This window comes from Blastomonas sp. 34TW (assembly GCF_059803595.1).
Genome location: NZ_JAPFGW010000019.1, coordinates 1 through 44500, shown reverse-complemented (window position 1 = coordinate 44500; position 44500 = coordinate 1). Strand labels below are relative to the sequence as shown.

General features: G+C 63.5%; 48 protein-coding genes and 2 riboswitches. Of the genes, 17 read left to right on the top strand and 31 right to left on the bottom strand.

Annotated elements, in window-relative coordinates:
• Positions 1-30: 30 nt before the first annotated feature.
• The 8 genes from OPU69_RS18230 (at position 31) to OPU69_RS18195 (ending at position 3934) form a co-directional block, all read left to right on the top strand.
• Complete coding sequence (locus OPU69_RS18230) at positions 31-168, top strand: DUF3768 domain-containing protein (RefSeq protein WP_120222518.1); 138 nt, start codon at positions 31-33, stop codon at positions 166-168.
• A 72-nt stretch (positions 169-240) separates the two neighbouring features.
• Complete coding sequence (locus OPU69_RS18225; RefSeq protein WP_052241788.1) at positions 241-591, top strand: hypothetical protein; 351 nt, start codon at positions 241-243, stop codon at positions 589-591.
• Between the two features lie 203 nt (positions 592-794).
• Complete coding sequence (locus OPU69_RS18220; RefSeq protein ID WP_058803387.1) at positions 795-1295, top strand: DUF736 domain-containing protein; 501 nt, start codon at positions 795-797, stop codon at positions 1293-1295.
• A gap of 183 nt (positions 1296-1478) precedes the next feature.
• Positions 1479-1994 carry a hypothetical protein gene (locus OPU69_RS18215; RefSeq protein ID WP_498512945.1) on the top strand — a complete coding sequence of 172 codons (516 nt, stop codon included), beginning with the start codon at positions 1479-1481 and terminating at the stop codon, positions 1992-1994.
• Positions 1988-2359 (top strand): hypothetical protein, encoded by a 372-nt coding sequence (locus OPU69_RS18210; protein WP_058456873.1) that lies wholly within the window; start codon positions 1988-1990, stop codon positions 2357-2359. The genes OPU69_RS18215 and OPU69_RS18210 overlap by 7 nt, the downstream gene beginning before the upstream one ends.
• Positions 2360-2434: 75 nt before the next feature.
• Positions 2435-2737 carry a type II toxin-antitoxin system Phd/YefM family antitoxin gene (locus OPU69_RS18205; RefSeq protein WP_058456874.1) on the top strand — a complete coding sequence of 101 codons (303 nt, stop codon included), beginning with the start codon at positions 2435-2437 and terminating at the stop codon, positions 2735-2737.
• Positions 2718-3122: a hypothetical protein gene (locus OPU69_RS18200; protein ID WP_058456875.1), complete on the top strand. Its 405-nt coding sequence runs from the start codon at positions 2718-2720 to the stop codon at positions 3120-3122. The genes OPU69_RS18205 and OPU69_RS18200 overlap by 20 nt, the downstream gene beginning before the upstream one ends.
• Before the next feature lie 476 nt (positions 3123-3598).
• Positions 3599-3934 carry a single-stranded DNA-binding protein gene (locus tag OPU69_RS18195; protein WP_058456876.1) on the top strand — a complete coding sequence of 112 codons (336 nt, stop codon included), beginning with the start codon at positions 3599-3601 and terminating at the stop codon, positions 3932-3934.
• Between the two features lie 37 nt (positions 3935-3971).
• On the opposite strand, the gene OPU69_RS18190 is transcribed toward OPU69_RS18195, so the two are convergent.
• Positions 3972-4208: a hypothetical protein gene (locus OPU69_RS18190; protein ID WP_058456877.1), complete on the bottom strand. Its 237-nt coding sequence runs from the start codon at positions 4206-4208 to the stop codon at positions 3972-3974.
• A gap of 160 nt (positions 4209-4368) precedes the next feature.
• Between OPU69_RS18190 and OPU69_RS18185 the strand changes: the two genes are divergently transcribed.
• Positions 4369-5004 carry a hypothetical protein gene (locus OPU69_RS18185; RefSeq protein WP_058456878.1) on the top strand — a complete coding sequence of 212 codons (636 nt, stop codon included), beginning with the start codon at positions 4369-4371 and terminating at the stop codon, positions 5002-5004.
• Positions 5005-5308: 304 nt separating this feature from the next.
• Positions 5309-5449 carry a hypothetical protein gene (locus tag OPU69_RS18180; RefSeq protein ID WP_156416645.1) on the top strand — a complete coding sequence of 47 codons (141 nt, stop codon included), beginning with the start codon at positions 5309-5311 and terminating at the stop codon, positions 5447-5449.
• Positions 5450-5880: 431 nt separating this feature from the next.
• On the opposite strand, the gene OPU69_RS18175 is transcribed toward OPU69_RS18180, so the two are convergent.
• Positions 5881-6366, bottom strand: a complete 486-nt coding sequence (locus OPU69_RS18175) for a hypothetical protein (protein WP_058456879.1) — start codon at positions 6364-6366, stop codon at positions 5881-5883.
• 681 nt (positions 6367-7047) lie between these two features.
• Here OPU69_RS18175 and OPU69_RS18170 point away from each other — a divergent pair.
• The gene (locus OPU69_RS18170) at positions 7048-8040 is read left to right on the top strand and encodes a DUF2493 domain-containing protein (RefSeq protein ID WP_058803389.1); all 993 of its coding nucleotides are present in this window, start codon (positions 7048-7050) and stop codon (positions 8038-8040) included.
• Between the two features lie 339 nt (positions 8041-8379).
• Positions 8380-8946 (top strand): hypothetical protein, encoded by a 567-nt coding sequence (locus OPU69_RS18165; RefSeq protein WP_058818295.1) that lies wholly within the window; start codon positions 8380-8382, stop codon positions 8944-8946.
• Between the two features lie 149 nt (positions 8947-9095).
• Here OPU69_RS18165 and OPU69_RS18160 read toward each other — a convergent pair whose 3' ends face one another.
• Positions 9096-9287, bottom strand: a complete 192-nt coding sequence (locus tag OPU69_RS18160; RefSeq protein WP_146215413.1) for a hypothetical protein — start codon at positions 9285-9287, stop codon at positions 9096-9098.
• Positions 9288-9304: 17 nt separating this feature from the next.
• Between OPU69_RS18160 and OPU69_RS18155 the strand changes: the two genes are divergently transcribed.
• Complete coding sequence (locus OPU69_RS18155; protein ID WP_321164273.1) at positions 9305-9628, top strand: hypothetical protein; 324 nt, start codon at positions 9305-9307, stop codon at positions 9626-9628.
• Positions 9629-9676: 48 nt separating this feature from the next.
• On the opposite strand, the gene OPU69_RS18150 is transcribed toward OPU69_RS18155, so the two are convergent.
• Positions 9677-10009, bottom strand: a complete 333-nt coding sequence (locus OPU69_RS18150) for a hypothetical protein (protein ID WP_062345368.1) — start codon at positions 10007-10009, stop codon at positions 9677-9679.
• Between the two features lie 365 nt (positions 10010-10374).
• On the opposite strand from OPU69_RS18150, the gene OPU69_RS18145 reads away from it, so the two are divergent.
• Together OPU69_RS18145 and OPU69_RS18140 are read left to right on the top strand one after the other, a co-directional pair.
• On the top strand, positions 10375-11517 hold the full coding sequence (locus OPU69_RS18145; protein WP_498512939.1) for a site-specific integrase: 1143 nt from the start codon (positions 10375-10377) through the stop codon (positions 11515-11517).
• A complete protein-coding gene (locus OPU69_RS18140; protein ID WP_498512937.1) occupies positions 11514-12695 on the top strand; it encodes a tyrosine-type recombinase/integrase in 1182 nt (393 codons plus the stop codon). Before OPU69_RS18145 ends, OPU69_RS18140 begins: the two co-directional genes overlap by 4 nt.
• A 506-nt stretch (positions 12696-13201) precedes the next feature.
• Here the strand turns inward: OPU69_RS18140 and cobU are convergent.
• The 15 genes from cobU to OPU69_RS18065 are packed head-to-tail and all read right to left on the bottom strand — an operon-like array spanning position 13202 to position 25601.
• On the bottom strand, positions 13202-13729 hold the full coding sequence (gene cobU / locus OPU69_RS18135) for a bifunctional adenosylcobinamide kinase/adenosylcobinamide-phosphate guanylyltransferase (RefSeq protein WP_011443984.1): 528 nt from the start codon (positions 13727-13729) through the stop codon (positions 13202-13204).
• Entirely contained in the window at positions 13726-15213 is a 1488-nt protein-coding gene (locus tag OPU69_RS18130; RefSeq protein WP_041549915.1) for a cobyric acid synthase, read from the bottom strand. Before OPU69_RS18130 ends, cobU begins: the two co-directional genes overlap by 4 nt.
• Positions 15201-16151 carry an adenosylcobinamide-phosphate synthase CbiB gene (gene cbiB / locus OPU69_RS18125; RefSeq protein ID WP_011443986.1) on the bottom strand — a complete coding sequence of 317 codons (951 nt, stop codon included), beginning with the start codon at positions 16149-16151 and terminating at the stop codon, positions 15201-15203. Before cbiB ends, OPU69_RS18130 begins: the two co-directional genes overlap by 13 nt.
• The gene (cobD, locus tag OPU69_RS18120; RefSeq protein WP_011443987.1) at positions 16144-17127 is read right to left on the bottom strand and encodes a threonine-phosphate decarboxylase CobD; all 984 of its coding nucleotides are present in this window, start codon (positions 17125-17127) and stop codon (positions 16144-16146) included. Before cobD ends, cbiB begins: the two co-directional genes overlap by 8 nt.
• Positions 17124-17864 (bottom strand): adenosylcobinamide-GDP ribazoletransferase, encoded by a 741-nt coding sequence (locus tag OPU69_RS18115; protein ID WP_011443988.1) that lies wholly within the window; start codon positions 17862-17864, stop codon positions 17124-17126. The genes cobD and OPU69_RS18115 overlap by 4 nt, the downstream gene beginning before the upstream one ends.
• Entirely contained in the window at positions 17861-18430 is a 570-nt protein-coding gene (locus OPU69_RS18110; RefSeq protein WP_053556446.1) for a histidine phosphatase family protein, read from the bottom strand. The genes OPU69_RS18115 and OPU69_RS18110 overlap by 4 nt, the downstream gene beginning before the upstream one ends.
• Positions 18427-19443, bottom strand: a complete 1017-nt coding sequence (gene cobT, locus OPU69_RS18105; RefSeq protein ID WP_011443990.1) for a nicotinate-nucleotide--dimethylbenzimidazole phosphoribosyltransferase — start codon at positions 19441-19443, stop codon at positions 18427-18429. Before cobT ends, OPU69_RS18110 begins: the two co-directional genes overlap by 4 nt.
• On the bottom strand, positions 19440-19847 hold the full coding sequence (locus tag OPU69_RS18100; protein WP_011443991.1) for a DUF1636 domain-containing protein: 408 nt from the start codon (positions 19845-19847) through the stop codon (positions 19440-19442). The genes cobT and OPU69_RS18100 overlap by 4 nt, the downstream gene beginning before the upstream one ends.
• 25 nt (positions 19848-19872) lie before the next feature.
• A complete protein-coding gene (bluB, locus tag OPU69_RS18095) occupies positions 19873-20502 on the bottom strand; it encodes a 5,6-dimethylbenzimidazole synthase (protein ID WP_041549918.1) in 630 nt (209 codons plus the stop codon).
• A gap of 32 nt (positions 20503-20534) precedes the next feature.
• On the bottom strand, positions 20535-21161 hold the full coding sequence (cobO, locus tag OPU69_RS18090) for a cob(I)yrinic acid a,c-diamide adenosyltransferase (protein ID WP_011443993.1): 627 nt from the start codon (positions 21159-21161) through the stop codon (positions 20535-20537).
• On the bottom strand, positions 21151-21915 hold the full coding sequence (gene cobF, locus OPU69_RS18085; RefSeq protein ID WP_011443994.1) for a precorrin-6A synthase (deacetylating): 765 nt from the start codon (positions 21913-21915) through the stop codon (positions 21151-21153). Before cobF ends, cobO begins: the two co-directional genes overlap by 11 nt.
• On the bottom strand, positions 21912-23246 hold the full coding sequence (locus tag OPU69_RS18080) for a cobyrinic acid a,c-diamide synthase CobB (protein WP_011443995.1): 1335 nt from the start codon (positions 23244-23246) through the stop codon (positions 21912-21914). The genes cobF and OPU69_RS18080 overlap by 4 nt, the downstream gene beginning before the upstream one ends.
• The gene (cobM, locus tag OPU69_RS18075; RefSeq protein WP_011443996.1) at positions 23243-24028 is read right to left on the bottom strand and encodes a precorrin-4 C(11)-methyltransferase; all 786 of its coding nucleotides are present in this window, start codon (positions 24026-24028) and stop codon (positions 23243-23245) included. Before cobM ends, OPU69_RS18080 begins: the two co-directional genes overlap by 4 nt.
• On the bottom strand, positions 24025-24405 hold the full coding sequence (locus tag OPU69_RS18070; RefSeq protein WP_011443997.1) for a cobalamin biosynthesis protein: 381 nt from the start codon (positions 24403-24405) through the stop codon (positions 24025-24027). Before OPU69_RS18070 ends, cobM begins: the two co-directional genes overlap by 4 nt.
• On the bottom strand, positions 24402-25601 hold the full coding sequence (locus tag OPU69_RS18065) for a bifunctional cobalt-precorrin-7 (C(5))-methyltransferase/cobalt-precorrin-6B (C(15))-methyltransferase (protein WP_011443998.1): 1200 nt from the start codon (positions 25599-25601) through the stop codon (positions 24402-24404). Before OPU69_RS18065 ends, OPU69_RS18070 begins: the two co-directional genes overlap by 4 nt.
• Positions 25602-25608: 7 nt before the next feature.
• Here OPU69_RS18065 and OPU69_RS18060 point away from each other — a divergent pair, with 7 nt between their 5' ends.
• Positions 25609-26370 carry a cobalt-precorrin-6A reductase gene (locus tag OPU69_RS18060; protein WP_011443999.1) on the top strand — a complete coding sequence of 254 codons (762 nt, stop codon included), beginning with the start codon at positions 25609-25611 and terminating at the stop codon, positions 26368-26370.
• Here OPU69_RS18060 and cobJ read toward each other — a convergent pair.
• The 12 genes from cobJ to OPU69_RS18000 form a co-directional block, all read right to left on the bottom strand.
• Entirely contained in the window at positions 26334-27107 is a 774-nt protein-coding gene (gene cobJ / locus OPU69_RS18055; protein ID WP_041549922.1) for a precorrin-3B C(17)-methyltransferase, read from the bottom strand. The genes OPU69_RS18060 and cobJ overlap by 37 nt on opposite strands.
• Positions 27108-27118: 11 nt before the next feature.
• Complete coding sequence (gene cobI / locus OPU69_RS18050) at positions 27119-27856, bottom strand: precorrin-2 C(20)-methyltransferase (RefSeq protein ID WP_053556447.1); 738 nt, start codon at positions 27854-27856, stop codon at positions 27119-27121.
• Positions 27853-28482, bottom strand: a complete 630-nt coding sequence (locus tag OPU69_RS18045; RefSeq protein WP_011444002.1) for a precorrin-8X methylmutase — start codon at positions 28480-28482, stop codon at positions 27853-27855. Before OPU69_RS18045 ends, cobI begins: the two co-directional genes overlap by 4 nt.
• Positions 28482-29627: a ferredoxin-like domain-containing protein gene (locus tag OPU69_RS18040; RefSeq protein WP_011444003.1), complete on the bottom strand. Its 1146-nt coding sequence runs from the start codon at positions 29625-29627 to the stop codon at positions 28482-28484. Before OPU69_RS18040 ends, OPU69_RS18045 begins: the two co-directional genes overlap by 1 nt.
• On the bottom strand, positions 29624-32908 hold the full coding sequence (gene cobN / locus OPU69_RS18035) for a cobaltochelatase subunit CobN (protein ID WP_490337282.1): 3285 nt from the start codon (positions 32906-32908) through the stop codon (positions 29624-29626). Before cobN ends, OPU69_RS18040 begins: the two co-directional genes overlap by 4 nt.
• A gap of 10 nt (positions 32909-32918) precedes the next feature.
• Positions 32919-33971, bottom strand: coding sequence for a cobalamin biosynthesis protein CobW (gene cobW, locus OPU69_RS18030; protein WP_011444005.1), 1053 nt, complete (start codon positions 33969-33971; stop codon positions 32919-32921).
• Positions 33972-34153: 182 nt separating this feature from the next.
• Positions 34154-34381: riboswitch (cobalamin riboswitch) on the bottom strand.
• 86 nt (positions 34382-34467) lie between these two features.
• Positions 34468-35514 carry a HoxN/HupN/NixA family nickel/cobalt transporter gene (locus tag OPU69_RS18025; RefSeq protein ID WP_083455652.1) on the bottom strand — a complete coding sequence of 349 codons (1047 nt, stop codon included), beginning with the start codon at positions 35512-35514 and terminating at the stop codon, positions 34468-34470.
• 81 nt (positions 35515-35595) lie between these two features.
• Positions 35596-37632 carry a TonB-dependent receptor gene (locus OPU69_RS18020; protein ID WP_011444007.1) on the bottom strand — a complete coding sequence of 679 codons (2037 nt, stop codon included), beginning with the start codon at positions 37630-37632 and terminating at the stop codon, positions 35596-35598.
• A gap of 173 nt (positions 37633-37805) precedes the next feature.
• Positions 37806-38039, bottom strand: a riboswitch (cobalamin riboswitch).
• Positions 38040-38350: 311 nt separating this feature from the next.
• A complete protein-coding gene (locus OPU69_RS18015; RefSeq protein WP_498512927.1) occupies positions 38351-40507 on the bottom strand; it encodes a topoisomerase DNA-binding C4 zinc finger domain-containing protein in 2157 nt (718 codons plus the stop codon).
• Complete coding sequence (locus OPU69_RS18010; RefSeq protein ID WP_498512925.1) at positions 40504-41265, bottom strand: PP2C family serine/threonine-protein phosphatase; 762 nt, start codon at positions 41263-41265, stop codon at positions 40504-40506. The genes OPU69_RS18015 and OPU69_RS18010 overlap by 4 nt, the downstream gene beginning before the upstream one ends.
• Positions 41255-41932 (bottom strand): vWA domain-containing protein, encoded by a 678-nt coding sequence (locus OPU69_RS18005; protein ID WP_498512923.1) that lies wholly within the window; start codon positions 41930-41932, stop codon positions 41255-41257. Before OPU69_RS18005 ends, OPU69_RS18010 begins: the two co-directional genes overlap by 11 nt.
• Before the next feature lie 595 nt (positions 41933-42527).
• Positions 42528-43699 (bottom strand): IS3 family transposase gene (locus OPU69_RS18000; RefSeq protein WP_498512921.1). Its coding sequence is split into 2 segments (ribosomal slippage): positions 42528-43447 and positions 43447-43699, totalling 1173 coding nucleotides; the frame shifts between segments, so codons are not numbered across the junction.
• Between the two features lie 215 nt (positions 43700-43914).
• On the opposite strand from OPU69_RS18000, the gene OPU69_RS17995 reads away from it, so the two are divergent.
• A partial coding sequence (locus tag OPU69_RS17995; RefSeq protein WP_498512919.1) for a TerD family protein occupies positions 43915-44500 on the top strand: 586 nt, incomplete at its 3' end.

Genomic DNA, 44500 nt, shown 5'->3' with positions numbered 1-44500 from the left:
GAGTTCTCCATGTAGCGTTCTCCGTGAGGTTTGACGGAACAACGGCATAGCCGATCCGGCCTGCATAGGATCTATTACGACACCGAACTGGCGTTCGGGTCAGAGGATCCAGCCAATCCAGCGATGACACGGCGGGTCATCACGCTGATGCGGCCAGCGGACTACTGATGAGTTCAGGGGCTGACATGTCAGTGCGCCGCGGGGCATCGGCCCAGTTAAGGGTGGGGAGGTAACGAGCGCATGAGCAGGCACAAAGTACCGCTTCGTGACGGGATTGCTGCTGCCAGTGCCTATGTCGGATGGGACCGACCGCTTCAGACCTATTTCGCGCAGGTTCTGAGCGCTCCTGACGAAGACGGGGAGGAAATCGAACTCGTATGGGTCGGAACCGCTTTCGGAGAGCTGCCCCGCGCGGTTGACGCAATCCGCGCGCTCGAGCCCTATTGCCATATCGAGGCAAGTCTTGCCGCACAGCTCGAGATCGACAGGATGGCCTGCCTCGCCACGCGCGATGGACCCAATCAGCTCGAAGCCAAGGCGTTCATGGCGCGCCTCAACCAGATCAAGGACGGGTCCGAGCCCGAAGCTTAGGTCGGTACAGACCGGGCCTGGCTCGTAGCAGGGCCGGTTCAGCTCCAATCCAACTATCGAGACTCCTCAGCCCTCTGGGCTGGACAGGATGACGCGCGCCTGCGGTGGCTGGCGCACGGGCCGGGCCAGGGGCCCGGAGGAGAGGGGGGATGGGAGAAGGTGTTCCGGACAAGGGGTTCGGACGGCATCAGGAGAACTTCGACATGAACATCGGCACCCTCAAGGCCAACGCAGAAGGCGTTCACATCGGCCGCATCACCACCCTGACCTTCAGCGCGACGGTTGCGCTGCGGGCCTTCGAATCCACCAACGAGCGGGCACCCAAGTTCGACCTCATGGCGCTCTCGGCGGACCGCCGCAGCTGGGTCAAGATCGGCGCGCTCTGGGAATACTCGTCGAACGAGACCGGCGAGTGCTTCCTCTCGGGCCAGATCGACGATCCCAGCCTCTCGGCGCCGATCCCGGTCGCCATGTTCCAGCAGAACGATGGCAGCTACAACGTCGCCTGGCGCCGCTCGAAGCCCAAGGCCTCGCTCGACGGCTTCGGCAGCGAGAGTGAAGGCGCCCTGCCGCCGCTGACTGCCACCGGCGACGAACCGGCCAGCGACCGCAGCGTTGACAGCGGTGCTGCCACCGGCGACGGTCTGGGCGACAGCACCGCTCCGGCACCCAAGGGCAAGACGCGCGCGAGCGTCGACGCCTGACCGGGACAAGCCCCCCGTGACCGGTGCCGCGACCCGCGCCGGTCACATCGGGAAGGCCCGTCCGCGCATTCGTCGCGGGCGGGCCTTTTCTTTGCCCGGTGCTTGCAAGCCGAGCCGACCTGCAGCGGAAACTCTGCCTGCGAAAGAGAAGGGGGAGGTGCCGTTCAAGCAAAGGAGGCTTGAATGGCACAGACAAACTGGACTCTCGATCTTGGCGGGGCTCCGTGGAACGAAGACTGCGCGCAGATCGGCCACACCCCGAACTTCGACCTCGTGAATACCGCAGAAGTCACGCTCTACAGGGCTGCGCTGATCGCGGTCGCCGGGCCTCCGCCCGCCGGGATCACCCTGCGGATCAAGGCTAACGCCCATGATTTCGGGACCTACCGGACGGTCGAGGCGAGCGTCGACGACGAACAGGACGATGGTAGCCATGCCAGCTATATCGAGACCCTCGAGACCGGCTTCGCCTTTTGGCATCAAGCCGGGTTTGCACCGCCTGAATTTAGCAAGCTGACGGCCAGCGATCAGCTTGTGAGTTTCGTCGTGGATGCCGTCGCAAGCGCGCTGCGGATCACACGGCCGAGCACCACCGGGGCATTCTTTCCAGAATCCTCCGGGCCGATCCATCGCAACCTCACCGCAGCCTTTCCGGAAGCGGCACAGCGCGCCTTTTCCGAAGGGGCCGTGCCATGCTGACCGACAGCGAGCGCTTCGCCTTCAGCGCCTGGCGAATCCATGCCTTCGCCTCGACGGGCAATGCCTACGACGCCGTGCAGACCGACGAGACTATTGCTGCTGGGGATACGCTGCTCATCCTCGATGAGAGGGTTGTCGGTGTCGCGATGACCTGGCCGTTTGCTATCACCGCAGAGCCGGGCAAGCTTCACGCGGTCTGTGAGCCATGCGCTGGTGAAACCCTTGGGCACATTGAAACGGCGCTCGATGTTCCAGACGGGTCAATCGCGCGAGCCTGCCGCCTCGCACGGACACTGGGCTTTGCGATTGATGCGGGCCTCGTCCCCTTGTTGCCTGAGCTGCTGGCGGCAGAGGTGGACGGCTAGCGCGGCAAGCGTCGCCACAGAAATCTTGCTATTTTGGCAATAATTGCTATTTTGGTGCCAAGAGGAGATACCACCATGCCAGCGACGGCGAATGAGCACCCCAGGATTCCCCTGACCCGGTTTCACAACAACACCGGCGAGTTCCTTGATCTCGCAACCAAACAGCCGGTCGTCCTCACCAGCCATGGGCGCGAGCGACATGTCATCGCAGATAGCGAATATTTCCGCCATCTTGAACAGGCAGCACGCGGTGTGATCGCCGGCCACATGAATATCGAAGCTGTCGCTTCGTCCGACATGACCGAAGCCGATCGCAAGGCTTTCGCTAATGCACGGCCTTCGGCCAGTGAACTCGCCAATGACCGCTGGGAAGACTGACCGCCCCGCCGCAGGCCATATCCTCCGATACGTCTATCTCTTCGAGGAAGAGCAGAGACGGGGCCGCGACGAAGGCGTCAAGGAACGCTTTGTCGTCGTCGTTGGTGTGGAAGGGTCACGCTACCTGGTCGCGGCGATCACGACCAAGGGCGAGGGGCGCAAGAACGCTGTCGCAATCCCCGATGAGATCGCACGCGCAGCCGGGCTCGCTCCGGGCAGCGCCATTGTCGTTTCGGAATTCAACCGGTTCACCTGGCCCGGGTTCGACATCAGACCCCTGATGAAGCAGCCCGGGTACATTGCCGGACGACTCCCACCGCGGTTCACGGCAAAGACCATCGATGCCATCGCAGCCTGGGGCGCCGCTGCCGTCGATCGCGATTGATTGCCGCAACGCAGAGACAGGCAGCCCCCTTGGAGCCATGTCTGACCCCGCATCAAGGCCAGTATGGCGGCAACTTCGGGGATCGGCACCCCAGGTAGCCAAAATCGGGTCTTCCGGACGACAGCCACAAAGAGTCTATTCGCTCCCTAAAATCGGTGAGGACGGGCGATCGATCCTGCGATCATCACCGTCGACAGCAAGCTCCTGCGAGCCGAGACGCGGCGAGGTCGATGTCCAGGCGTGCGATAAGCTCCTGTGCCAACAGCACGTCCGCCGCCCAGTGCCCCTGCCTCTCTGGTCGAGCTTAGGGCCAACCTGCAGAAATGCGAGCCGTGTTGCCCGGCAAGCCGGGCTGCCCGCACCATCTCGCTTTCTGAGGTTTCCCGCGCGCCGCAGCGCGCGGTGTCCCAGCTCTCTCGCCGAGGCTCGATAAGGGCACCGGCGGACGAGCCGTCGGCACCAAGGAGGCTCATGCAATGAACATCGTCAACCTCGTCGGCCGTCTCGCCAAGGATCCCGTTGCCCGCGACCGCAGCGACACCCGCATCACCGAACTGATCCTCGTGACCGAGCGTCCGGTCATCCGCGACGGCAAGGTCCAGAAGGATCCGGGAACCGGCTACCCGGTCAAGGATGCAGAATTCCACAAGGTCACCGTCTTCAATGGCCTCGGGCTCCCGCTGCGCCAGCACAAGGCCAAGGGTGACCAACTCGCCGTGACGGGCCGCATCCACTACTCGCGCTGGCAGGACGCCGAAGGCAATGACCGCTATGGCTGCGAGATCATCGCCGAGAACGTCGAGTTTCTCTGACCGGGAGGGGCGGCGCGCAGGCGTCGCCCGAGCCCTTTCAGGGGGGCGACAGCTGGACACCGGTGGCGTCCAGCTTGGTTCCCCGGTGACCGCAGCTGCAGCGCAAGTGCCGCGCGACGATCTCCAGCTTCATCGGGATGGATTTGGCAAAGCATCGGTCTCGCAGTTTGGCCGCCGGAACGATCACAACGCGGCGGCATGCGAGACATTCAACCTGTGCGTTGAGGCCATGGCGAACCAGATCGGCCACCGTATCGAGACGCTTGCTGCCCATAGCCACGGCAGAACATCATAAGAACATTAGTTGTCAAGCGTGCTGCGGGGTTGCGCAATCGGCCTGATCAGAAAGACCCGCAAACCGAATAACAAGACACTTTGCGCCGAAGCAAAAAAGCGCAATAATCCCGCACATTGCAGCTGAGGAGTATGACATCATGGCACTCTTTAGGGTAAATCTCGACGAACAGCTCGAGGAGCATCTGGATAACGCAGCCCAGTACCAGCGGCACGATCGATCCGAAATCGTCCGACAAGCGCTGACCGAGTATTTCAGTTCAGCTCAGAACCACGTCCACGACGACGAAGCCATCTGGGACGAATGGCGCGACTTCTCCCGAACCGTGCTCGACGCACAACAAAAGGCGATCATAGCCGCCATCCGAACCCTTCCCGATGAGGCATGGGCCTCGCGGAGCGAAACGCTCGATCGCCTAACCAAGGCCATCGAAGACGTCGAATGGGACCAGGGCATTGAGCCGATCTATGAAATCTTGAGAGAAAAGGTGATCGAAAAATCGCTCGCCTTCGCCACTAACCCCGAGATCGAACCCACCAACCGAAGCTACCCGTTCGCGCCCATCATCCGCTTCGACATTGGCTTTGCAACCGATGACCTCTACTCGGTCCGGCTGCCGCTGATCCAGGCATTCTTCCAATACTACTGGGAAGCAGGCGAAGCGGCTTTCGATGAAATACCAGCCATCTGGGAAGCTGCCAAAGCGCGCATAGATGCTGGCGAAAGGCGCCCCTCAAATGAGGAAGCTGCAGCGGCGCGACGGACCTCTGGCTAGGAAATGGTGCTCTGGCAAGCGGAGTGGTTGATGTATCATCTTCCGTACGCGCGCCTTGCATGAGGCTACCGTCATGCAAGCGGCCTTGCTTCAAACTTGGTTGCCCCCTCGCAGGATAAACAGTGGGTGGCGTCTCCCGACCTCTGGCCGGGATCGCGCTCTATTCCGCCCCGTGCGCTGCGGCCCCGTCTTCACGAAGGCTTCGCGCACCCAAGGCTTCACCGAGCCCCTGAAAGGTCTCGGTCCTTCAGGTGACGATCGCTGACGCATTTGGCCGCTGGCCACGCTTGCGCGCTGCCGCCTGATGAGCGGCGCTCTCAAGCGGCTCGGGCTGCGCCGGGGCATTGCGTTTCTGATGGCCCGCCGGCTCTCGGTTCCGCCGCTCGCGGCCGAGTTGCCGCGCGCGATTTCACGTTTCAAACTTCTTCGTTTATCAGACCTTTGAAAGGAGATGAGATATGGCCAACGTCAGTGGGTCGGAGCGCAAACGGCGCAAGAAAACGCGCGAAGAGAATTCCGTTTGCGCACGCTGCAGCATAACGCTTAGCGACGGATGTGCGGACACTCATCATGATTTTGAGCGTGGCGATAAGCGATACACGGATGAAGCTCATCGACATGCTGTGTGCAAGCCGTGCCATCGAGGCATTCATCAAGTCTTTCCGCAACAAGCCGTCCCTCTTTCCGAGGTGTTGGCCAAGGAGGCATCAGGTGAGATCAAGATTGCCAGAATCTGCTGTGCGAACTGTGCATAGACACCGCCGCCGCAGCCATCTCGGCTATTGTCGTTTCCGCGGCAAACTGCACGAAGCTGCCGGTCTGCTTCAAGTACGGCTCCTGCTCGTCACTTAATGTGGCCCGCCACTGGTATGGACCCTATCGGTCCTCCTGATCCAGACGGACCGCCTTTTCGATGAAGCCCTGTGGCTCTCTCACGAAATGCGCTGCGTCTGATTGCAGAACCGTCCTGACGACAGCTTCCCTGCTTGGCTGAATGATCGCACCCTCCGGCGTTGCAAAGACGCAGTCGAGTTGCCGCGCGACGTCGCAGACCCCGCCGACCAAAGGCAAAGAGAGATCTGCCGCGTCGAAGCGGACCTGGATTTCTTCGATGAATTCGTCATCGAAGCTCACCTGAATGTCGTCCGCAGGTTCGTCACCCCACACCCGGAGACCGGTGTACGATCGCGGCTTCTCGGGCAGCAGCATGTCGAGTTTTGCGAACAGCGCATCCGCCTTTGCGATGGGCAGTGCCAGAACAACTTCCTCGAGCTGCCCGCGGCTCATCCGTGCTGCGTGGACCCCTGCGATACGCGCCGCAGAGGCAGGGATGAGGTTGATGACGAACTGCCAGACGGCCATGGCCCGAACATAGCGTCAATGCGGGCTCCGACAATGGGCTCGTTCGCTAAGTGCCGCCCATGCGGGCAGGGCAGCGCCCCTTACCCGCGAACGCGCCTTTCCTTGCCAGGAAGGCGTTCGCGCTCGGAGCTTTCCGACCGTAATGCGTGCTGCTGCGAGCAGGCGGGTCATTCGGTATCCTCCGTCCGGTCAAGGATCGGCTCAGGCTGTCGCTGCGCTTGCCTTCACCGCCCGCGTGGCGGTGATGCCCGCTTTGCGGCATCATCCCTGACAGTCCGTCGTCTTGCGACCAGCCCCGCCAAACGGTCTCTCAAGATGGGGGGAGTTCCCGCTGTAACCCCTTCGCAGGGCCGAAGGGGCGGCCCGGTGTGGCGCTGAAGCGCCTGACCGGCCCTGCCTTCGTCTCACCTGCTCGAGGGCGGGAACGTCTCTTCCACACACACAGGAACACCTGCCGAAACCTATCGGCGGCCGCCCCTTGGTCAAGGATCGCGGTCCCCCCAATTTTCAGCAATCGCGGCTGTCTCGCTGCGCTCGCGCCACGCTTGGCAGAAAATCGGTTCCCCCACGCCCGCCATGGCGGCGGCGAGACGAGCTCGCCGTCCCTGACACGGTTCGTCCGGCCCGATGGGTTTTTGGCTGTTCCCAATGTGGGGACGATTTCAAAAATCGGAGGCTTTTATGACTTTTTTCAATTCGTTCGCAGATCTGGCTCAGGCACGGATCAATCTCGCCGATGCTCGTGAAGGGATCACGGAATCCTATGACGGAGCGTTTCTTGAACACAGCGATCTGGCAAAGCTCAACATCATCGAGGCTCCAATCGCCGCAGAGATGCCGGATCCCGACATGGCGCGCCGCGCCGTGGAGATGGCAATCGGAACGATCTTCGATGTCCTCAAGGACACGCGCATGGAGGAATTTGCGCAGCAACTCGCCTGGGGCATGGTCAACTCCTTCCACATGACCGCACGCCTGGCTGAAGGTCGCGAGGACGATGCTGCAAAGAAGCTGGGCGAAATGGCCCGCCACTTCGACCCTTCGGAGATTTACGCTGTCGAGCTCGAGGAAACACAACAGCTCTGCCAGACACTGCAAGGATGCCGCGAAGCGCTCGAGGCGATGCGCGATCATGCAGCGGACGTCTACCGGGTCGAAACCGGTCGCCCCTTCACGGCCGCACGGGGATCGCAAGTCAGCAAGAACGGGGTTACCGCAAGCCAGGTGCAGGCACGCGATTTCCTCGCCGCACGCGCCAAGGATCGCAGGGCACAATTCCAGCCCGATGGCCCGCTGGTGATCGTGTCAGGTGGCCAGAAGGATTGGCACGATTTTGCGATGATCTGGGCTATCCTCGACGACATCAAGTCGCGGATCCCGAACATGGTCCTGGGCACGACCGGCATGCGCAAGGGCGTCGACGCCATGGCCGGTGCATGGGCGCAGCAGAACGGGGTCAACACGATCCTGTTCGTCCCCGATCAGCGCCACGGCAACCGGGCTCCGTTCCTGCGCAACGAGAGCATCGTTAAGCTGAACCCTGTTGAAGCGATCATCGGTGAAGGGTCGGGCATCCAGTCCAACCTTGCACAGCGCCTCCGTCAGGCAGGCGTGCCGCTGCACATCCGCCGGATCAGTGATCAGGCGCAGGTTCGGTCGCGCAACTTTGCGTGAGCGCTCTTCGGAAGGCTCCGGCTTATCCCGGGGCCTTCCGCTCTTCTTTTGCGCAAGGGGCGGGCTCTGGGGGCATCGAACCCCCTTCGCCCGCTGACGCGAGCATCGCGATCCCCTGAGTTTATCAGGCGCGCTTGTGCCTTGGCTCGGCGCGCCTTGCCCATGCTCGATGCTTTGCATCTTGCGGGCATCGCTGCCGCACTAACTGCCACACCCGGACAATGGGTCGACCAGCCATCCTTGGGGTGAACCAGAACCACCTGGCGGCATTCTGCCACCAGCTCAGGTAGTGAGAAAGAAGAGGGGGATGGAGGAGACGAGCAGCGACAGGAGGCAAAGATGCTCGTCACATTCCGCGTCAAGGATATCGAGACAAGGCTCAATTCGAAACCGGCTCAGATATGCCCGCCAGAGCTCGCAGCACTGATGCGCAGACTGCACACCGCCAACAGCACGATCGATGCAGACCCAGGCGAATTCCTGGCCGCGCCCCTGAACTTCGAGATCAATGCCAACGCGCTTGCGATCGCCGAGTTCGCATCCTGTTTCGACCATCGCCCGGAAATGATCGCGATCGTCGAGGAAGCACAGTTTCTTGGACGAATGCTGCGGATCGAGCACCACCAATACGACGCACCGATCACGATGCGGGTGAGTGAGCACATTGCACTGGTAGGCGACATCACAATGAGCAGCGACCTTGCTGCAAAGGTGCTCACCTCGCTTGGCTACCACCGCCAAGAATCTGGCCAACTGTCCCTGCAAAAGCTTGGGACAGCGCTCGAGGATCACCGGACTTATGCGGCTTTCGCCAAGGCAGGAATCACTCCGCTCTTCGAAAGCCTCGCGTTCATCGCCGCCACCGATTGTGGAGAGCAACATCCGCTGCTCGAATGGACCTCATGACTATCCGGACAGCAGTTCACGAGCAGCCACGAACCGACTGAACTCGTCGCCATGTTTAACGCTCGATCTGCAAATTGCCTCCTGCAGGATCGAGGTGGAAAAGGGTGCCCGGCACGTTGCCGCGGTGCCCTTTTTTCATGCCCCCTGGGTCACGGCACTGCCGAACAACCACATTCCGGCACATAGCTTTCGCGAAGTCGCTGGTAACGCATGCCTCCCGCCGCAGGCACGTCCACCACCATCGCCATGAGCACCCCGCCAGCATACTGGTCAACCACTAATTTCCCGACCGAGAAGCCGTGCTGCGCCGGCTTCCGCACCATCGAAAAATTAGCGGTCAAGCCTCCGCTTCGCTCCGGTGACCAGCACACTGACGGGGCGCTGTTTCATGGCATGGCGGACGAGCCGCCGAGCGCCAGGAGGCAAGGTCATGTGCTACACAACAGAAAGCTACGAAGACGACATTTCAGTGCTTCGCCAGATCAATCCCAACATCATCGCCCTTGATGAAAAAACGCTCGAAGCTGAGCGGCGCTCCTACCACACATTCTTCGACGTCCATGTCGTCGAGACCCGGGACGGGTACATCCTCATTGAGGAGGGAGACTATGGCGAGCTGCCGATGCACCTGATCGATCAGATCGTCTACACCGCTACAGGCAAAATGGCCGATGAATTCTGACGAGACAGGGCGGTGGTCACCGCCGCCCAACTCGGCAAAAATCAGGCCTCACCCGCCGAGCTTTTCGAGAGCAGAAATCGCTACCTTTGGCTTCACTTTGACGGCTAGCTCCAGAAGGGCAATCGCCGTATCCTGACCGACCTTTTTGATGAGCCGATTCAGCTCTCGTTCTGCTTCCTCACGCTCAAGCTCTGCAAGCTTCTGCCGGCGCTCCTCCAGCTCCTTTTCCGCTGCTGCCAGGGCAGATCGTTCGCGTTCAAGTTTCGACACCATTGCGCATTCCTCCAAGCCTTGAAAGACCATGCGAAGATGCACCAATCGCAGGGTCTGTTCGAGGCATTTTTTTGCTTGCTGCTCTCGCGATACTTCATCTCGAAGCATGCCCAAATTGGACGCCCACCTTGATCGAACGTGGTGCCAATGACGTGACACAGCGGTCCACAGAGGCAGGCCAAACGTCTGTGGTCAGTTCGCGAGTCCGGCTCGCCGGCACATTCCCCCCGGAAGACCAGCTGGGCCAGTGATCCCCCTATGGCACTGAACCTAGCACAGGGCCTAAGTCCCTAATTTTATGCACACCGTACACCCGAGGTCGGGTAGTTTGTCATACTAACGCATTGAAATATAACAATCCGCCTACCGTCCCGGAGAGGGGTTTGTCGCCCTCTCCGAATGGCCATCTGCCCACTGAAGCAGAGAGCAGTTTACAGCCAAGGCCACGGAAGCCGTACGACCATCCCGGCCCGATGCGGCTCGATGGTTACATGGCCCGGATGAGGCCGCCCGCAGCCGATACTATTCTGTGGGATAGCCTCGTGCCGGGTTTTGGCCTGCGGTGTTTCGCGTCAGGCGCCAAAAGCTGGGTAATCAGATATCGGGACCGCAGTGCACGGCGGTTGAAGACGATCGGCCATCCTCCTGCTCTCGATGTGCATCGCGCGCGCCGCATTGCGCAGGCGCTGATCGCGGCAGCCGAACTCGACGGACTGCCGCTACCCGAGGACACACAAGTGCAAGAGCAGGTCCTGTTCGGAGCCGTGGTCGAAGAACTGATGGGCGCGCTTGCGCGCTCCTGGAAATCGAGCACGCTCAAACGCAACCAGGATGCGCTGCGCAGGGAGTTGCTTCCCGCCTTTGGCGAAATGCCCATTATGACAATCTTGAAGCCGGACGTCGTGCGTTGGCGCGACAACATGGCTTCGCGGCCCCATGCCTTCAACCGCGCTCTGCCAGTGCTCTCGATGCTGATGCAAGAGGCTGAGCGGTTCGGATACCGCAAGCCTTCCTCCAACCCATGCCGCCTCATACCGCGCTATCCCAGAACGAAAAAGGAGCGCTTTCTCAGCCACAGGGAATACCGCAGCCTTGCTGCGGTATTGAAGGACGCGGAAGGGGAGATGGCGCAAGCAGTGGCGATCATCCGGCTGCTGATCTACACCGGCGCGCGTTCAGGGGAAATCACCGGCCTGAGGTGGGAATGGATCAAGCCGCCACGCATCTTTCTCCCCGACAGCAAGACAGGTGCCAAGGTCATCCTGCTTAATGCTTCGGCCCGCGCCGTGCTCGAGCGGGTCGGGCAGGGCACAAGTGAGAGGGAAGGGCTTGTCTTTCCCAATTCCGCGGGCACCGCGCCGATGAACATTCAACCCCAATGGATCGCATTGCGTGCCCGCGCAGGGCTGCGCGATGTGCGCCTGCATGATTTGCGCCACAGCTTTGCCTCTGTCGCGATCCGCGAAGGGATATCGCTTGTGCAAATCGGTCGACTGCTCGGTCATGCACTGCCCGAGACCACCGAGCGCTATGCCCATCTTGCTGATGACGATGTTGCGCAGGCAGCCGAGCGGGTCAGCTCTGCCATCGCCGCCGGAATGGGGCTTCAGCTATGAACGCCCGGGTACTATCGGAGCTTGTCGCCGCAGAACTGGTCAAGCTCGGCCTCGAAGCCAATGGCGCTGCCGAGCGCGGGCAGCGTCATACGCGCTGGTGCCCGAGACAGCCTGGCTTTGGCACCCGCAGCTATGCTGGCGGGCGCAGTGTCTATGTCGTGCAGACCAAGATGCAGGGCCGCTTGCGGACGGTCACTCTGTGTGACGTGCGGCTCATTACAATCACTAAGGCGCGCGCCATCGCGCGCCGGGTGCTGCTGCGTGCTCAGGTTGGCGAGAACCCCGCCTGCACTCGTACAGAGCGCCGCGCTGTTCCGCTGTTCCGGCGGTTCCTTGATGAGTACTGGAACGTTGTGTCGCCGAGTTGGAAATCTTCGACCCTTCAAAGCAATCGCCATTATCGCCGTCATCTCGAAAGAGCCTTTCCCCGCGCTTTTCTTGACCAGATCGGCCCTGGTGATGTGCAACGTTGGTTTGCAAAGATTACGGAAGCAGCAGGACCCGCTGCTGCTAACCGCGCATTTGAGCTTTTGCGCGCGTTATTCGTCAAAGCTGAAGAGTGGGGCATTCTTTCGGAATCTGCGAGCCCGTGTCGCGGAATCACGCGCAACAAACTGCGCAAGCATGAATGCCGACTTTCGGCGTTAGAGCTCGAGCATTTTGGCGCGGCGCTCGTCAATGCCGAGGATAATCATCCGATGGCAGTGGCAGCCATCCGGCTAATTGCACTCACGGGTTGCCGCAAAAGCGAGATCCTGAATCTGACCTGGAATGAAGTGCGGGGTCGCCGCCTGCTGCTGACCGATGCGAAAACCGGTCCACGTACCGTATGGTTGGGCAAGGCCGGGGAGGCGATCCTTGCCAGCCTTGAGCCTCATCCCGCGCTCGACGAAGTATTCTGGTGGAATGATCAGCCCCTATCTATCTCGCGGCTCGATCACGTCTATCGGTCATGCCGGAACGCCGCCGGGCTTAGCCACGTCAGAATGCACGATCTGCGCCACAGTTTTGCCAGCCACGCCGCATCGATGTCCGAAACGCTCCCTATGATCGCGAGATTGATGGGGCACTGCAGTACTGCCATGACAGCCCGTTACGCTCATCTTGATGACGCCGATGTGCTCGAGGTTTGTGAGCGGATCGGGGCGGTGATCTCCCGGGCAATGGGAGAGCGGTGAACTGCCATGTCGATTGTTGACCGAAATGCGGTGCTACAGTTAGCTGCACACCGGTCACGTTCGGCGAACTTCTATTCATGCGCATCCTGTGGTTCAAACTATTGCTTGGTTTGGGACAATGCTGCCGTTCGACGTGCGCCGCTCAAACGGCAGGCTTCGCCGCAACCCGCCTTAGCTAGCGTGAGATGGGGCGGATGGGGGTCTGGGGCAAAAGGTTTCCGGCTCAGGTGTCAACACCGGGACAAAAAACGGGCCAGGCTGTCAAAACCGGTCGACAGTCGAGCACTGGCGCACTTCGGTGATTACCTCTGCGGTCGGGGATCCCCGCGTCCGAAGGCGTAGTCGCTAATCAGCGAGCCGCAGACACCGTTATTCCCGCTACATCATCTAGTGGCAGCTGTGCACCACAATGATGGCCGGCGGCCTCACCGACACGCTGGATCTGGCTTTGCTCCATACCACCTGCCCCCACGAGTTGCACAGTGGCAAGTGGTATGGCTAGCCGCTCATCCTTTAGGTTTCAGCGTCAAGGGAAGGCCGGCGAACATTATGACTGCCTCTTCAACCAATGCCGCTATTTCCTGATTGATGCGGCCCGCAACATCGCGAAACCTTCTGGCAAGGGCGTTGTCGGGTACAATGCCCAGACCCACTTCGTTGGCGACCAGAATGACCGGCCCCCGTGCGGCTGAAAGCGAGCGCGTCAGTCCTTCCGTAGCGGCAGCCGTATCGCGTTCCGCCAGCATCAGGTTCGAAGCCCACAGCGTCAGGCAATCGACCAGCACCACCGTCTCGGGCGTGCTATATACCGTGATCGCCTCCGCCAGTTCCAGGGGGGCCTCGACGGTTGACCAGCGCGGCCCACGATCGGCACGGTGCAGGGCAATCCGCTCGCGCATCTCGTCATCGAAGGCCTGGGCTGAGGCCAGATAGATCAGTTCACCCGCCAGGGCCTCTGCCCTGCCTTGCGCATAGCGGCTCTTGCCCGAACGCGCGCCGCCCAGCACCAGCAAGTGGGACAAGGCGCTGCTCATGCGCTGTCTCCCGCCGGGACGGAAGCGGGTCTCTCCGCCATGGCCAGCGCCACCAGCGCGTCAATATCGAGATGCTCCTCAAGCGCGGCTGCGATCTCGTCCAGCGCCGCCTCGACAGAGGCGCCATAGTCCACGCCCCCGGCTTCTACATCCATGCGCGACAGCAGCGCCCGGCGCAGCTCCGCATCAGCCAGCAGGCCGTGGACATAGGAACCAAACACCGTGCCGCCCGCATTTATCGCGCCATCGCGGCGGCCATCGGCGAAAACGGCGAAGGGCTGTTCCGTATCCGGCCCGTTGGTTTGCCCCATGTGCATTTCATATCCCTGGAATGGCGCGCCCATCGCCAGCCCGCTGACCGGACGCAACGCCTTGTGCGCGTGCAAGGTCGTTTCAACATCAAGCAGGCCAAGGCCGCTGGCAGCGCTGGCCGAACCTTCAAACCCATCGGGATCGGCGATGCTTTTGCCGAGCATCTGGTAACCACCGCAAAGCCCAAGGATCAGCCCGCCGCGCCGGTGATGCGCAAAAATATCGATGTCCCAGCCCTCTGCACGCAGAGCGGCCAGATCGGCGATTGTCGACTTTGACCCGGGCAGGATGATGAGTGCGGCCTCTGCCGGGATCGGCTGGCCGGGCGGAACCATGTGCAGGTCCACACCATGTTCGAGCTTCAGCGGATCGAGGTCATCGAAATTAGATATGCGCGGCAGGATCGGACAGGCGATCAGCTTGCGGCTTTCAGCCCGCGCCTTGCCGCTCTCCAGCACCACGGCATCCTCGCTGGGGAGCCGCGCCGCCGCGCTCAACCATGGGACAACGCCGAAGCCGCGCCAGCCTGAGAGGCTTTCGATCTGGGCGTAGCCATCGGCGAACAGGGCGGGATCCCCCCGAAACTTGTTGATGATGAAACCCTGGATCATCGCCGTGTCGGCGGGGTCGATGATCGTTCTCGTGCCAACGATGGCGGCAATGACTCCGCCGCGATCAATATCGCCGACCAGCACGACGGGCACGCCTGCCGCTCGCGCAAAGCCCATATTGGCGATGTCGCCAGCGCGCAGGTTGATTTCCGCAGGAGAGCCGGCACCCTCGACAACGACGATGTCGCACGCCCGGCGGAGCCGGTTATAGCTGGCCAGAACTTCGCCGAGCAGCGCGCCCCGTGCCTGCCGAAAATTGCCCGCGCCCAATGTGCCGCGCACCCGACCATGCACGATCAGTTGCGATGTGCGGTCGGCCTGCGGTTTCAGCAGCACCGGATTCATGTCGGTATGCGGCTCCACCTTGCAGGCGATTGCCTGCAAGGCCTGCGCCCGGCCGATCTCGCCGCCATCGCTGGTGACGGCAGCATTGTTCGACATGTTCTGCGGCTTGAACGGCAAGACCCGCAAACCCCGCTGCACCAGGGCGCGGCACAGCCCCGCCACCAGCACGGATTTGCCCACATCAGAGCCGGTGCCCTGAAGCATTATAGCGCCCATGCTGCACCTCCTGCAATACCGGCCGCCATGAACCACAGGCACAGACATGCACGGGCGTAGATGCCCAATCCGCGCCAAATATCCTCTGTCCGGGCCGGGCGGTCTCCCTCCCCAATCCAGAGCTTGTCCGAAAGAATCCCGTCATAAGCGATTGGCCCAGCCAGGCGCAGCCCCAGCGCCCCAGCCATCGCGGCCTCGGGCCAGCCCGCATTGGGCGAGGCGTGCCTGGACGCATCGCGCCACAATATCCGCCAGCCACCCCCGCCGCACAGGCAGATCAGCAATCCCGACAGGCGCGCTGGAATGAGGTTCATCGCATCGTCGGTGCGGGCCGCAGCCCAACCATAGGCGCGCCATCGCTCCTCGCGGTGCCCAATCATGCTGTCGGCGGTGTTGATCGCCTTATAGGCCCAGATACCGGGCAGCCCCAGCACCAGCAGCCAGAACAACGGCGCGACCACCCCGTCGCAGAAACTTTCCGCCAGACTCTCGATCGCCGCGCGGGCAACACCCGCGTCATCAAGCGCGGCTGTATCGCGGCCAACGATCATGCCGACTGTGGCGCGCGCGGCTGGCAGATCCTGCCGCTCCAGCGCATCGGCAACGAGGCGGACGTGGTCGTACAGGCTGCGCTGCGCCAGACCCGGCCAGGCCAGCACAGCGATCAGGGGCCAGGCCCAAGGCCCGGCGATTGCCACGAGCAGACTTTGCAGCACCCAGCCCGCACCGCCCGCCATACCCAGCAGGATCAGGACGGTGACCGCCCCGGCCATGCGCCGCTGTCCATCGGAACGCGAGGGGACATTCCAGCGCCGTTCCAGCGCGGCGATAATCCGCGCAAAGATGCCCACAGGATGGCCGATCCGGCGATACAGCGGCTGAGGCCAGCCCACTGCCGCGTCGAGCACCAAGGCCAGGAAAGCAGTCAGATCAATCATCAGCCAGCGCCGCATCAAGGCGATCCAGCGCCTGTCGGTCGGCGGGCAGGCCCAGGCGCAGCCAGCGCGGATCGTAATCGAACGGCCGCGTCAGGATGGAATGGCGCGCAAGGCGTTCGAACAGCGCGGCGGCATCGTCCGTTTCGATCAGCCGGAACAGCGGGCAAGCACCTATCGCGCTGTAGCCCCGCCGCGCCAGCACCGCGTCCAGCGCATCCGCCTGTTCACGCAAGGCCATCCGCATGGCGGCTGTCCAGTCCACATCCTGATATGCCGCTGTGCCGATGGCCAGCGCCGCTGCCGATAGCGGCCAACTGCCCAGCCGCTGCCGATATTGCGCGATCAGCGCGCGCGGTCCCAGCACAAAGCCGAGCCGCACCCCGGCCAGCCCGAAGAATTTGCCGAACGAGCGGAAGATAATCAGCCGCTGTCCGTCCTGCACATGGGCGGCAAGGCTGCTGTGCGGGGCGGCATCGGCAAAGGCTTCGTCCACGACCAGCCACGCTGCGCTGTCGCGCCGCGCCGCCAGCCAGCCAAGCAGGGTGGCAGGCGACATGATCCGGCCATCGGGGTTATTGGGATTGGCAAGGATGATGGTCGCCTCCTCCGTTCCGGTCAGCTCGGTCAGGGCTACGGGGCGGCTGCGGGGAATCATTTCGCCATGGGTGCGATAGCTGGGCTGGGCGTGGATGGCAGCGCCGGGCAGGATGTCACCCAGCATCCGCAGGCCGATCTCCGTGCCTGGTACGGCACAGACATGGGCTGGGTCAGTGCCGAAACAGGCGGCGGCAGCGGCCTCCAGATCGTTCAGCGCGCCGGTGTCGGGCAGCGCCTGCCAGTCCACTGCCAGATTGTCCGCGCCGGGCCAGCCATGCGGATTGATGCCGGTGGACAGGTCGATCCACGGCGCCTTGCCCATGCCGAACTGCGCCATGGCATCGGCCAACCTGCCGCCGTGAAAACTGAAGCTGTTCATGTCGTGTGTATCCATAGGCCCGTGATTGCCACGCTCAGCAGCAAGCCGGTTTCGATCAACTCGATGCCTGCACCATGGCCATCGCCGGAAATCCCGCCCAACGCGCGGCGCACGTGCCACCCCCACCACAGAACGAGCAATGGTGTGACAAGCAGCGCCGGAGTGAACCACGCCGCCGCTGCCAGCGCGGCCGCCCAGCCCGCAAGATCGATCGGGCCGATGGCGGAACGGAATCGAGCCGCCAGCCCCTGATGCAGCGGCATCAGCCACCATGTCCACACCAGCGGGCCGATGCGCGCGGCAAACGGCACCAGTACCAGCGCGCCAAACGCCCGTGCATCCACCAGCATATCCAGCAGCACCAACTTGCTCAGCAGTTGGAGCACAATCGCGACAACGCCGAAGCTGCCGACATGGGGATCGGCCAGAACGGCCAGCAGCCGCTCGCGATCTTTATGCGCCGCGCCGCTGGCATCGGCGAGGTCGGCCAGGCCATCAAGGTGCAGCGCGCCGGTCACGCCCACCCAGACGATCAGTGCGGCTAATGCGCCCAGCCGGTGATCGACCAGCGCGCCTGCCCATGCGGCTCCCGCAACCGCTGCACCAATAACCAGGCCTACAGCGGGAAACCAGCGCATCGACCGGGCAAACGCGGCATCATCCACGACGATTGTCCGCAGTGGAGCTGGCATAGGCAGCCGCGTCAGGAATTGCAGGGCGATGATGAAGCCCCTCACGGATAAAGCCCCGCGATCTGTGCCGTGGGGGTTGCTCCGGGCCAGACGCGCAACGTCAGCAGGCAATTGTAGGGCAGGTCAACGGCCCACGTCTGGTGCATGTCAAACCCGCACAACACCGCCAGCGCCGCCCGCATCGCGCCTCCATGCGTGACGATCAGCGTCGGCCGCGCGGCCAGATCGCCAAGGGCGCTGGATACTCGTTCCACCAGCGCCGACCAGCGTTCTCCACCGGGCGGCGCATGGCCATCGGGATCGTCCCAGAACCGCGCCAGTGCCGCGCCTTCTACATCGCCGGGAGCCATCCCGTCCCATGCGCCAAAGTCCAGTTCGCGCCAGCGCGGATCGATTGACAGCGGCGCACCGGTCGCAAGGGCAATGGCCTCGCCCGCCAAACGCGCCCGCGACAGGTCGGAAGCGATCAGCACTTCAGCCGCCAGATTCCGCGCCTGATCGGCGCAGGCCGCGATACCGGCGGCAATAGGCGGCGCATCGGTAAGACCAATCAGCCGCCCCGCGCCTTCCGGTTCACCGTGGCGCAGGAGATAAAGGGGAAAGCTGCTCACAGGCCGTCTGCCACCCCGGCCTGCGCAAAAGTGGCCATGCCGTTGTGCGTGGCCAGCGCTGCCCGGATTACCGACACGGCCAGCGCCGCGCCGCTGCCTTCGCCCAATCGCATCCCCAGCGACAGCAGGGGATCAAGGCCCAGATGCTCCAGCAAGCGGATATGCCCCGGTTCAGCCGAACAATGGCCCGCCAGACAATGATCGGTGATCGCCGGAACGGCGGCGGCCAGCGGCGCCAGTGCGGCGCAACTGATGAACCCGTCCAGCACCACCGGGATGCGCAGACGGCGCGCCTCCAGCACGGCCCCGGCAACGCCTGCGATTTCGCGCCCGCCCAACCGGCGCAGGATTTCAAACGGGGTGTCCGGCGCATCGGCATGAAAGGCCAGCGCCCGCTCTACCACGGCTACCTTGCGCGCAATTCCGCCCGCATCAACGCCCGTTCCCGGCCCGGCCCATTGCGCGGGACTGCCGCCATAACTGCGCGCGCAAAGCGCGGCGGCGGCGGTTGAATTGCCAATGCCCATTTCGCCAACGACCAGCAGGTGCAGCCCCGGCTCCACCACCGCCGCTCCGGCAGCAAGTGCAGCAAGGCACTCCGTCTCGTCCATTGCCGCAGCGATGGTGAAGTCCGCCGTGGGCCGGTCCAGATCGAGTGCGATGACCCGCAGATCAAGTCCGGCGGCCCCGGCCAGTGCGTTGATGGCGGCACCTCCGGCAGCGAAATTGCCGACCATCGCGGCAGTCACGCTGGCGGGAAAGGCGCTGACCCCGTGGACAACGAAGCCATGATTCCCGGCAAAGATCGCCGCGCGGCCCTGTTCGATCACCGGCTGCGCCGTGCCCTGCCATCCGGCCATAAACACCGCGATGTCTTCCAGTCGCCCCAGCGATCCGGCGGGCTTGGTCAGGCTGGCCTGCCGCGCCCGCGCAGCGGTGATGGCGTCCGCATCGGCCACAGGCAAACGCTCAAGCGCCGCTTCAAAGGCGGCAAGGGACGCAAACCGGCTCATTCCGCAACGAAGCCCTGCGGCGGGGTGCGGGTTATGAAATGCCCCTTCACGCCTTGCGGCCATTGCTTGAACGGCACCCGGCCATGTTCGCTGGCGGCATAGTGGACCGCATAGTCCAGAATGGCGGTGGCGGCGTCCTCGTCCGGCGTGAACCGGCCCAGAACATAGCCGACCTTGCCGGGCGCGCGCAGGTGGATTGTGCAGAAATCGGTGCAGGCGAACAGGCACGGCATCTCCTGCACCGCCACCCCGGCATAGCGCGCGTCGCTCTCCTGTACCTGTCGCAGCGCCGCCACCAGTTGCGCGCCGCCGCGCGTCCCGGCGGAGTCCTCACGCGCATCGGCGCTATGGCGGCAAGTGTTGCAGGCCACGATAGCGGGGCCGTCCTCCACGGGTATCAGCATGGTTTTCTGGTCCTTTGATTGAAAATCATCGTTCGAACACCCGGTCGCTCCACGGTTCACGCGGTTGCCAACCGTGCCGTTCTAGTTCGGGTGTGTCGGATGTGTCTGCCGGATAGCCAATGCACAGCAGCGCGATCAGCGACCAATGCGCGGGTACATCCAGCATGGCCTGAACCAAAGGCGGATCAACGATCGACACCCAGCCAAGGCCAATGCCGCGCAGCCGTGCCGCGAGCCAGAGATTGTGGATCGCCAGCACACAGGAATATCGCAGCATTTCAGGCATGGTGGCAATGCCAAGGCCGTGCCCCGCCTCGGGCAGTTCATCGCAGAACACCGCCATCAGTTCGGGCGCTTCACGCAAGCCGTGCAGCTTTAGCGACAGGTAGTGATCGTGCCGCGCCTGCCCGGCATAACGCTCCGCCGCTTGTGCACTTTGCCCATCGGCATGGGCGGCCAGCGCCTCGCGGATGTCAGGCGTCCGCACCCGCACAAATCGCCACGGCTGCGCATTGCCGACCGACGGCGCAAGCGAGGCACAGGCCAGCAGCGCGCGCATGTCCGCTTCGCCCACGGCGCGGCGGTCGAAATGCCGGACATCGCGCCGCCAGCGCAGCAATTGCATGAATTGCTCCGCAAATTCCGCGCCGAACACAGGCGGGACCGCGCTCAGAACTCGATCCCCGGTCAAAATTCAATGCCGGCCTGGGCCTTCACGCCGGAGCGGAATGGATGCTTGACCATGGTCATTTCGGTAACAAGGTCGGCCGCCTCGATCAGCGCCTCGGGGGCGTTGCGGCCTGTGACGATAACGTGCTTCATCATGTCGCGCGCGGTCAGCACCGCCACCACTTCATCGACCGGCAGATAATCATACCGCAGCACGATGTTCAGTTCGTCGGCCAGCACCATGTGATAGCTGGGATCGGCGATCATGCGCTTGACCTCGTCCCAGCCGGCGCGGGCGGCCGCGATATCGCGTGTGCGGTCCTGCGTGTCCCAGGTAAAACCCTCGCCCATCGGCTTGAATTCGACATTGTCGGGAAAGGCATCGAACACGGCCTTTTCACCCGTTTTCATCGCCCCTTTGACAAACTGGACCACCCCCACTTTCATGCCGTGGCCAATGGCGCGAACCACCATGCCCAGCGCCGCGCTGGTTTTGCCCTTGCCCTTGCCGGTGTGGACGATCAGCAGGCCCTGTTCGCGGGTCTTGCTGGCCATGATCTTGGCCTGCGCGGTCTGCTTCTTGCGCATCTTTTCGGCGTGGCGGGCATCGCCGCCTGCAACTTCTACTTGGTTTTCAGGTTCCATCGGCCAATTCCCTTCGCATGAGATAGACATCCATGATCCAGCCATGGCGCGCGCGCAGTTCCGCCCGGCGCAACGCGATCCGGGGACCGGCTTGCGCCAGGGGGCCCTGTTCCAGCGCCTCGTGCGCCATGCCCAGATAAGCGCCCCACCAGATGGTGATGCCTTGCGGTTGCAGCCCCTCGAACGCGCAACCGCTGTCAAGCATCACGACAATCGTGTCGGCTCCGGCAGGCCAGCCATGGGCGCGCAGCAGCCGCCCGGTGGTGATCGTCACCGGGCCGGCCAGCGGGTTCAACGGCATGGCATGGGCAGCGGTCAGCGCCTGAATACTGGTGATGCCCGGCACCACCCGCACGGCGATTTCCACCCCCGCGCTGCGCAGCCGGTCAGCAATGCGCAAGGTGCTGTCATACAGCGAGGGATCACCCCAGACGAGCAGCGCCAGCTTGCCACCGCCGGGCAAATGTTCGGCGATCTGCACCCGCCACGCATCGGCAATGGCATCATGCCAAGCGTTGACGTCATCCAGATAAGTGGCCCCATTGCCGCGCACTGGCAAGTCAAATTCCACAATCCGCGTTGGCCCCGTCAGCACCTGCGCGCAGATCTCCCGGCGCAGGTCGATCAGATCGGACTTGGCCTGCCCCTTGCGCGGCAACAGGATCAGGTCGGCACGGTTCATCGCCGCGACAGCCTGCGCTGTCAGGTGATCGGGGTTGCCAGTGCCGATACCGATCAGGTGGAGGTCGATCATTGGGCATCTCGGCACGAAGCGGGCGCGATCATGTGGAAATAGCTGCCGGTGACATGGCCGCGATGCGATCCGCTTTCGGCCACCGCCGCGCCTTCGGCATCGGTCACAAGCGCCAGCGGCGCGTCGCTCTGTTCGGCAATGGTTGAATAGTGGAACTCGTGCCCGCGCAGCCTGGTCCCGGCGGCAAGGCGCGATACCGGCACCAGCAGTTCGGCATGGCGATAGCCAAGGTGCATCTTGCGCTGGGCATGGCTGGTGACAAGCCCCAGCAGCCCGGCCATCCGGTGCCGTTCTCCGCTCTTGTCGATCAACCCCTGCCCCAGCACCATATAGCCGCCGCATTCGCCGTGCACGGGCCGCGTTTGCGCATGGCAGCGCAGGCCGGACAGGAATGTTGCAGCCGCCGCAATGGTCCCGGCGTGCAGTTCGGGATAGCCGCCGGGCAACCACACCAGATCGGCATGGGCGGCAGGCGCTTCATCGGCCAGCGGCGAGAATGGCAGGATCTCCGCCCCGGCGCGCCGCCAGCCTTCGATCAGATGCGGGTAGACGAACGAAAAGGCCGCATCGCGCGCCATGGCGATCCGCTGGGCCGGAGGGGCAGGCAGGTTGCCGCCGTCGGCTTGTGGTGCGGCACCAGCGGCAAGGCGAATAACGTCAAGATCGACATGGGCGCGCAGGAACGCTGCAAACTCGGCAATCGCGCGATCAAGGTCGGGATGCTCCACCGCCTGAACCAGCCCCAGATGGCGTTCGGGCAGGGTCAGGTCGCCGCGCCTTGGCAGGGCGCCCAGCACCGGAATGCCCACCGCCTCCATGCCCTTGCGCACCAGCCGTTCATGACGCGGACTGGCCACGCGGTTCAGGATCACCCCGGCAAATGGCAGCCCCGGATCAAGGCTGCTGAACCCCAGCGCGGTGGCGGCGGCGGACTGCGCCTGCCCCGACACATCCAGCACCAGCACGATCGGCCAGCCCATCCGGCGGGCCATGTCGGCGCTGGCACCATTGCCCGACGCACCCTTGCTGGCCACGCCATCGAACAACCCCATCGACCCTTCGGCCAGCACCATGTCCGCGCCCCCGGCCTGCGCCGCAATGGCAGCGATCAGATCGTCCTCCATCGCCCAGCTATCGAGATTGAACGACGGCCTGCCACTCGCCGCGCGGTGAAACGCCGGGTCGATATAGTCCGGCCCGCTCTTGAACGGCTGCACCGCCAGCCCGTCTTCGGTCAGGGCGCGCAGCAGGCCCAGCATCACCGTGGTCTTGCCTGTGCCCGATGCGGGGGCGGCGATCATCAATCCCGGAGTCTGGTGGCGCGCGCTCATTCGGCCGCACCGCCAAAACGTGACGTGGCATCCTGCGGCCTGAACCGGCGATCATAACCGGGCGCATAGAGGCTGCTTTCGGCAAAATCCTGCGCCGCCAGCACCCGCCCGACCAGGATCAGGGCGGTGCGCTCCATGCTCCCGGCGATGGCCTGTTCAATAGTGTCGAGCGTGGCGCGCACGATCCGCTGATCGGGCCAACTGGCGCGCCAGACCACCGCGACGGGGCAATCCGCGCCATAGGCCGGCGTCAGGTCCGCCACCACTTGCGCCAGATTGTGAACCGAAAGGTGAATGGCCAGCGTCGCGCCGGTCACGGCAAAGTTGGCCAGGCTTTCGGCGGGCGGCATCGTGCTGGCGCGGCCCGGTGTGCGGGTCAGCACCAGCGATTGCGCCAGCGCGGGCAGGGTCAGCTCTGCCTCCAGCGCAGCGGCGGCGGCGGCGAAAGCCGGGACGCCGGGTGTGATCGTAAAGGGAATGTCCAGCGCGCGCAGGCGGCGCAACTGCTCGCCCATGGCAGACCACACCGAAAGATCGCCCGAATGCAGCCGCGCCACATCGTGCCCGGCGGCATGGGCGGCGGCGATTTCGGCCATGATCTGGTCCAGTTCCAGCGGCGCGGTGTTCACGATCCGGGCGCCCGGCGGGCAATGATCCAGCACGGCGACCGGGATCAGCGACCCGGCATAAAGGCACACCGGGCTGCCCGCGATCAGATCGCGTCCGCGCAAAGTGAGAAGATCGGGCGCGCCGGGACCGGCGCCAATGAAGTGGACGGTCATGTCGGGGTTCCCTGAAGGTTGACACTGGCAGCAATGGCGCACGTCGCCATGCGATCGGGGGAGATGTGGCGCGGCGACAGCAGGCGCGCACCCGCGCCAGCAGCGGCAAGCGCGGACGCTTCGGCCACGCTGCCGACGTGACGAGCGTTCAGGCTGGCGATGGAGCGCGTGGGGGTGGAAACGGCAGCCAGTGCATCGGACGCCACGCCCATCAGCGGCAGGCCCAGCGCTTCGGCCAGAGGGAGCAGCGCTGCGAGCTTGTCTTGCGCCGTGGCCAGATGCGTCACCGGCGGTTGCCCCTGCTCCGCCAGCGCGAACGCCGCGCGCAGCGAAGGCAGGCCGACGCCTGACCGAAAGCCGAACCCGGCGATGATCACAGCGTCACGCTCCATTGCACCACCGGATAGCGCGCGCGCCAGCCGTGCCGGTTGCCCAGCGGTGCGGCGTCGGCCAGTTCGATGCGCAGGAGGCTCCCGCCCTTCTGGCCATGCCACCGGGCTAGCAGCGCTTCTGATTCCAGCGTCACCGCATTGGTCACCAGCCGCGTTCCGGCGGGCAAACGTGCCCATAGCGTGTCCAGCAAGGCTTCCGATAAACCACCGCCGATGAACACCGCATCGGGCAATGGTCCCGGTGGCAGGGCATCCGGCGCAATCCCGACGACAACTTTCAGCCGATCAACGCCCAGCGCAGCGGCGTTGGCCCGCACACGGTCCGCGCGCACCGGATCCGCCTCTATCGCACAGGCCCGGTTGGCCAGGTGGGCCAGCAGCCATTCGATCCCGATCGATCCCGATCCCGCGCCAATATCCCACAGCAGCTCACCCGCACACGGGGCCAGCGCCGATAGCGTCAGCGCGCGTACCGGACGCTTGGTCAACTGCCCGTCGGACGCAAACCAGTGGTCCGGTCGGCCCGCCGTCAGCGGCAAGGACGGGCCATGCCCGGCACACTCGATCCCGGCCGCTACCGGATGGGCGATGTCGGTGAAAGACAGCCCCTCGGCGCGCGCGGTGCGAACCCGTTCGCGCGGCCCGCCCAGCGCTTCCATCACATGCAACGCTGACGCGCCAAAGCCTTGGCCGGTCAGATAGTCCGCCAGCGCGGCCACCGCCGCGCCATCGCGCAACAGTGCAATGACGCGCCGCCCTGGTGCCAGGTGGGGCTTGAGCCGATCTAACGGCGCGGCATGGAGGCCAAGACAGGCCACATCCTGAACCGGCCAGCCCAGCCGCGCAACCGCCAGCGTGAAAGTGGAAGGCGCGGGGATCGCCACCCATTCGCCCGGATCAAGCAGGCGCGCCACACTGCTTCCCGCCCCGAACCAGAACGGATCGCCCGATGCCAGCATCACCACCCGCTGCCCGCGATGTTGCATCAGCAGGGCAATGCCATCGGCAAAGGGTACTGGCCATTCGATCATGGTACAGGTAATCGCGGGCAGCAGCGACAGGTGCCGTGCCGGTCCCATGACCAGTCCGGCCTGCGCCAGCGCCGTGCGGGCGGCGGCGGAAAGGCCGTCCGGCCCGTCCTCGCCAATGCCGATGATCGTCAACCACGCTTCAGGAGCCATATCAGCCATGCCCAACGTCCTCCTGCTGGGCGGCACGACAGAGGCCAGCGCGCTTGCCCGCCTGCTTGGCGCGCGGGGCATTGCGACGACGCTCAGCTATGCCGGACGGACCGAAAACCCCCGCGCTCAACCGGTGCCGGTGCGTGTCGGCGGGTTCGGCGGTGTGGCGGGGCTGGCCGATTATCTGCGCCACCACCGCGTGACTCATCTGGTGGACGCGACCCACCCCTTTGCCGCAACGATGAGCAGCCATGCCGTGGAGGCGGCCCGCCTGGCCGGAGTGCCTCATGTAGCGCTGACCCGCCGGGCGTGGCAACCGGTCGCCGGAGACCGCTGGACCCGCGTTGCCAGCATCGACGGTGCGGTGGCAGCGCTGGCCGGGCACTCCCGCCGCGTAATGCTGGCGCTGGGCCGGATGCATGTGGCAGCCTTCGCTGCCCAGCCGCAGCATCATTATCTGTTGCGCTTTGTCGATGCGCCAGACCAGCCGCCGGGCTTGCCCCATCACACCCTGATCGTCGATCGCGGGCCGTTCACCGCCACAGGCGACAGCGCATTGATGGAGGCGCACGCCATCGATCTGGTGGTGTGCAAGAACGCTGGCGGGCAAGGCGCAGAGGCCAAGCTGATCGCCGCACGGGATCTGGGCCTGCCGGTCCTGATGATTGATCGCCCTGCCGTTCCGGGCCGGGCCGAATGCTATCGCCCGGAAGATGTACTGGTCTGGCTGGGTCATGACGCCGAACCCAAGGCCGAACGCGACGTGTAGAGGATCGGACCGAGCTTTCGCCCACTTGTCCGTTCGATGATCCGCGTCAGGCTTGATCCGACGATCACCATGGTCCGCATGTCGGCCATGTCTGCACGGGCCTGACCCAGCGGTACGATCCGCAATTGCTCGTCGGGCGTCGATACGGCGCGGGCGAACAAGATCGGGCGATCCGGGCCGCACACTTCGCGCAGCAATTCCAGCACACGTTCGAAACCTTCGGGCCGGGCTTTTGACCTCGGGTTGTAGAAGGCCATGGCAAAGTCCGCCTCTGCCGCCAGCCGCAACCGTTTTTCGATCAAATTCCACGGCTTGAGATTGTCCGACAGATTGATCGCGCAAAAATCATGACCCAGCGGCGCCCCCGCCCGCGCGCTGGCGGCCAGCATCGCGGTGATGCCGGGCAGCACCCGGATGTCGAGATCGCGCCAGTGGGCCGGGCCTGCCTCCAGCGCCTCGAACACGGCGGCGGCCATCGCGAAAACGCCCGGATCGCCCGATGATACCACCACCACGCGCCGCCCCTGCGCCGCGAGCTCCAGCGCATGGGCGGCCCGGTCCAGCTCCACCCGGTTATCGGACGGATGCAGTGTCAGCCCGGCGCGCGGGGCGATCCGGGCGACATAGGGAATATAGCCGATGACATCGCTTGCCCCGGCCAGAGCGGCGGTGACTTCGGGCGTAATCAGCGCCTCGTCGCCCGGCCCCAGACCGGCGATGGCCAGCCAGCCGCTCATGGCCCCGGCACTCATGGCCGGCGCCCCTGGCCGTGAATCAGCAGGATCGAGAAATAGGGCGTGACCGTTTCGGCCTCGATCAGCCGCGTGACCCGCTGACCTGGCATGGCGGCATGTTCGACCAGCCATGCCGCATCCTCGCGCCCGGCAGCGGCCACCGCGCGGCGCAGTTTGGGCAGGTTGCGCCCGATCTTCATCACCACCAGCGCATCTGTATCGCGGATGCGTCGCACCAGTTCATCCTCGGGCAGGGTCGCCATCGCGATGGTCAGCACATCGTCGCCCCAGGTGATCGGGATGCCGGTTGCGTTCCACGCCCCGGCCATGCCGGTGATACCCGGAACCACTGCCACCGGAACCGTGCCCGCCAGCCGGGTGTGCAAATGCATGAATGAACCGTAGAAAAACGGATCGCCCTCACACAGCACGACCACGTCTTCGCCTGCCTGCGCCAGCATGACCAATCGCTGCGTGCATTCGGCATAGAAAGCGGAAAGACAGTCGTTGTAGCGCGGGTCGGATAACGGAATCTCGGTCGTCACCGGATATTCCATCGGGATTTCGATCACGTCGGGGCGCAGCATTCCTTCGACAATCCGCCGCGCCTGTCCTGGTCGCCCGGCCTTGCGGAAATAGGCCACGTGGCGGGCGCCACGCACCAGCCGGTCAGTGCGAACGCTCAACAGATCGGGCGCACCCGGACCCAAACCCACGCCGTGGATCGTCCCGCAGGAAAGGGCCGCGCTCATTCGGTGCCGCTCGCCAAAGCGTTGATCGCAGCAACCGTGATCGCGCTGCCGCCCAGCCGCCCTTCAACGATGCAGCACGGCACCGGCGGCGCGGCCCATAACGCGGCCTTCGATTCGGCCGCGCCGACAAAGCCCACCGGACAGCCGATGACCGCCGCAGGGCGCGGGCAATCGGGATCTTCCAGCATATTCAGCAGATGGAACAGCGCGGTTGGCGCGTTGCCGATGGCCACCACCGCGCCTGCCAGATGCGGCCGCCACAGTTCCAGTGCGGCGGCAGAGCGGGTGTTACCCATTGCCCGCGCCATGTCGGGCACTTGCGGCGCATTCAGGGTGCAGATGATCTGATTATCAGCAGGCAGCCGCGCACGGGTGATCCCTTCGGACACCATCCGCGCATCGCACAGCACCGGCGCGCCAGCGGCCAGCGCCGCCCGCGCCGCACTGGCAAAGCCGGGTGAGAAGCGGATATGCGCGGCAAGGTCCACCATCCCGGCGGCGTGGATCATGCGCACCGCCACCGGTTCCTCATCAGCGAAAAAGGGCGCCAGATCGGCTTCGGCGCGGATCATGGCGAAAGACTGGCGATAGATGGCCGCGCCATCGGTTTCATAGATATGGGGCATCAAGCGGCTCCGAAATGGGCGAGAAGCTCGGCTGGGCTGAGCGCAGAGCGAACTGGCAACGCACCGGCGGGTGCGTTCAGGGAAAGATCGAACAGGCCATCGCGGCCGGTCAGCGTGACATCGGCGGCGCGCTGGCGGGCGCAGCCCTTGGCACAGCCCGAAACATGCAGCCGCCCGGCGACATGCGGTGCAAGGCGGCGGGCAAGATCGCGGGTTTCAACCGAGGCCTGCGGGCAGCAGGGCGCGCCGGGGCAAGCATCGACATGCAGCAGCGGGTCGGCAGGATTATCGATCAGCCCACCGGCGCAAACGGCAGGCGCGCCTTCCACCAGCAGCACACGCCACGGCGTGATCCGCACCGCTGCGGCGGGCGATGCTTCCACCATCCCGGCCAGTATCCGCGCCTCTATCCGGCCAAACGGCAAGCCATAGGCCCAACTCCCATCACGGAGGCCCAGATCATGAAGGCCCGGCACGATGCAAGCAGCCGACGGCGCGGGCAGAATGTCGCCACAGGCCCATTCGGGCAGGACCAGCCGGTGTCGCGCCATGCGCCCCGCTTTCGCGCCGCCGCTGGCCGCAAACCAGTGGGCGAGCGCGATCAGCGCGTCCACTTCCCTGCCAGCAGCAACCGCCATACCGGTGGCGCGGCCATCGGCGCGCAGGATCAGACCGCCATCGCCGCCGCGCTCAATGCGGAAATCGCCCGCCTCGCCACCCAGAATGCAGGTCTGACCGGCATCGATGGCAAAGCCCACTTTACCGAGCAGATCGGGCAACTCATCCAGCCGGGTCAGCAACGCGCCCGCAATGCGATGGCTGTCATCACCGACCCGCCAATCCGGCGCGACCAGAATGTTGCGCCGCTGTTCGATGACAGGGTCAGGGTCCACCAGATCCAGCACCAGCAACCGGTCGAGCAGCGCCTGCCAGCCAGTTTCAGGCACCCCGCGAAGCTGGAGATTGGCGCGGGCGGTCATGTCGATCAGGCCATTGCCGTGCACCACGGCGGCATCGCACAGGCCCAGCACTTGCGCCCGCGTCAGGCGGCCAAGCCGAGGCTTTACCCGCACCAGCAGCCCGTCGCCCGCCATCATCGGGTGCCAGGCATCGGGGCACCAGCCCTTCACCGCAAAACTGCTCATGCCCTGTCCTCAAGCCTTGGCAGGCTGGCGAGGATGGAATTGCGCCGGGTCTGCCACAGCCCGGCGGCATGGAGCGCGGCAAAGCGGGCTTCCATCGCCGCCAGCGCAGCCGGATTCTCGCGTTCAAGAAATGCGCGAACATCGGTCTGGCCCAGTGTCGCGTCGTGATAAAGGTCGAACAGATGCGGCGGTACGCTGCCTGAAAGGTGCGCAAAGGCACCCATATGGTCCAGCGTCGCGGCCAGTTCTGCCCCCCCGCGAAAGCCGTGCCGCATCATGCCCGCCACCCAGCCTGGGTGCGCCGCGCGGGCGCGGACCACGCGGGCGATCTCTTCGGTCAGGGTGCGCGCAACGGTGCGCCCCGGATCGCGATTGTCGAGGTGGTAGAGCGCCGCCGAACCACCGATCAGCGCCTTGGCAGCGGCAAAGCCCGCCTCGTGCGCGGCATAATCGGCGGCCAGCAGCAGATCGGTTTCGGGCAAGTCCTGAAGATGGACAAAGGCGTCCGCTCCTTCAACACGCTGGCGCAGGCCGTCAGGATCGGCAAAGGTTCCGATCGCATCGGAGGCTGCGTCAAACGCATGGTCCGATGCCGCCAGCCATGCCTCACCAGCAGCGCGCCGGGCCGCTTCAGTATAGACCTCGGCTGCATCGCCAAGACCCAGTCCATAGCTGCCGGGGGCCGGGCCATAGACGCGCGGTGCCGCAGCCTGCCCTGCAAACGGGTTCCAGTCCGCCGGTTCATCGCGCAAACACAGCGCGCGCACCGCTTGGCCAAACAGTATCGGCAGCGCAGGAAAGGCATCGCGGAACAGGCCGGAAATCCGCAACGTCACATCGATACGCGGCCGGTCCAGCAGCGCCAGCGGCAGGATTTCGATGCCTGTTACCCGTTCGGACGCGGTGTCCCACAGCGGCTTTGCGCCCAGCAGGTGCAGCGCCATGGCGAATTCCTCGCCCGCCGTGCGCATCGTGGCCGATCCCCACAGATCGACCACCAGCCCGCGCGGATAATCGCCGTGATCCTGCAGATGCCGCCGGATCAGCTCCTCTGCCAGTGTCACCCCTTGGGCATGGGCCGCGCGTGAAGGCACGGCGCGCGGGTCTATCGCATAAAGGTTTCGCCCGGTTGGCAGCACATCGCTGCGCCCGCGAAAGGGGGAGCCGGAGGGACCGGGCGGAACGCGGCGTCCGTCGAGTGCCGCCAGCAATCCGGCCCGCTCGGCTGCGCCCTGATCTCCCCGCCCGAACACATGCAGCCCGTCACCGAACTGGCTGTCCTTTACATCGCAAACGAAGCGGTCGATCCGGGTGATCGCCTCGACCAGCGTGGCCGCGTCATCAAGGCCCAGTTCCGCCTCAAGTCCCAGCACGCGCGCTTCGTCGCGGATGTTCACTTGCAGACGGTCGCGGCGGGCCGGGTCCAGCCCGCCAGCGTTGGAGAATTCATCCAGCAGCGCCTCGATCCGGGCCAGCCCCGCACCGCTTTGCGTTTGCACCAGTGGCGGGGGAACGTGCCCGATCGTAACCGCGCTGATCCGGCGCTTGGCCTGCGCCGCTTCGCCGGGATCGTTGACGATGAACGGATAGATCACCGGCATCGCGCCGGTCAGCGCCTCGGGCCAGCAAGCATCGGACAGCGCGACTGATTTGCCCGGCAGCCATTCCAGTGTGCCATGTGCGCCGATATGCACCAGCGCGTCCACGCTTCGCTGGCGCAGCCACAGGTAGAACGCCACATAGCCATGGCGCGGGCAGCGGGACAGGTCGTGATAGTCGCCGTCGCGATGGGCGCGTTCGCCGCGTTCGGGCTGCAAGGCTACCAGCGCGTTGCCGATGGGCAGCGCGGCAAAACGGAACGCGCCATCGGCGGCGGCAGCATCGGCTTCCGGCTCGCCCCATGCGGCGAAAAGTTCAGCGCGCAGGGTATCGGGCAGTGCTGCCAAAGCCTTGCGGTACTCTGCCATCGGCCAGTGCTGATGTGTGCATTGAAGGAGCGCTGCCAGTCCGGCCTGCGCGTCAGTGGCATATCCCGCCTCGGCCAGATCGGCCAGGATCGCCTCGGCAGAAGCCAGCGCATCCAGCCCCACGGCGTGGGCCATCTGGTATGTCTTGCCGGGATAAGTAGACAGGACCAGCGCAACCCGCCGTTCTGCAACCGGCGTTTGGGCAAGTGCGATCCAGCCCGCCACCCGCGCGGTGATCGCCCCAACCCGGCCTGCATCGGCGCGATGGATGGTGCGGGCAAAGCCAAGCGCGGGATCGCGCGTCCCCGCCTCCTTGAAGCTGGCGACGCCTGCAAACACCCGCCCGTCAATTTCGGGCAAGACCACGTGCATGGCAAGGTCTGCCGGGGAAAGCCCGCGCGAAGCCGCTGCCCATCCCGCGCGCCCGGACGTGGCCAGCGCCAGCTGAAACACGGGAACGCCCGCGCCATCAAGCGGGGTGGCGCCGTCATCGCCCCGCGCGGAAAAAGCGGTAGCGTTGATGATCGCTGCCGGGCCAAGCCCGCGCACCCAGCGGTCCACCTGTTCGCGCACCTGCGGGGCTTTCAGCGAGGGGACGAAGATCGACAATGCATCGAAACCGCGCTGCTCGAACGCGGTATGCAGGGCGGCAAACGGGTCCAGATCGTGGGCGGTCAGGTAAGAACGATAGAACACGATCAGGACCAGCGGCCTTGCGGGATCGCGCGCAAAGGCTTCAAGATCGATCACGCCCCGGCCGGGATGCCAGCCTCCCGCCATCAGCAGCGGATCGAATGTCCGGGCGGGGGCATCAATCAGCCCCGCCAGCTGCGACAGCGCGGCAAGCGCCGCCTGCGCCGCCCTTGCACCGCCAGCATCGCACCACTGCGCAAGTTCGCGCAACGCGGTCACCGGCACGGTCGAGGCCGCATCCAGCCGCGCATCCTCAAAGCCGTCGCCGGGCAGCACGGCCAGCACGATCCCGCGCGACCGGGCCAGCGCCTCGACCTGTTGCAGCCCGTAGCTCCAATAGGGCGTGCCGCCGATCAGCCGGATCAGGATCGCCTTTGCGCCCGACAGCGTCCGCTCGGCATACGTGTCGACCGACAGCGGATGCATCAGCGCCGCCAGATTGGCGAGCCGCAGCGAAGGAAATGTCGCATCGTCTGCACGGGCCTGATGCCATGCCGCCGCGAACGCCCCCAGATCGCTGTCCGAAAAGGACAGGACCACAAGATCCGCGGGCTCTTGCCCCAGATCCTGCGGGACGGCGGTTTCCTCCATCCCGTGCGTTTCGCGGAAAATGACGTGCATGGCCCGCGCCTTACGCCAGCAGCACCGCGCGAATGGCATCGGCGTCGACGTGATCGTGCTCGGCAATGGCGACCAGCGTGGTGCGGCGCGGCTCGTCAGGGCGCCACGGGCGATCGTACTGGTGCCGCACCCGCGCGCCCACCGCCTGCACCAGCAGCCGCATCGGCTTTCCCGCAACGGCGGCATAGCCCTTTACGCGCAGGATATGGTGATCGCGGGCCAGCGTCTCGATCCGCGCGACCAGCGCCGCCGGATCGGCGATCTCGCCCCATTCGATAACGGTGCTGTCAAAGTCGTCGTGTTCGTGATCATCCTCACCATCATGGTGCGATGGGCGCGCGGCGATGTCGTCCTCGGCTGCGGCATCAAGCCCCAGGATCACACGCGGATCGACCACGCCTTCGGTCAGTTCTATCACCGGAACCGGGCGACTAAGCTCTGCCGCAATGATCGCGCGCGCGGCGGCTACGCCTTGGGGTCCGGCCAGATCGACCTTGGTCAGCAGGATCATGTCGGCGCAGGCCAGCTGATCCTCGAACACTTCCGACAGCGGCGTCTCGTGATCGATGCTCGGATCGGCGGCGCGCTGGGCGTCAAGCGCTGCCACATCGGGCGCGAACCGGCCTGCCGCGACCGCTTCGGCATCGGCCAGCGCCAGCACGCCGTCCACGGTGATCCGGCTGCGGATCGCAGGCCAGTCGAACGCCTTGAGCAGCGGCTTTGGCAACGCCAGACCCGATGTCTCGATCAGGATGTGATCGGGGCGCGGATCAAGCGCCAGCAGCTTTTCCACCGTCGGGATGAAATCGTCCGCCACGGTGCAGCAGATGCAGCCATTGGCCAGCTCTACGATGTTTTCCGCCGGGCAATCAGGAATGGCGCAGGACTGCAGAATCTCGCCATCCACACCCAGCGAACCGAATTCGTTGACCACCACGGCCAGCCTGCGGCCACCGGCATTGTGGATCAGGTGGCTGATGAGCGTGGTTTTCCCCGCGCCCAGAAAGCCCGTGATGATGGTGACCGGCACCTTGGACAGGGACGCCTTGGACAGGTCTGGCATAGTAACTTCCCCGCGCGCCAGAGCGAGACACGGCGGGGCTTGCCGGACAAGTCCGGTCGGCGCGCGACGACGGGCGGGCGCGACAAAGCACCCGTAACCACGCAACCCGTGCAGCCCCAGCCACACAGCTTCGTCGCTCAGACGGAGAGTTACCGTGCCGTGACCATCCCCTGGATCAGGCAAGAGCGACCGGTGCGCCGGCAGGTCTCCTGGCTCGCGGGTCACAGCTTGATGCACGCCTTCCCAGACTTGGCGCTTGCGCGCTGCCCAGTGGCTGCTCCTGAATTCAGGAGCATGTGCATCGCGCTATCCGCTTACAGTTGCAGGGACAGCCACGGATTTGGGAGCACGCTCCCGCACCGCATTCCCGATTAAGCCCCTTGCGGGGCACCGGCGCGATCATTGAAGGGCGGGTTACCCCGATCCTTCACCGCGCGCTCTAGACGAAAATGCCAGCCAAGCCAATTGATGATGTTGCTTCACGCAACGTGGACGGTCAGGCACCGACCGAAACCTCGATTTCATCGAACCGCTTCCATCGATAGATCGCGTAACTCGCCAGCCAGCAGAACACGAAAAGACCGATGATGGCGAAGCCCAGACCATTGAAATTTTCACCCAGTTCAATGGCGATCCGCCATGGCGCACCCGTAAGGGCCAGCTTGTCGCCAATCAGGGCCAGCGTTTCGATTCCACCAATGACAATCGCCACGATGGCCGAGATCAGGGTGATGGTGATGTTGTAGTAGAGCTTGCGGATCGGCTTCACGAAGGCCCATTCATAAGCGCCCAGCATCACCACGCCGTCCGCCGTATCGATGAGGGCCATACCGACCGCGAACAGGGCGGGCAGGACCAGGATTGTCCCGATCGACAGGCCATCGGCGGCCTGGCTGGCCGACATGCCCAGAATGGCAACTTCGGTTGCTGTATCGAACCCAAGCCCGAACAGAAACCCCAGCGGGGCCATATGCCAGCTTTTGTTCACGAGGCGGAACATCGGCCTGAACAGTCTGGAAAGCAGACCGCGCCCACCCAATAGCAGATCAAGATCGTCCTCGGCATAGCTGCCGCCTGCACGAACATGGGCAAAAGTCCGCCAGACAGAGCGCAGGATGACCAGGTTCATGCCGGCGATCGTGAACAGGAAAAGCGCGGAAATCACGGTTGCAATCACGCCACCGATTTCCTTGAAGGCGCCGAACTGCGACAGCGCGCTGGCCGTCACCGCAATGATGATCGATGCTATGGCAATGATTCCGGAATGCCCGATCGCGAACCAGAATCCGACCGAAACCGGGCGCTGCCCGTCCTGCATCAGCTTGCGGGTCACATTGTCAATCGCCGCAATATGATCGGCATCAACCGCGTGACGCAGGCCCAGCCCCCAGGCAAGCACAGCGGTGCCGAGCATTAACGGCTGTGCATGAAACAGGCTGAATGCCCAGACCCAGACCCCAATGTTGGCGGCGATCAATCCGGCAAACAAGGCACCAATTCGTCGGCGCAGAGACAGGGATGGCAGTGACTTCGTGAGGTGCATGATTGGCTCGGCGATTGAGGAATATACAAACGAAGGATGGCGCCGCAGACGTGCTGCAGCGCCGCCCATCAAGGGATTTCGCTAGAAATTGACCTTTGCGCCAATCCTCACAGTTCGAGGCTCGACCACGCGGCTCAACCGGCCTTCCACCGGAGCACCTGCATCGAAGGCGGGGATGTAGGACTCGTAATAATAGGCGATGTCCTTGTCCCGGCTGTCGAAGATGTTCAGCACTTCTCCAAATATCTCGACCTTCTTGCCCTTCCACGCGGCCCGGGCATTCATGACGGTGCTGCCTCGATCCCGGACACTGTTGTCCTCGACAAGCGGAGAAGGTCCAAGGTGGCGCACCCGAATGCTGGCTTCCCAGGGATCAAGAATGATGGCGGCACCGGCTGAAGCCGCGTTCTCAAATGCATTGGGGATGTGATCGCCATTGTCGAAGCGCGCATGGCTGGCGGTATAGTTTCCATCAAGCGCAAGCCAAGGGAACGGCCGCCAGAAGGCGACGATTTCATAGCCATGACGCCCACTGGCACCCGACGGTTCAACAGCATTGGAATCGCCAATGAAACGAAGTTCGCTGCCGACATGCAGCCACCAGTAAGTCGCGGTTAACGTGACCCCGGAGAATTGAATGCGTCCTCCCAGTTCCTTGCCGATGCCGCGAACCAGAACGGGAACAGGCGTGTCCCTGTTGACCGCACCCCGAACATCGTTGGAATGGAATCCACGGCCCCAGTTGGCGTAGAGTTCAAGATGCGGCGTAACCTGATAGGCGATTGACGCCTTGGGAGAGAGAATCGACGCTGAGCCACTGCCTTCGCCCAGCGACGCCGCAACAGAATCTCGTGCACGCACGGAATAGTGATAATAGTCCCCGCGAAGACCACCTGTCACACGCAGTCCCGCCAAGGGTTTCCAAGCGACTTCGCCGTAGAGCGCGGAAGACAATTCCCCGACCCGAAAGTGCCCGAGAGATTCAAGAAATGCGCGGGCAGCCGTTCGATCGACACCAACATTCCCGACGGCGTCGTATCTGTTTTCGGTGCCAAGGCTCACAGCCAGACTGTCAGCGATTTCCCAATGTTTTTGTGCGGACAGCCCGAGGACCCAACGCCGGTCGAACTGCTTGATCTGCGCGCTTGTGCCATCCGGATCGGTGTAAGTGGGGTTCGAGAACATCGACCAGTCGTAAAACTGGGCATAGACATTGGCGCGCCATGTCGGTTGCTTGACCGCGATGTTAGCCACCAGGCGCGTCGTCTCACCCCGCGCGGAAGGATCTGGAGAGCAGAACACATCCGCACACAACGCCGTGCCGATAATGCGCTCGGGGATTTGCTCGGTTGGGTGCCATGTCGCCCGGTAGGCATGGAGAGATGCCTCCAATGTGCCCGCACCGGTCGGCATGCTATATTTCGCGAACCCCGAGTAATGGCGCAGACGTTCAGGTTCCTGCCACGGTCCGTCATAGGCCTTGGCCTGGGCGACAAGCGTGAGGTCTCCGCCGCCCAGGTCGTGCAATGTTCCACCCGCAGCGACGCGGCGCCAACCATATGAACCAGTCTCGGCCGATGCCCATGGCCGGTCATAACCCTTGATGGTCGTCATATAGGCTGCTCCCGCCAGAGCGAAATCACCGCCATCGGCGCGGTAGGGCCCTTTACGAAAATCCTCCCGGCCCACGATCTCCGGAATGAGGCCGTTGAGGTCGAGATAGCCATGACCATGTCCGTGGGTACGAAAGTTCATCTGCACATCATCGATATAGGTACTGAAGTCAGACCCATGGTCGAGGTTGAAACCGCGCAGGAAATACTGGTTGGCTTTGCCGCTCCCAGAATGCTGGGCTGCAACCAGCCCGGGCACCGCTTCCAGCAGTTCGGCCACGCGGAGAAGAGGCCGCACGAGGAGATCGGCCCCTCCGACGCTTCCTTCGCTCGCTGATTTGGCAGTGCCGATCATGGCCTCACCGCGACCGAAAACCACAATGTCGTTACCCGCCACGACTGCATCCGCGCTTGTTTGCGATGCCTTTTCAGAGGTTTCGGCAAATGCCGGTTTTCCGATACAGATCAGCGCAAGGGCGCTGCTGGTAGTAATGGTCTTGATCACTAAATAGTCCCCCGGCGTCTTGCGACGTGGCCGGGGCAAACCCGCGCGAACGGGCGACACGCGCGGCGGCCGGACGCCATGGGCGGCCGACGCACGTCTCCGATGCGGCCCCAGCCGCTCGTTCGTCGCTCAGACGGAGTTCACCGTGCCGCAGCCATCCTCTGGACCAAGGCAAGAGCGACCAGACGCCGGCAGGTCTCCTGGCTCACGGGTCACAGCTTGATGCACGCCTTCCCAGACCTCGCATGATTTAGCGTCCGGCCCAGTGGCTGCCCCTTCCAAGAGGAGCGATGTACATCGCGCTATCCGCTTACAGTTGCAGAGACAGCCGCGGATTTGGAAGCAAGCTTCCGCACCGCATTCCCGATTAAGCCCCTTTCGGGGGCACCGGCGCGATCAATGAAAGGCGGACTAGTCTGCCCGTCGATACCTCACCTAACTGAAGTGATCGGAAAAGCCAATAACGCTTGGAGCAGGGATTGAATCAACGATTACTGCATCCCGCGCCACCATTGCCATTGGCACGGCCAGAGCGCACCAACCGCGCGCACTCGATTTGAATGGCGGGTTTTCACTGAACCTATCGTTGGCCATCGGACTCCTGTACGACCGGAAGTGGTCGCCACCTGCCGGAAGCTCATGGAAATTGGATATCGGAATGGCGACGTGTTCGCCTTCCCCGACAGATGGCGCGAATATCTTGTGTAAATGTCTCAAATCAATTCCTCGTGCCGCGACACGTTGGATAGCGCGTACATCCCCAGAACTGATTTCCCGCGCGGTGGCCGCGCCGAGCTGTGCGTCGGCGCATTGACGAACCACATTGCGGACACGACGGCGCCGACGATGGTTGCTGGCTTGCCGTTGTGGTCGAGCGCGACGGGGGGACCGGCGCTGAAGGGCGTGGCCTGACCACAACTCTAGACTGGCTCGTTGGAACAGGTATACCCAGCGCCTGCAAATCATGAGCAGCTTGCGCACGTCTGCCTAACGCATCCAGCAAGGCGGGATCACCAGTTTGCGCCCGAGCGGCGATCTGTTGCGGCCCTGACTGCAACGCCGCGATCGACGACGTTATCTTGGACTGTAGGTCATCGCGTTTCGTTGCCCAGTTTGTTCGAACGGAATTTTCTGCCTGGATGTCGGACGCATCTGGCGCAGCGTTGTACCGGAACTTGTCTTCGTGTATCTTGCGCCAGGCAACGAGCTTAGCGGTCATGGCATCACCGAAACCGGGCACCGAGCGTACCTTGCTCGCCTTGATGTCGGCGGCCGTTTCGATGCCATATGAAGCTAGAGTCGCCGTCTTGGCCGGGCCGATCCCGGAAATCTTCGCGCGCCTGATGTGGAAGCGATCAAGGAACTCGTCACGTTTGCGTGCTTCGCGGGTAGTCTTCAGTCGCTGAATATCGTTCGCCTGATCTCGGTCGAGATCGCGGAAGGCTTGAATCCATTTCTCGACGTCGTTCTGGACGACGACCAGCTCACTAAGCCCGAGCCGATCGACGAAGCCTTGCTCTAGAGCTTGCACGCGCTTGTCCGCGTCGGTGTAGGCTTGCGTGAATGGAGCCTGCTCAGGCGCGCCGCCGAAGAATTTGATCAGGCCGAAAATGCCTATGCCAATCCAGAAGATTGCGGCATTCGGAGCTCCCATGGCGCCCGCGAATGCGGCCAACAGCGCGACGGTTCCGAGGACGCGCCGCCCCGTTTGTGCTCTCCGCGCCGCGGCAACGGCCTCACTTGCGCTTGCAAGCTGCCCCGACCAACTAGGCAGCAGAGAAACTGGATCAGGGAGCTTAATTGCCCGAAATTGAGCGGCAATTCGCTCGATGTCGAACGGTCCCCCGGGCGCGAACTTCGGCGCCGTTCCCAGAAGATCGGGGAACATATCTACGCCAGACTGGCCGCCGACGCGGCACCAGACGCATTTTCCGGCCGCCGACGGAAAATAGTGGGTGCGGACCTGGCCACAGTGGCTGAGCGCTCCCTCGAGCTCCTTCATGAGCCCAGCCCAGGTAACTGCGCTTGGTCGGGCGCCGGGATTTTTGCCAAAGGCTGCCTCGAACGCCTCGGCGATACGAGGAGGGAAATCCTTCAGGCTGATAGACGCCGGCGGCGGGGTCGTCCGCGTCTCCGCAGCGCGGGTTTGGGAGAAGGCGAAGCGATGCTGCGCGATCGCGTCGCTCATCGAGAGGTCGGCACCGGCAAAGCGGCCTGCATAGGGATGTTTGCCCATTGCCAGCAGATGGAAAATTGCCACGGCCAGGCCAAAATTGTCGTGCGCCTCCGTCCGGCGAACCTTCGACAGATCGACGCCATGCAGCTCGGGGGGCGTGAAATCGGGGACCCCGACCACACACGGGAAGAGCTTTCCCTCTCGAGAGTATTGGAAGCTGTCCGCATCGATCAGGGAAACCGTCGCCTCATCAGACACGAGCACACCGGAATGATTGAAGTCCCCAATGACGCAGCCACTTTGGTGAACCTTGACGACCGCATTCGCCACGTTAAGTGCAGCCCGGACGAGGAAGCGGTAATCCGCCTTTGGGAAGTGCGCTTTCCGCGATTTTGGGCTGTAGAGCTCGTGTATCGGCCGATAGCCCGATACAAGTCGCATCAGAAAACCGATGAAGCCACCTCGCCCGTCCGTTGCAATGGCAGCTGGGAAGGCCACGAGCTTCGTGGTCTCCGCAAGATCCGCTTGGACCATCGCCCGGACCTTTGGCTCCCGGTTTGCGCGCAGCTCGCCTTTATAGATCTTCACTGCGGTGCCGGGCTTCGCGTCGATCGCAAAGACCTCGCCTTCGCCGCCCTTCCCGATCCGCTTGCCCAGCGGCAGCGCTTGACCATCGATCTTGATCGATTGGCTGGTCACGCCCGCGATACCAACACCAAGGTCTTGTCGTCGTCCGTACGCTCGCAGATTGCCGCGCCGTCGAGATATCGCCCAAGCGCGGCCGATAGGTTGGCCAAACGCCCTTGTTCGGCGGCCGCGTCGACGGGCTTTATCATCGGATCGAAGAAACGGGCGTGGGGCTCATGGTCCGCATGATGCAATGCAATACTCTCGATACCATCGGAAAAGGCGGCGAAAGCGTCGAAATCATTGACGCCGCGAACGATATTGAGGCGCGGTTCCGGATCGTCCGTGACGAAGTAGGTGGTTGAGGCAAACTCTCCGTTCTCGGGCCAGCACAAGGCTTCCCAGCGACCGCCCCTTCGAGCGATCAGGGCGCTGTCACCGACCTGAAGCGCCAACAGTTCATCCCCGCGCACGATCAGGGCAATCAGCGTCGAGGCGAACTGCCGCTTGGTCAGGCCTCGTCTTTCCGCGGCGAGCGCGATCGTATCCCGCAGGGCATCCATGCCATCGCGCACGAGCTCGTCAGATGGCAAACCTCGCTCGGCTGCTATCCAGTCGCCAATTGCCCGCGTGAGCATCCGACAAACGATCGAGGCCCCTTCCCCGCCATGACTCGCGCTTCCTGCTCCATCCGACACCACCACGCACAGCGTATCCGGCGCCAACATCCTAACGACGTAGGCGTCTTGCTTTCGGGTGCCTGCCCGGATGTGCGATGTGCCGGTCCTCGAAGCAGCGGCCCAGCGCCACCGATCAAGGTCAGCCGGCAACGGCCCAACCGTCCGGGGCTGTCGGATTGGCAAGTGGCACCGCGTCGCCCGGATTGGACTGGGACACGGCGCTCAGTGAGCTCGACAGCCATTGAAAGAGTTCGCGAAACGCAAGTCCGCGGAGCTTCAATGGCGCACGGGTGGCAATCTGCGTGAGAGTCGACATGTCAGCGCCCTCCACGCCCGCAGCATAGAACATGAATTCCTTGCGCTCTTCGCCCTCGTGAACACGGCGCTGGGCTTCCTGCCAGCTGTCGGTCGGCGCGCCATCAGTGATGAGGAAAACCCAGGGCCGGTAGTATTTGATGCCGTTCGCCCGGTAGCGATTCTTGCGCTCGCGAAGGAGATCTAAACCAGAGATGATAGCCTCACCCAGCGGGGTTGCACCGTTCGCCTCGAACGCCTCCGGATACCAGCCATCGACGGTGGTGAAGTCCGTGCGCGTTTGAACCGGGCCAAATGTCACGATCGCCAGCTCGACCCGCTTTGCCGCCATGGCATCACCAATCAACTCTTCTTTGAACTCGACAAGCGCTTGGTTGAGTTGATCGATCGGAGCGCCCCTCATCGATGTCGAAGTGTCGATGAGGAGGACGCACGGACAGCGCTGCTCCGGGTTTTCCGCAAACTCAGCGTCCGCGAATGGTTGCTGCTCGAAATCGTCCACGAATCAATGCTCCCCAATTCTCAAAAACGGTTTTACCTCTCGCGGCCCGATTGGCACATCATAAACGTAGGCATCCGATGGCAAAAGCTTTGAGCCGGTGGCGGGGGGTGAGCATACGGATACTTAACGGCACGGTTGCCTGGCTCCGTACGGCGCGACACGAGGGCACTAATTTCGGCCGGAAGTAGGATTCACCCATTCAAGCCTGAACGGCTGAACTTATGGCGCGTTACTGTCAGACGGTTTCGCGCTCAGCAAATGGCTGGTTTTAGCGGAAGTTGCCGTTCCAAGCTCGGCCAGCGAACAAAGCATTCTGGCCGGCACCGGACCTTTGTGCAAAGGCGGATTATGTTTGTTATCTCCAACTGTTGGCGCAAATTGCCGTTCGGGCCGTCCTGACAGACCAAATTATGAAACGCTCCAGACCGAGTATGTTCCCATCCTCTGCCCGTTGTGCTCACACTTGGCCCGCCGTCTTTTGCTGTACCTGCGACCCAAATTCGAGCGGCATACGAGCTAAATTGGCCAGTTTGAACATTGCCCAAGTTTCTGAGCAACTATTTTGACGTGACCCCCAGCTTTCCTCCAGCTGAGATTAGAGCCGAGCGGTTATTTTGCGCATCAGCGCGGTTGAAGCAATGGGCTGCGTAGCGGAGCCCGTAGGGCGTAGCGAAGCAGGCCATTGCTTGTTCAGTTCGGCGGCGAACGCCGCCGGGGTTGCGTAACCAAGGGATGAGTGCGGTCTCTCCCGGTTGTAATCCTCGACCCAGGCAGCGATCTCGACCCGGGCATGGGCAAGGCTCATGAACAGCGTCTCGTTGAGCAGCTCATCGCGCATGCGGCCATTGAAGCTCTCGACATAGCCGTTCTGCATCGGCTTGCCCGGAGCGATGTAATGCCACTCCACGCCGCTCTGGCCGCACCATGCGAGCACGGCATTGCTGGTGAGCTCGGTGCCATTATCGCTGACGATCATCCCCGGCTTGCCGCGCTGTGCAATCAGCTGGATCAGCTCGCGCACGACACGTTGCCCCGAGATCGAGGTGTCCGGCACCGCCGCCAAGCACTCCCTGGTCACGTCATCGACCACGTTGAGGACCCGGAACCGCCTGCCAGAGGCCATCTGGTCATGAACGAAGTCCAGGCTCCAGCGCTGGTTCGCCAGTGCCAGCACCGGAGCAGGTGCCCTAGTGCCGACAGCGCGCTTGAGGCTACGTCGCCGCCTTACCGCCAGACCTTCCTCCTTGTAGAGCCGCTGGGTCTTCTTCCGGTTGATCATCACGCCCTCCCGGCGCAGCAGAATATGCAAACGGCGATAGCCGAACCGGCGACGTTGGTTGGCCAGCCCGCGCAGCTTCTCGCGCAGAGCAGTGTCATCATCCCGGGCAGAACGATAACGCACGCTCTTGCGATCGGCATCGATGACACGGCACGCCCGCCGTTCGCTCATCCCGTGGCACGCCTGGAGATGAGCGACAGCTTCCCGCTTCGCGGCGGGCGTCAAAACTTTTTTGCCAAAAGATCCTTCAACGCAGCCTGATCCAGCATCGCATCAGCCAGAAGCCGCTTGAGCCTGGCGTTCTCACTCTCGAGCTCTCGCAATCGCCGGGCCTCGGATACCTCTAGGCCTCCATACTTGGCCTTCCAGTTGTAGATCGTCGCTTCAGACACCCCGTGCCGCCGGGCAAGATCAGCGGTCTTCGCGCCCGCTTCTGCCTCCTTCAGCACCCCAATGATCTGCTCTTCTGAAAACCTTGCACGCTTCATCGTCTGTCCTTCCTTCAGGCCAGACTCTAATCGTTCGTGGAGGAAAATCAGGGGGTCACGTCAATTTGATTATTGAGCCATACGGGTGCGTGTGCGATACACTTGATCGTCATTGGCATATCGTGAAAGTTAATCCAGAATGTGCGCTTAGGCACATTCTAAGAATCCCAACCATGAAATTTTGCCGAGTTTCAAATTTACGCGCAGGGGAAGTCATGTCCATTTCACTTTCGAAAAACCAGAGCGTCAGCCTCGCTAAACAAGCGCCAAATGGCTTGACGTCAATCACGCTCGGCGTGGGGTGGGATGTCGCCAAACCCAAGGGCTTCTTTGGCAAGGTATTTGGTGGTGGCGGTGACAGCATCGATCTCGATGCGTCAGCGCTTTTGCTCGACGCGAACAAAAACGAAGTCGACTCTATCTGGTTTGGCCAGTTGCAAAGCCATGACGGCTCGGTGCGCCATAGTGGCGACAACCTCACCGGAGAAGGCGACGGCGACGATGAATCGATTGCGATAGATCTTGATCGCCTACCCCGGCAGATCGAACATGTCGTTCTGACCGTGACCAGCTTCCGGGGCCAATCGTTTGAAACAATCGACAACGCCTACGGCCGCGTCGTGGACAGCTCGAACAATCGTGAGCTAGCCCGCTTCCCTATCTCGGACAGTGGCTCGCACACGGGTTTGATCCTTGGCTGCCTCAGCCGCAACGGTGGCGAATGTGTCCGTCGTCAGAACATTTGGCACAGGTCGCGGCGTAAATTAGCGGAGTGCGGGCCTCGTCTGTTGTTGGGTTTTA

Excerpts from the sequence above, each read along its gene's own strand:
- cobM (WP_011443996.1), bottom strand. The coding sequence starts at position 24,028 with ATGACCGTCCACTTCATTGGCGCCGGTCCCGGCGCGCCCGATCTTCTC.
- OPU69_RS18215 (WP_498512945.1), top strand. The coding sequence starts at position 1,479 with ATGGCACAGACAAACTGGACTCTCGATCTTGGCGGGGCTCCGTGGAAC.
- OPU69_RS18205 (WP_058456874.1), top strand. The coding sequence starts at position 2,435 with ATGCCAGCGACGGCGAATGAGCACCCCAGGATTCCCCTGACCCGGTTT.
- OPU69_RS18225 (WP_052241788.1), top strand. The coding sequence starts at position 241 with ATGAGCAGGCACAAAGTACCGCTTCGTGACGGGATTGCTGCTGCCAGT.
- OPU69_RS18025 (WP_083455652.1), bottom strand. The coding sequence starts at position 35,514 with ATGCACCTCACGAAGTCACTGCCATCCCTGTCTCTGCGCCGACGAATT.
- OPU69_RS18175 (WP_058456879.1), bottom strand. The coding sequence starts at position 6,366 with ATGGCCGTCTGGCAGTTCGTCATCAACCTCATCCCTGCCTCTGCGGCG.
- cobU (WP_011443984.1), bottom strand. The coding sequence starts at position 13,729 with ATGAGCAGCGCCTTGTCCCACTTGCTGGTGCTGGGCGGCGCGCGTTCG.
- cobI (WP_053556447.1), bottom strand. The coding sequence starts at position 27,856 with ATGAGCGCGGCCCTTTCCTGCGGGACGATCCACGGCGTGGGTTTGGGT.
- OPU69_RS18060 (WP_011443999.1), top strand. The coding sequence starts at position 25,609 with ATGCCCAACGTCCTCCTGCTGGGCGGCACGACAGAGGCCAGCGCGCTT.
- cobT (WP_011443990.1), bottom strand. The coding sequence starts at position 19,443 with ATGAGCCGGTTTGCGTCCCTTGCCGCCTTTGAAGCGGCGCTTGAGCGT.
- OPU69_RS18220 (WP_058803387.1), top strand. The coding sequence starts at position 795 with ATGAACATCGGCACCCTCAAGGCCAACGCAGAAGGCGTTCACATCGGC.
- OPU69_RS18180 (WP_156416645.1), top strand. The coding sequence starts at position 5,309 with ATGAGCGGCGCTCTCAAGCGGCTCGGGCTGCGCCGGGGCATTGCGTTT.
- OPU69_RS18045 (WP_011444002.1), bottom strand. The coding sequence starts at position 28,482 with ATGCCCCATATCTATGAAACCGATGGCGCGGCCATCTATCGCCAGTCT.
- OPU69_RS18195 (WP_058456876.1), top strand. The coding sequence starts at position 3,599 with ATGAACATCGTCAACCTCGTCGGCCGTCTCGCCAAGGATCCCGTTGCC.
- OPU69_RS18210 (WP_058456873.1), top strand. The coding sequence starts at position 1,988 with ATGCTGACCGACAGCGAGCGCTTCGCCTTCAGCGCCTGGCGAATCCAT.
- cobD (WP_011443987.1), bottom strand. The coding sequence starts at position 17,127 with ATGAACAGCTTCAGTTTTCACGGCGGCAGGTTGGCCGATGCCATGGCG.
- OPU69_RS18190 (WP_058456877.1), bottom strand. The coding sequence starts at position 4,208 with ATGGGCAGCAAGCGTCTCGATACGGTGGCCGATCTGGTTCGCCATGGC.
- OPU69_RS18150 (WP_062345368.1), bottom strand. The coding sequence starts at position 10,009 with ATGCTTCGAGATGAAGTATCGCGAGAGCAGCAAGCAAAAAAATGCCTC.
- OPU69_RS18200 (WP_058456875.1), top strand. The coding sequence starts at position 2,718 with ATGACCGCTGGGAAGACTGACCGCCCCGCCGCAGGCCATATCCTCCGA.
- OPU69_RS18145 (WP_498512939.1), top strand. The coding sequence starts at position 10,375 with ATGCGGCTCGATGGTTACATGGCCCGGATGAGGCCGCCCGCAGCCGAT.
- OPU69_RS18065 (WP_011443998.1), bottom strand. The coding sequence starts at position 25,601 with ATGGCTCCTGAAGCGTGGTTGACGATCATCGGCATTGGCGAGGACGGG.
- OPU69_RS18130 (WP_041549915.1), bottom strand. The coding sequence starts at position 15,213 with ATGGGCGCTATAATGCTTCAGGGCACCGGCTCTGATGTGGGCAAATCC.
- OPU69_RS18170 (WP_058803389.1), top strand. The coding sequence starts at position 7,048 with ATGACTTTTTTCAATTCGTTCGCAGATCTGGCTCAGGCACGGATCAAT.
- OPU69_RS18040 (WP_011444003.1), bottom strand. The coding sequence starts at position 29,627 with ATGAGCAGTTTTGCGGTGAAGGGCTGGTGCCCCGATGCCTGGCACCCG.
- cobJ (WP_041549922.1), bottom strand. The coding sequence starts at position 27,107 with ATGAGCGGCTGGCTGGCCATCGCCGGTCTGGGGCCGGGCGACGAGGCG.
- cobO (WP_011443993.1), bottom strand. The coding sequence starts at position 21,161 with ATGGAACCTGAAAACCAAGTAGAAGTTGCAGGCGGCGATGCCCGCCAC.
- OPU69_RS18080 (WP_011443995.1), bottom strand. The coding sequence starts at position 23,246 with ATGAGCGCGCGCCACCAGACTCCGGGATTGATGATCGCCGCCCCCGCA.
- OPU69_RS18140 (WP_498512937.1), top strand. The coding sequence starts at position 11,514 with ATGAACGCCCGGGTACTATCGGAGCTTGTCGCCGCAGAACTGGTCAAG.
- cobW (WP_011444005.1), bottom strand. The coding sequence starts at position 33,971 with ATGCCAGACCTGTCCAAGGCGTCCCTGTCCAAGGTGCCGGTCACCATC.
- cobF (WP_011443994.1), bottom strand. The coding sequence starts at position 21,915 with ATGATCGACCTCCACCTGATCGGTATCGGCACTGGCAACCCCGATCAC.
- OPU69_RS18185 (WP_058456878.1), top strand. The coding sequence starts at position 4,369 with ATGGCACTCTTTAGGGTAAATCTCGACGAACAGCTCGAGGAGCATCTG.
- cbiB (WP_011443986.1), bottom strand. The coding sequence starts at position 16,151 with ATGATTGATCTGACTGCTTTCCTGGCCTTGGTGCTCGACGCGGCAGTG.
- OPU69_RS18100 (WP_011443991.1), bottom strand. The coding sequence starts at position 19,847 with ATGCTGATACCCGTGGAGGACGGCCCCGCTATCGTGGCCTGCAACACT.
- cobN (WP_490337282.1), bottom strand. The coding sequence starts at position 32,908 with ATGCACGTCATTTTCCGCGAAACGCACGGGATGGAGGAAACCGCCGTC.
- OPU69_RS18165 (WP_058818295.1), top strand. The coding sequence starts at position 8,380 with ATGCTCGTCACATTCCGCGTCAAGGATATCGAGACAAGGCTCAATTCG.